53 protein-coding genes (2 of these 53 cut by a window edge) are annotated in these 55,815 nt (G+C 74.8%); 24 read left to right on the top strand and 29 right to left on the bottom strand.

The window, feature by feature from the left end; all coding sequences use genetic code 11:
• On the bottom strand, nucleotides 1-30 hold the beginning of the coding sequence (locus E1O70_RS09410; protein WP_061266946.1) for a universal stress protein. 354 nt of this gene lie to the left of the window's left edge; the window shows 30 of its 384 coding nt (coding positions 1-30); its start codon is at nucleotides 28-30; the stop codon falls past the left edge of the window.
• A 45-nt stretch (nucleotides 31-75) separates the two neighbouring features.
• Nucleotides 76-933 carry an IclR family transcriptional regulator gene (locus tag E1O70_RS09405; protein WP_061266947.1) on the bottom strand — a complete coding sequence of 286 codons (858 nt, stop codon included), beginning with the start codon at nucleotides 931-933 and terminating at the stop codon, nucleotides 76-78.
• 70 nt (nucleotides 934-1,003) lie between these two features.
• Between E1O70_RS09405 and eda the strand changes: the two genes are divergently transcribed.
• The 6 genes from eda (at nucleotide 1,004) to E1O70_RS09375 (ending at nucleotide 5,722) form a co-directional block, all read left to right on the top strand.
• Nucleotides 1,004-1,663: a bifunctional 4-hydroxy-2-oxoglutarate aldolase/2-dehydro-3-deoxy-phosphogluconate aldolase gene (eda, locus tag E1O70_RS09400; RefSeq protein ID WP_061266948.1), complete on the top strand. Its 660-nt coding sequence runs from the start codon at nucleotides 1,004-1,006 to the stop codon at nucleotides 1,661-1,663.
• Nucleotides 1,664-1,666: 3 nt separating this feature from the next.
• Nucleotides 1,667-2,788: a sugar kinase gene (locus E1O70_RS09395; RefSeq protein WP_061266949.1), complete on the top strand. Its 1,122-nt coding sequence runs from the start codon at nucleotides 1,667-1,669 to the stop codon at nucleotides 2,786-2,788.
• An 87-nt stretch (nucleotides 2,789-2,875) separates the two neighbouring features.
• The gene (locus E1O70_RS09390) at nucleotides 2,876-3,271 is read left to right on the top strand and encodes a hypothetical protein (protein ID WP_128957539.1); all 396 of its coding nucleotides are present in this window, start codon (nucleotides 2,876-2,878) and stop codon (nucleotides 3,269-3,271) included.
• A 113-nt stretch (nucleotides 3,272-3,384) separates the two neighbouring features.
• Nucleotides 3,385-3,849 (top strand): TFIIB-type zinc ribbon-containing protein, encoded by a 465-nt coding sequence (locus tag E1O70_RS09385; RefSeq protein ID WP_061266951.1) that lies wholly within the window; start codon nucleotides 3,385-3,387, stop codon nucleotides 3,847-3,849.
• 25 nt (nucleotides 3,850-3,874) lie between these two features.
• Nucleotides 3,875-4,645, top strand: coding sequence for an SDR family NAD(P)-dependent oxidoreductase (locus tag E1O70_RS09380; protein WP_061266952.1), 771 nt, complete (start codon nucleotides 3,875-3,877; stop codon nucleotides 4,643-4,645).
• Nucleotides 4,646-4,744: 99 nt separating this feature from the next.
• Complete coding sequence (locus E1O70_RS09375; RefSeq protein ID WP_061266976.1) at nucleotides 4,745-5,722, top strand: bile acid:sodium symporter family protein; 978 nt, start codon at nucleotides 4,745-4,747, stop codon at nucleotides 5,720-5,722.
• Nucleotides 5,723-5,821: 99 nt separating this feature from the next.
• On the opposite strand, the gene E1O70_RS09370 is transcribed toward E1O70_RS09375, so the two are convergent.
• A complete protein-coding gene (locus E1O70_RS09370) occupies nucleotides 5,822-6,283 on the bottom strand; it encodes a SufE family protein (protein ID WP_061266953.1) in 462 nt (153 codons plus the stop codon).
• Nucleotides 6,284-6,441: 158 nt separating this feature from the next.
• A complete protein-coding gene (locus tag E1O70_RS09365; RefSeq protein ID WP_021483735.1) occupies nucleotides 6,442-7,353 on the bottom strand; it encodes a sulfurtransferase in 912 nt (303 codons plus the stop codon).
• Nucleotides 7,354-7,489: 136 nt separating this feature from the next.
• Between E1O70_RS09365 and E1O70_RS09360 the strand changes: the two genes are divergently transcribed.
• A complete protein-coding gene (locus tag E1O70_RS09360; protein ID WP_061266954.1) occupies nucleotides 7,490-8,020 on the top strand; it encodes an SAM-dependent methyltransferase in 531 nt (176 codons plus the stop codon).
• 7 nt (nucleotides 8,021-8,027) lie between these two features.
• On the opposite strand, the gene E1O70_RS09355 is transcribed toward E1O70_RS09360, so the two are convergent.
• Nucleotides 8,028-9,422, bottom strand: a complete 1,395-nt coding sequence (locus E1O70_RS09355) for an aspartate aminotransferase family protein (protein ID WP_082774258.1) — start codon at nucleotides 9,420-9,422, stop codon at nucleotides 8,028-8,030.
• Between the two features lie 88 nt (nucleotides 9,423-9,510).
• On the opposite strand from E1O70_RS09355, the gene E1O70_RS09350 reads away from it, so the two are divergent.
• The 6 genes from E1O70_RS09350 to E1O70_RS09325 all read left to right on the top strand — a co-directional run bounded on the left by E1O70_RS09350 (nucleotide 9,511) and on the right by E1O70_RS09325 (nucleotide 15,464).
• Nucleotides 9,511-10,431 carry a LysR family transcriptional regulator gene (locus E1O70_RS09350; protein WP_061266955.1) on the top strand — a complete coding sequence of 307 codons (921 nt, stop codon included), beginning with the start codon at nucleotides 9,511-9,513 and terminating at the stop codon, nucleotides 10,429-10,431.
• 68 nt (nucleotides 10,432-10,499) lie between these two features.
• The gene (locus E1O70_RS09345) at nucleotides 10,500-11,813 is read left to right on the top strand and encodes a sigma-54-dependent transcriptional regulator family protein (protein WP_082774259.1); all 1,314 of its coding nucleotides are present in this window, start codon (nucleotides 10,500-10,502) and stop codon (nucleotides 11,811-11,813) included.
• Nucleotides 11,814-11,992: 179 nt separating this feature from the next.
• Nucleotides 11,993-13,516, top strand: a complete 1,524-nt coding sequence (gene exaC, locus E1O70_RS09340; RefSeq protein ID WP_061266956.1) for an acetaldehyde dehydrogenase ExaC — start codon at nucleotides 11,993-11,995, stop codon at nucleotides 13,514-13,516.
• Between the two features lie 160 nt (nucleotides 13,517-13,676).
• A complete protein-coding gene (locus E1O70_RS09335) occupies nucleotides 13,677-14,183 on the top strand; it encodes a DUF779 domain-containing protein (RefSeq protein WP_061266957.1) in 507 nt (168 codons plus the stop codon).
• A 90-nt stretch (nucleotides 14,184-14,273) separates the two neighbouring features.
• Nucleotides 14,274-14,558: a DUF6412 domain-containing protein gene (locus E1O70_RS09330; protein ID WP_034653680.1), complete on the top strand. Its 285-nt coding sequence runs from the start codon at nucleotides 14,274-14,276 to the stop codon at nucleotides 14,556-14,558.
• Between the two features lie 114 nt (nucleotides 14,559-14,672).
• Complete coding sequence (locus E1O70_RS09325; RefSeq protein ID WP_061266958.1) at nucleotides 14,673-15,464, top strand: YidC/Oxa1 family membrane protein insertase; 792 nt, start codon at nucleotides 14,673-14,675, stop codon at nucleotides 15,462-15,464.
• Nucleotides 15,465-15,607: 143 nt separating this feature from the next.
• Here the strand turns inward: E1O70_RS09325 and E1O70_RS09320 are convergent, their stop codons facing one another.
• A complete protein-coding gene (locus E1O70_RS09320; RefSeq protein WP_061266959.1) occupies nucleotides 15,608-15,973 on the bottom strand; it encodes a DoxX family protein in 366 nt (121 codons plus the stop codon).
• Between the two features lie 154 nt (nucleotides 15,974-16,127).
• Here E1O70_RS09320 and E1O70_RS09315 point away from each other — a divergent pair, with 154 nt between their 5' ends.
• Nucleotides 16,128-16,565 (top strand): winged helix-turn-helix transcriptional regulator, encoded by a 438-nt coding sequence (locus E1O70_RS09315; protein ID WP_082774260.1) that lies wholly within the window; start codon nucleotides 16,128-16,130, stop codon nucleotides 16,563-16,565.
• A 48-nt stretch (nucleotides 16,566-16,613) separates the two neighbouring features.
• Here E1O70_RS09315 and E1O70_RS09310 read toward each other — a convergent pair whose 3' ends face one another.
• From E1O70_RS09310 to aceA, 3 genes are all read right to left on the bottom strand, one after another.
• Nucleotides 16,614-17,477 (bottom strand): hypothetical protein, encoded by an 864-nt coding sequence (locus E1O70_RS09310; RefSeq protein WP_128957538.1) that lies wholly within the window; start codon nucleotides 17,475-17,477, stop codon nucleotides 16,614-16,616.
• A gap of 176 nt (nucleotides 17,478-17,653) precedes the next feature.
• Nucleotides 17,654-19,369 carry a malate synthase A gene (gene aceB, locus E1O70_RS09305; RefSeq protein WP_082774261.1) on the bottom strand — a complete coding sequence of 572 codons (1,716 nt, stop codon included), beginning with the start codon at nucleotides 19,367-19,369 and terminating at the stop codon, nucleotides 17,654-17,656.
• A gap of 135 nt (nucleotides 19,370-19,504) precedes the next feature.
• Entirely contained in the window at nucleotides 19,505-20,947 is a 1,443-nt protein-coding gene (gene aceA / locus E1O70_RS09300; protein ID WP_240696655.1) for an isocitrate lyase, read from the bottom strand.
• A 180-nt stretch (nucleotides 20,948-21,127) separates the two neighbouring features.
• Here aceA and E1O70_RS09295 point away from each other — a divergent pair, with 180 nt between their 5' ends.
• Nucleotides 21,128-22,621, top strand: coding sequence for a helix-turn-helix transcriptional regulator (locus E1O70_RS09295; RefSeq protein WP_061266961.1), 1,494 nt, complete (start codon nucleotides 21,128-21,130; stop codon nucleotides 22,619-22,621).
• Between the two features lie 75 nt (nucleotides 22,622-22,696).
• Here E1O70_RS09295 and E1O70_RS09290 read toward each other — a convergent pair whose 3' ends face one another.
• The 14 genes from E1O70_RS09290 to E1O70_RS09225 all read right to left on the bottom strand — a co-directional run bounded on the left by E1O70_RS09290 (nucleotide 22,697) and on the right by E1O70_RS09225 (nucleotide 37,380).
• Nucleotides 22,697-24,457, bottom strand: a complete 1,761-nt coding sequence (locus tag E1O70_RS09290; RefSeq protein WP_061266962.1) for an alpha/beta hydrolase — start codon at nucleotides 24,455-24,457, stop codon at nucleotides 22,697-22,699.
• An 80-nt stretch (nucleotides 24,458-24,537) separates the two neighbouring features.
• Nucleotides 24,538-25,743: an acetyl-CoA C-acetyltransferase gene (locus E1O70_RS09285; protein ID WP_061266963.1), complete on the bottom strand. Its 1,206-nt coding sequence runs from the start codon at nucleotides 25,741-25,743 to the stop codon at nucleotides 24,538-24,540.
• Nucleotides 25,740-26,897 carry an alpha/beta hydrolase gene (locus E1O70_RS09280; RefSeq protein WP_082774262.1) on the bottom strand — a complete coding sequence of 386 codons (1,158 nt, stop codon included), beginning with the start codon at nucleotides 26,895-26,897 and terminating at the stop codon, nucleotides 25,740-25,742. Before E1O70_RS09280 ends, E1O70_RS09285 begins: the two co-directional genes overlap by 4 nt.
• Nucleotides 26,894-27,598: a CoA transferase subunit B gene (locus tag E1O70_RS09275; RefSeq protein ID WP_276321413.1), complete on the bottom strand. Its 705-nt coding sequence runs from the start codon at nucleotides 27,596-27,598 to the stop codon at nucleotides 26,894-26,896. Before E1O70_RS09275 ends, E1O70_RS09280 begins: the two co-directional genes overlap by 4 nt.
• Before the next feature lie 3 nt (nucleotides 27,599-27,601).
• Nucleotides 27,602-28,477 (bottom strand): CoA transferase subunit A, encoded by an 876-nt coding sequence (locus E1O70_RS09270; RefSeq protein WP_061266964.1) that lies wholly within the window; start codon nucleotides 28,475-28,477, stop codon nucleotides 27,602-27,604.
• Nucleotides 28,474-29,535: an alpha/beta hydrolase gene (locus E1O70_RS09265; protein ID WP_061266965.1), complete on the bottom strand. Its 1,062-nt coding sequence runs from the start codon at nucleotides 29,533-29,535 to the stop codon at nucleotides 28,474-28,476. Before E1O70_RS09265 ends, E1O70_RS09270 begins: the two co-directional genes overlap by 4 nt.
• Nucleotides 29,532-30,308, bottom strand: coding sequence for a 3-hydroxybutyrate dehydrogenase (locus tag E1O70_RS09260; RefSeq protein WP_061266966.1), 777 nt, complete (start codon nucleotides 30,306-30,308; stop codon nucleotides 29,532-29,534). The genes E1O70_RS09265 and E1O70_RS09260 overlap by 4 nt, the downstream gene beginning before the upstream one ends.
• Complete coding sequence (locus tag E1O70_RS09255; protein WP_021483774.1) at nucleotides 30,305-31,003, bottom strand: TetR/AcrR family transcriptional regulator; 699 nt, start codon at nucleotides 31,001-31,003, stop codon at nucleotides 30,305-30,307. Before E1O70_RS09255 ends, E1O70_RS09260 begins: the two co-directional genes overlap by 4 nt.
• Nucleotides 31,000-32,589 (bottom strand): class I adenylate-forming enzyme family protein, encoded by a 1,590-nt coding sequence (locus E1O70_RS09250; RefSeq protein WP_061266967.1) that lies wholly within the window; start codon nucleotides 32,587-32,589, stop codon nucleotides 31,000-31,002. The genes E1O70_RS09255 and E1O70_RS09250 overlap by 4 nt, the downstream gene beginning before the upstream one ends.
• Nucleotides 32,586-33,743 carry a branched-chain amino acid ABC transporter permease gene (locus tag E1O70_RS09245; RefSeq protein ID WP_082774263.1) on the bottom strand — a complete coding sequence of 386 codons (1,158 nt, stop codon included), beginning with the start codon at nucleotides 33,741-33,743 and terminating at the stop codon, nucleotides 32,586-32,588. Before E1O70_RS09245 ends, E1O70_RS09250 begins: the two co-directional genes overlap by 4 nt.
• Nucleotides 33,740-34,615, bottom strand: coding sequence for a branched-chain amino acid ABC transporter permease (locus tag E1O70_RS09240; RefSeq protein WP_021482276.1), 876 nt, complete (start codon nucleotides 34,613-34,615; stop codon nucleotides 33,740-33,742). The genes E1O70_RS09245 and E1O70_RS09240 overlap by 4 nt, the downstream gene beginning before the upstream one ends.
• Complete coding sequence (locus E1O70_RS09235) at nucleotides 34,612-35,391, bottom strand: ABC transporter ATP-binding protein (RefSeq protein ID WP_061266968.1); 780 nt, start codon at nucleotides 35,389-35,391, stop codon at nucleotides 34,612-34,614. The genes E1O70_RS09240 and E1O70_RS09235 overlap by 4 nt, the downstream gene beginning before the upstream one ends.
• Entirely contained in the window at nucleotides 35,388-36,164 is a 777-nt protein-coding gene (locus tag E1O70_RS09230; RefSeq protein WP_061266969.1) for an ABC transporter ATP-binding protein, read from the bottom strand. The genes E1O70_RS09235 and E1O70_RS09230 overlap by 4 nt, the downstream gene beginning before the upstream one ends.
• Nucleotide 36,165: 1 nt before the next feature.
• Nucleotides 36,166-37,380, bottom strand: coding sequence for a substrate-binding domain-containing protein (locus E1O70_RS09225; RefSeq protein ID WP_061266970.1), 1,215 nt, complete (start codon nucleotides 37,378-37,380; stop codon nucleotides 36,166-36,168).
• A gap of 281 nt (nucleotides 37,381-37,661) precedes the next feature.
• Between E1O70_RS09225 and E1O70_RS09220 the strand changes: the two genes are divergently transcribed.
• Entirely contained in the window at nucleotides 37,662-39,155 is a 1,494-nt protein-coding gene (locus tag E1O70_RS09220; protein WP_167496864.1) for an extracellular catalytic domain type 1 short-chain-length polyhydroxyalkanoate depolymerase, read from the top strand.
• Nucleotides 39,156-39,175: 20 nt separating this feature from the next.
• Here E1O70_RS09220 and nhaA read toward each other — a convergent pair whose 3' ends face one another.
• The 3 genes from nhaA to E1O70_RS09200 form a co-directional block, all read right to left on the bottom strand.
• Nucleotides 39,176-40,492, bottom strand: coding sequence for a Na+/H+ antiporter NhaA (gene nhaA / locus E1O70_RS09210; RefSeq protein ID WP_082774264.1), 1,317 nt, complete (start codon nucleotides 40,490-40,492; stop codon nucleotides 39,176-39,178).
• A 161-nt stretch (nucleotides 40,493-40,653) separates the two neighbouring features.
• On the bottom strand, nucleotides 40,654-41,238 hold the full coding sequence (locus E1O70_RS09205; RefSeq protein ID WP_061266971.1) for a DUF1697 domain-containing protein: 585 nt from the start codon (nucleotides 41,236-41,238) through the stop codon (nucleotides 40,654-40,656).
• Nucleotides 41,205-42,659 carry an amidase gene (locus tag E1O70_RS09200; protein ID WP_061266972.1) on the bottom strand — a complete coding sequence of 485 codons (1,455 nt, stop codon included), beginning with the start codon at nucleotides 42,657-42,659 and terminating at the stop codon, nucleotides 41,205-41,207. Before E1O70_RS09200 ends, E1O70_RS09205 begins: the two co-directional genes overlap by 34 nt.
• Before the next feature lie 209 nt (nucleotides 42,660-42,868).
• On the opposite strand from E1O70_RS09200, the gene E1O70_RS09195 reads away from it, so the two are divergent.
• The 3 genes from E1O70_RS09195 to E1O70_RS09185 all read left to right on the top strand — a co-directional run bounded on the left by E1O70_RS09195 (nucleotide 42,869) and on the right by E1O70_RS09185 (nucleotide 46,845).
• Nucleotides 42,869-43,489, top strand: coding sequence for a PadR family transcriptional regulator (locus tag E1O70_RS09195; RefSeq protein ID WP_061266973.1), 621 nt, complete (start codon nucleotides 42,869-42,871; stop codon nucleotides 43,487-43,489).
• Nucleotides 43,486-45,126 (top strand): DHA2 family efflux MFS transporter permease subunit, encoded by a 1,641-nt coding sequence (locus E1O70_RS09190; protein WP_082774265.1) that lies wholly within the window; start codon nucleotides 43,486-43,488, stop codon nucleotides 45,124-45,126. The genes E1O70_RS09195 and E1O70_RS09190 overlap by 4 nt, the downstream gene beginning before the upstream one ends.
• A 342-nt stretch (nucleotides 45,127-45,468) precedes the next feature.
• On the top strand, nucleotides 45,469-46,845 hold the full coding sequence (locus E1O70_RS09185) for a PhoH family protein (RefSeq protein WP_061266974.1): 1,377 nt from the start codon (nucleotides 45,469-45,471) through the stop codon (nucleotides 46,843-46,845).
• A gap of 59 nt (nucleotides 46,846-46,904) precedes the next feature.
• Here the strand turns inward: E1O70_RS09185 and E1O70_RS09180 are convergent, their stop codons facing one another.
• Nucleotides 46,905-48,248, bottom strand: a complete 1,344-nt coding sequence (locus tag E1O70_RS09180; RefSeq protein WP_167496862.1) for an FUSC family protein — start codon at nucleotides 48,246-48,248, stop codon at nucleotides 46,905-46,907.
• A gap of 75 nt (nucleotides 48,249-48,323) precedes the next feature.
• On the opposite strand from E1O70_RS09180, the gene E1O70_RS09170 reads away from it, so the two are divergent.
• Nucleotides 48,324-48,812, top strand: a complete 489-nt coding sequence (locus E1O70_RS09170) for a MarR family winged helix-turn-helix transcriptional regulator (protein WP_061267618.1) — start codon at nucleotides 48,324-48,326, stop codon at nucleotides 48,810-48,812.
• Between the two features lie 89 nt (nucleotides 48,813-48,901).
• Here E1O70_RS09170 and E1O70_RS09165 read toward each other — a convergent pair whose 3' ends face one another.
• Nucleotides 48,902-50,347 (bottom strand): class II fumarate hydratase, encoded by a 1,446-nt coding sequence (locus tag E1O70_RS09165; RefSeq protein ID WP_061267619.1) that lies wholly within the window; start codon nucleotides 50,345-50,347, stop codon nucleotides 48,902-48,904.
• A 145-nt stretch (nucleotides 50,348-50,492) separates the two neighbouring features.
• Complete coding sequence (locus tag E1O70_RS09160) at nucleotides 50,493-51,170, bottom strand: carbonic anhydrase (RefSeq protein WP_061267620.1); 678 nt, start codon at nucleotides 51,168-51,170, stop codon at nucleotides 50,493-50,495.
• A gap of 129 nt (nucleotides 51,171-51,299) precedes the next feature.
• On the opposite strand from E1O70_RS09160, the gene E1O70_RS09155 reads away from it, so the two are divergent.
• The 4 genes from E1O70_RS09155 to E1O70_RS09140 form a co-directional block, all read left to right on the top strand.
• Nucleotides 51,300-52,592 (top strand): sugar ABC transporter substrate-binding protein, encoded by a 1,293-nt coding sequence (locus tag E1O70_RS09155; protein ID WP_043659768.1) that lies wholly within the window; start codon nucleotides 51,300-51,302, stop codon nucleotides 52,590-52,592.
• Nucleotides 52,589-53,635: a carbohydrate ABC transporter permease gene (locus tag E1O70_RS09150; protein ID WP_082774421.1), complete on the top strand. Its 1,047-nt coding sequence runs from the start codon at nucleotides 52,589-52,591 to the stop codon at nucleotides 53,633-53,635. The genes E1O70_RS09155 and E1O70_RS09150 overlap by 4 nt, the downstream gene beginning before the upstream one ends.
• Complete coding sequence (locus E1O70_RS09145) at nucleotides 53,635-54,486, top strand: carbohydrate ABC transporter permease (protein ID WP_061267621.1); 852 nt, start codon at nucleotides 53,635-53,637, stop codon at nucleotides 54,484-54,486. The genes E1O70_RS09150 and E1O70_RS09145 overlap by 1 nt, the downstream gene beginning before the upstream one ends.
• A 91-nt stretch (nucleotides 54,487-54,577) precedes the next feature.
• Nucleotides 54,578-55,815, top strand: partial view of an ABC transporter ATP-binding protein gene (locus E1O70_RS09140; protein ID WP_021482413.1) — the 5' portion only. Its footprint extends 16 nt past the window's final position; only the first 1,238 of its 1,254 coding nucleotides appear in the window; it begins with the start codon at nucleotides 54,578-54,580; the stop codon falls past the right edge of the window.

Raw genomic sequence — 55,815 nt, 5'->3', positions numbered from 1 at the left:
GGAGTCGTTGTACGCCACGAGGACGGTCATCGCGCGGGCCCTTCCGTCATTCCGTCGTGCTGCGGTTGAACTCTCTCACAGCGCGGCGTCCGTCGCCGGTCGGCGGGTCGCCCCGTCGCCGGAGCCGCGGAGCACCGCGTCGGGCACCGCCAGGGTCGGGGGCAGCAGGGGCGGCACGACCTCCCGCAGGACCGTCTCGATCTCCCGCCGCCGTCGGGGGCCGAGCCGCTCGGCGGGCGCCGTGACGCTCACGGCGGCGACCGGCTGCCCAGCGCGCAGGACCGGGACGGCGACGCAGCTGATGCCCGGCTCGTTCTCCTCCGTCTCCGTGGCGAACCCCGTCGCGCGCGTGGCCTCGCACGTCGCCCGCAGCGCGGCGGGCGTGACGGGGTGGTCCTCGGGTGCGGCGCCGGCGTACCAGGCGAGCGCGCCGTCGTCGAGGGTCCGCTGGGAGAGCAGCGCGCGCCCGAGCGCGGTGGTCGCCGCCGGGCGGCGGCGCCCGACGGCCGACCAGACGCGGACGGCGCGGGCCGGCTCGACCTTGTCGAGGTAGACGATCTCGGTCCCGGCGAGGGTGCCGAGGTGCACGAGCTCGTCGGTCGCGCGGCACACCGCGACGAGCACCGGGTGCAGGAGCGCGGGGAGGTTCTCCTCGCCGAGGTAGACCGTCGCGAGCGCCGTCGCCGCGGGGCCGAGGCGGTAGTCGCCGGTCGTCGCGTCCTGCTCGGCGTACCCGCGGAACCGCAGGGCCGCGAGCGTGCGGTGCAGCGACGCCTTGTGCAGCCCGAGCGAGCGCGCGAGGTCCCCGAGCGCGACGCCCTCGGGGCCCGCCGAGGCGAGCGCCTCGAGCGCGACGAGCGCCTTGTCGACGCTGCCGAGCGGGCTCTCCGCCGACCCCGGGGTGCCCGACGGCGCACGGCCGGCTTCCGCCATGGTGACTCCTTCGCCTAGAGTGCGTTCCGTAGTGAACAACAGGTGTTCACCATAGCGAAACGGAGCCTGGATGTCACCCCTGGGACCCCTGGAGGGGATCGCCCGTGCCCGCGTCGTGCCGGTCGTCGTGGTCGACGACGCGGCGCAGAGCGTCCTCGTCGCGAGCGCGCTGCGCGACGGCGGCCTGCCCGTCGCCGAGGTCACGTTCCGGACCGCCGGGGCGCGCGCGGCGATCGAGGCGATCGCGCGCGAGGTGCCCGACGTGCTGGTCGGGGCGGGCACCGTCGTCACAGCCGCCCAGGTCGACGAGGCCGTCGACGCCGGGGCGCGGTTCCTCGTCTCGCCCGGCCTCTCCGCCGCGGTCGTGCGTCGTGCCCAGGAGCTCGGCGTGCCCGTCGTCCCGGGCGTCGCGACGCCGTCGGACGTCATCGCCGCGCTCGACCTCGGCCTCGACGTCGTCAAGCTGTTCCCCGCGAACGTCGTCGGCGGGCCCGCCGCGGTCAAGGCGTTCTCCGCGCCGTTCCCCGGCCTGCGGTTCGTGCCGACCGGCGGCGTGAGCGCCGCCAACCTGCTCGACTACCTCGCCCTGCCCGCCGTGCTCGCCGCCGGCGGCTCCTGGATGGTCGACGCCGCGCTCGTGCGCGCGGGCGACACCGTCGAGATCACCCGCCGCACGCGCGAGGCCGTCGCGCTCGCCGCGACCGCCCCCCACCCCGCCGAAGGAGCCTGACCCATGACCGACACGACCACCGCCCGCGCCCCGCTCGCCGTCCGTCCCGCGGCCGACTGCGCCTACGACGTCGTCGCGCTCGGCGAGGTCATGCTGCGCCTCGACCCGGGGGAGCGCCGCATCAAGACGGCCCGCCGCTTCGACGTGTGGGAGGGCGGCGGCGAGTACAACGTCGCGCGCGGCCTGCGCCGCGCGTTCGGCCTGCGCGGCGCGATCGTCACCGCGCTCGCGGACAACGAGGTCGGGCGCCTCGTCGAGGACCTCATGCTCACGGGCGGCCTCGACACGCGCTGGGTCCGGTGGCGCGAGGACGACGGCATCGGCCGCACGGTGCGCAACGGGCTCAACTTCACCGAGCGCGGCTTCGGGGTGCGCGGCGCGGTCGGCGTCTCCGACCGCGGCAACACCGCGATCGCGCAGCTCCGGCCCGACGACGTCGACTGGGACACCGTGTTCGGCAGCGGCGTCCGGTGGTTCCACACCGGGGGGATCTTCGCCGCGCTGTCGGAGTCGTCCGCCGACGTCGCGGAGGCGGCCATGGCCGCCGCCCGCCGCCACGGCACGGTCGTCTCCTACGACCTCAACTACCGCCCCTCGCTGTGGAAGGGCATCGGCGGCGTCGAGCGCGCGCAGGAGGTGAACCGCCGCCTCGCGCGGTACGTCGACGTGATGATCGGCAACGAGGAGGACTTCACCGCGTCGCTCGGGTTCGAGGTCGAGGGCGTCGACGAGAACCTCACCGACCTCGACACGTCCGCGTTCCGCGCGATGATCACGCGCGCGGCCGAGGAGTACCCGAACTTCCAGGTCGTCGCGACGACGCTGCGCGGGGTGCGGACCGCGACGGTCAACGACTGGGGCGCGATCGCGTGGTCGCGCGTGCAGGGCTTCGCGGAGGCGACGCACCGCCCCGGCCTGGAGATCCTCGACCGCGTGGGCGGCGGCGACTCGTTCGCGTCGGGCCTCGCGTACGGGCTCATGGAGCTCGGCTCGATCCAGGAGGCCGTCGAGTACGGCGCGGCGCACGGGGCGCTCGCGATGACGACCCCCGGCGACACGTCGACGGCGTCCCTCGCCGAGGTCCGCAAGCTCGCGTCGGGCGGCAGCGCGCGCGTGCAGCGCTGACCCGTCGACCTCCCGTCTCCCGCCGTGCCGGGCTGCACGTCCAGGGTTAGTGTGGGCGCGCTGTCGGCGGGAGGCGGGAGGTACGGCGTGGCTGGTGGGGCCTTCGTGCCCGGGCTGCCCCGCCGCGGCGCCGAGGAACCGCCGGACCTGGGTCGAGCCCTGGAGCACGCGCGCATCCTCCGCGCGGCGGGAGACCCGGCCGGTGCCGCCCAGGTCCTGGACCGGGCCTTCGCCGCCGAGGGCGTGCGGACCCGCACCGTCGCCGAGCGCGTCCGGTTCCGCGCCCTGGTGCTCCGTGCCGACCTCGCGCTCGCCCTGCACGACGACGCAGCCGCCGCACGGTTCCTCGAGGGCGCGGAGTGGTTCCGCGCAGGGGCCGACTTCCTCCCGCGCGTGGCCGACGCGCTCGCCGCCCTCGACGACGAGGTGCACCTCGCGGACGAGCTGCGCGACCGCCTCGCGAGCGAGCGCCGCACGGGCTGAGCCGCACCGGCAGACCTGCCCGGCCGGGAACCGCTCGCGCGGGAGCCGCGTTGGACTGCGCAGTACCGGTGCGGGCGCCGACCGCGCCCGGCCCATCTCGCGAGGAGGCAGACATGCTGTGCCCCACCGACCAGACCGTGCTCGTCATGACCGAGCGCAAGGGCGTGGAGATCGACTACTGCCCGACGTGCCGCGGCGTGTGGCTCGACCGCGGCGAGCTGGACAAGATCATCGACCGCTCGGTGGAGAGCGAGATCGCCGCCGAGGCCGCGGGGCCGGCCGCCGCCGCGCCGCCCGCCCCTGCCGCGCCCGCCCCGACGTCGTACCCGCCGGCCGCCGCCACGGACTACGGCAGCCCCGCCCCGCGCTCCGGGGAGCGGTACGGCGACCGCCGCGACGACGACCGTGACCGCTACCGCGACGACCGGTACCGCGACGACCGCTACGACGAGCGCTCGCGCGACGACCGGTATCGCGACGACCGGGACCGCCGGTACGACGGCCGCGACGGCTACGACCCCCGCTACCGCAAGCGCAAGAAGAAGGAGTCGTGGCTCGAGGACCTCTTCGACTTCTGACGCGCCCCGTGGTCGACTGTCCCGCGTGACCGTCCTCGACTCGTTCTCGCTCGTCGGCCGCACGGCCCTGCTCACCGGCGGCAGCCGCGGCATCGGGCGCGCCGTCGCCCGCGCGCTCGGCGAGGCGGGGGCCCGCGTCGCGGTCACGGCGACCACCGCGGCGGCGGCCGACGAGGCGGCCGCCGCGCTCCGGGACGCCGGCACCGACGCCCGCGGCTACGTGCTCGACGTCACCGACCGCGAGCAGGTGGACGACGTCGTCGCGCACGCCGCCGCCGACCTCGGCACGGTCGACCTGCTCGTCAACAACGCCGGCGTGTCGATCGGCGGCGCGGCCCTCGAGATCGGCGACGACGTGTGGCACCGCACGCTCGCCACCAACCTCGACGGCGTCTGGTACTGCTCGCGCGCCGTCGCCCGGGAGCTCGTCGCGCAGGGCCGGCCGGGGACGATCGTCAACGTCGGGTCGATGTCCGCGTCGATCGTCAACCGGCCCCGCTGGCAGCCCGCGTACCTCGCGTCCAAGGCGGCGGTGCACCAGCTCACCAAGGGCCTCGCCGCCGAGTGGGCGCCGCGCGGCATCCGCGTGAACGCGGTGGCGCCCGGGTACGTGCGCACCGAGGCGTCGCCGGTCGACCAGCCGGAGTACTACGACGACTGCGTCGCGCCCGCCGCGATGCAGCGCTGGGCGGAGCCGGAGGAGATCGGGCCGCCCGTCGTCTTCCTCGCGAGCGCGGCGTCGAGCTTCATGACGGGCGCCGTCGTCACGGTTGACGGCGGCTACACGCTCTTCTGACCGGCCGGGGCGGCCCCGGTCGGGCGCTCCGGGGTGGACGACGGGCGCCTGCCGGGCGAGTGCCGCCCCGGGTCGTGCGCCGGGCTAGGCTCGGTCCCCGTGCGCGCAGTCCTGAGCAGGTGGGTCGACCCCTTCGTCGTGACGCTGCTCGTGGTGGTCGTGCTCGGGCTCGTCGTGCCCGTGGGACCGGGCGCGCAGCGCGTGGTCGACGCCGCCGCGGACGTCGCGGTCACCGTCCTCTTCCTCGTCTACGGCATGCGTCTGTCCACGCGGGAGGTCTGGGCCGGGCTGCGCAACTGGCGCCTGCAGGGCGGGATCCTCGCCGCGACGTACGTCGTCTTCCCGGTGCTCGGGCTCGTCACGGCGTGGGCGATCGAGCCGCTCGTCGGGGCGCCGCTCGCCGCCGGCATGCTCTACCTCTCCCTGCTCCCGTCGACCGTGCAGTCGTCCGTGGCGTTCACGTCCGTAGCGCGCGGCAACGTCGCCGGGGCGATCTGCGGCGCGACGGTGTCGAACGTCGCGGGCATGGTGATCACCCCGCTGCTCGTGCTGTGGCTCATGACGGGGACCGGCGGGGGAGCCGACGGGCCCACGGGCGGGCTCGGCGGCCTGCGCACGGTGCTGCTCCAGCTGCTGCTGCCGTTCGTCGTCGGGCAGCTCCTCCAGCCCTGGGCGGGGGACTGGGTCCGGGCGCGGCGCTGGCTCACGCTCGGCGTCGACCGCGGCACGATCCTCATCGTGGTGTTCGGCGCGGTCGCGGCGGCGTCGTCGGCGGGCGTGTGGTCGAGCGTGTCCGGGTGGTCGATCGTCGCGCTGCTCCTGGTCAGTGCGCTCGTCCTCGCCGTCATGCTCGCGGCCACGTGGTGGGGCGGCGCGGCGCTGGGGCTCTCGACCGAGGACCGGGTCGCGCTGCTCATGTGCGGGTCGAAGAAGTCGCTCGCGACGGGCCTGCCCATGGCGAGCGTGCTGTTCCCCGTCGCGGTCGCCGGCGTCGTGGCGGTACCGGTGATCGTCTTCCACCAGCTCCAGCTCGTCGTCTGCGCCGTCCTGGCGCGACGCCTGGCCCTCCGCGACTGACGCCCCTGACCCGACTGACGCCGACCATGCGGAGGCGTCCCGTCGCGGCGGCCGGGCGGGCGACGACCGCATGCTCGGCGGGTCCGGGTGGGACTTCCGTCAGCCGCGGGCCGCTACCTGCTCGCGGACCTGGCGCTTGGCGCGCGTGAGCATGCCGTTCATGCCGCCGATGCGCAGCGGGCTCACCGCGCGCGTCAGGCCGATCGACATCGGGAAGTCGTCGGGCACGTCGAGCACCTCCTGCACCGTCAGGCCTGAGAGGCCCTGCGCGAGGATCGACGCGAAGCCGCGCGTCGTCGGGGCCTCGGCCGGGGCGGTCGCGTAGAAGTGCACGACGCCCGCGTCGTCGACCTCAGCGAAGGCCCGCACCGGCGACTGGCACTCCTCGATCCGCTCCAGCAGACCGGGCGCGCTGGCGTAGCGCTCGGGGAGGTCGGGCAGCTCGTGCGCGAACTCGAGCAGCAGCTGGAGGCGCTCGCGCTCCGGCATCGCGAGGAAGTCCTCGCGGATCTCCGCGAGCGTCGCGGGCAGGTCGGGCGAAGCGTCGGAGGGGGAGCTCATGGGGGCGATCCTCGCATCGGGGCCGGGGCGGCGGGACGGCAGTCCCACCGTGCGGAACGCTCCGCGGACGCGTCGTATGCCCGCGGCACGACGACGGCGCGCGGCCCGTCGTGGAGGACGGGCCGCGCGCCGTCGGGCACGCTCGCGCGGGACGCGGGTCAGTTGAGCGACGCCGGGGCCTCGCCGGGCTCCTCGCCCTTGACGATCGGCACGCGCACGGCGTTGCCCCACTCGGTCCACGAGCCGTCGTAGTTGCGGACCTTGTCGAAGCCGAGCAGGTACGTGAGCGCGAACCACGTGTGGCTCGACCGCTCGCCGATGCGGCAGTACGTGACGACCTCGTCGTCCGTCGCGAGGCCGAGGCCGCCCTCCTGGTAGATCGCCTCGAGCTGCTCGCGCGACTTGTAGGTGCCGTCCTCCGCGACCGCCGTCGCCCACGGCACGTTGCGCGCCGTCGGGATGTGGCCGCCGCGCAGCACGCCCTCCTCCGGGTAGTCCGGGATGTGCAGGCGCTCACCCGTGTACTCCTGCGGGGAGCGGATGTCGACGAGCGGCCCGTTGCCGATGTGGGCGAGGACGTCCTCCTTGAACGCGCGGATCGTCACGTCGTCGCGCTCGACGACCGGGTACTCGACCGCGACCGGCTCGGGGACGTCCGTCGTGACCTCGCGGCCCTCGGCGATCCACTTGCCGCGGCCGCCGTCGAGCAGGCGCACGTCCTCGTGGCCGAACAGCGTGAAGACCCACGCCGCGTAGGCCGCCCACCAGTTGTTCTTGTCGCCGTAGACGACGATCGTCGTGTCGCGCGCGATGCCCTTGCTGCCGAGGAGCTGGGCGAAGCCCTTGCCGTCGATGTAGTCGCGCGTGTCGGGGTCGTTGAGGTCGGTGTGCCAGTCGATCTTCACCGCGCCGGGGATGTGCCCGGTCTCGTAGAGCAGCACGTCCTCGTCGGACTCGACGACGACGACGCCCGGCTCGCCCAGGTGCTCGGCGAGCCAGTCGGTGCTCACGAGGCGGTCGGGGTGGGCGTACTGCGTGATCTTCTCGCTGGTGTCGAGCGGTGCGGGCATGGTGTCCTCCGGGCGCGTGGTGGGCGTTCGCTCGTCAGGCTAGGTCGGCCGTCCGCATCACGGAAGGCTCGTGACGCATGCTGAGACGGTGTAAACGCGCGCTGCGGACGCTCGCTCCGGTGGCCACACTGGACGGGTGACCGCCACCGTCCCGGAGCGCGTGCGGCGGGCCGTGGCGCTGCTCGACCTCCGCGGCGACGAGGCCGTGCTCGAGATCGGCCCCGGTCCCGGGGCGGCTGCCGAGCTCGTGCTCGCCACCCACCCCGGCGTGCGGTACGTCGCGCTCGACCGGTCCGCCGTGGCGGTCGCCCGCACGACCGCGCGCAACCGGGTCGCTGTCGACGACGGCCGCCTCGTCGTGCGGCGTGGGGAGCTCGCGGCGACCGGTGGTCCGAACGTCTCCGGCGGCCCGTTCGACGTCGCGTTCGCGGTGGACGTCAACGTCTTCTGGACGCGCGTGGCCCATGCCGAGGCGAGCGCCCTCGCCGCGCTGCTCGTCCCGGGCGGAGCGCTCTGGCTCGTCCATCAGACGCCGGACGGAGGCGACGACCGGGTCCTCGACGGCGTGCGCGCGTCGCTCGACGTCCCCGCGCTGGGCCCGGTGACGGTCGTGCGCGACGGGGTGCTCGCCGTCGGCGCGCGACGGGTGGCCGACCCGCCCGGGTGACCGGCGGTCAGCCCAGGAGCTCGCGCGTCGCGTCGCCGAGGGCCTGGTCGAGCAGCCCGAGACCGAGGTCGAGCTCGTCCTCGCTCACCGTCAGCGGCGGGGCGATGCGGAACACGCCGCCCATGCCGCGGAGCTGCACGACGTTCATGTGGAGCCCGAGCTCGAGCGCCCGCCGGGTGACGAGCGCGCCGAGGGCGTCGGCGCCCTCCTTCGTCTCGCGGTCGAGCACGAGCTCGATGCCCTGGAGCAGCCCGCGCCCGCGGACGTCGCCGATCGTCGCGTGGCGGTCCTGGAGGTCGAGCAGCCCGGCGCGCAGCCGGTCGCCGAGCACCCGGACGCGCGCGTCCATCCGCTCGGCCTGGAGCACGTCGAGCACGGTGGTGCCGACCGCCGCGACGAGCGGGTCCGAGACGTGCGTCGTGAAGAAGAGGAAGCCGCGCTCGTGCGCGCGCGCCTCGATCTCGGCGCTCGTGACGACGGCGGCGAGCGGGAGCCCGGCGCCGAGGGTCTTGGAGAGGGTGAGGATGTCCGGCACCACGGGCTCGTCGCCGTCGCGCCCCTCGAACGCGTACCAGGAGCCGGTGCGGCACAGCGCCGTCTGCGCCTCGTCGAGGATCAGGAGCATCCCGCGCTCGTGGCACTTGTCGCGCAGCGCCGCGAGGTAGCCCGGTGGGAGCTCGACGATCCCGCCCGAGCTGAGGATCGGCTCGACGAGGCACGCCGCGAGGCTGCCGGTCGACTGCACGTCGACGAGGTCGAACGCGAGGTCGAGCTGGCGGCGCCAGTCGTGCGTGCCGTCGGGCGCGAGGTGGTCGGGCCGGTACGCGTTGGGGACGGGGACGACGAGGTTGCCGGGCGCCGTCGGGCCGTAGCCGCGGCGGCCCGCGCTGTACGTCGCGGCGGCCGCGGCGTGCGTCATGCCGTGCCACGACCCGGCGAGCGAGACGACTTCGTGCCGCCCCGTGACGAGCTTCGCCATCCGGATCGCGGCCTCGTTCGACTCGGCCCCGGTCGTGAGCAGGAGCACCTTCTTGAGCGGGTCGGGCAGCGTGTCCGCGAGCCGGCGGGCGAGGTCGACGACCGGGCGCGACAGCATCCCGGAGAACAGGTGGTCGAGCGTCCCGACCTGGCGGCGCACCGTCTCGACGATCGCCGGGTGGCTGTGCCCGAGGATCGCGCTCATCTGACCGGACGTGAAGTCGAGGACGCGGCGCCCGTCCGTCGTCGTGACGAAGCTGCCCGCCGCGCTCTCGACGATCTCGGGCGTGAACGGCCCGCCGTACCGCACGAGGTGGCGGTCGGCGTCGGCCCAGAACCGCGCGGCGTCGTCCGCGGCGGCCCGGCCCCCACCGGGGGACGGGGCGGACGGCGAGGCGGGCGCGGGGGAGGGCGGGAACGTCATCCTCGGAGCGTAGGGACGCGCCGCTGTGCGCGTACAGCGCGAGTCTGCGTACAGTCTGTGCGGAGAAACCGCACAGAGAGGAGCGCACGTGCTCAATGCGGCCCGGCTGCAGATCCTCGCGCGGCTCGAGAGCCTCGGGACCGTGCGCGCCGTCGGGACCTCGCTCCACCTGAGCCCGTCCGCCGTCTCCGCGCAGCTCGCCGCGCTCGAGGCCGAGACCGGCGCGCGCCTCCTGGAGCGCACGGGTCGACGCGTCCGCCTCACGCCCGCCGGCCGCACGCTCGCCCGGCACGCGCGCGTCATCCTCGACCAGATGGCCCTCGCCGAGGCCGAGCTCGCCCACCCCGACGGCGAGCCGGCCGGCGTCGTGCGCGTCGCCGCGTTCTCGAGCGCGGTGCGCGCGCTCGTCATCCCGCTCGCGGCGCGGCTCGCCGTCGAGCACCCGCGCGTCGAGGTGGAGGTCGACGAGCTCGACCCGCGCGAGAGCGGGCCCGCGCTCCGGCGGGCAGACGTCGACGTCGCGGTGACCGCCGACCTGCTCGACGGCGCGCTGCTCGCCGGGCCCGACGTCGCGACCGTCCCGCTGCTCGAGGACCCGGTCGTGCTCGTCACGGCGCGCGGCGACCAGGCCCCCGGTGAACCGGCCGACCTCGCGCGCCTCGCCGACGCGCCGTGGGCGGCCGACCTCCCCGGGCGCTACCTGTCCACGCTCGTGGAGAGCGCGTGCCGCGAGGCCGGCTTCGAGCCGCGCGTCGTCGCCCGGCTGCCCAGCTACGAGCTGCTGCTCGCGCACGTCGAGGCCGGGCTGTCCGTCGCGCTGCTGCCGGGCCTCGCCGTCGACCCGCGGTACGCCGTCGACGCCCGCCCGCTCCGCGCGCCCCGGACCCGCCCGGTGTACGCGGCCGTGCGCCGCGGGGCCGCGCCGACCGCCGCGACCACCGTCGTCCTCGGCGCCCTGCGGCGCGTCGCGCGCGAGGTCGCCGGTCACGCGCCGCCCGGCACCGGCTGACGCGCGCTCGCGTCGGACCCGGCGCGACCTACACTGGCCCCAGCACCGCACGACGACGTGGAGGTCCCGTGCCGCGCACTCCCGCACCGCCGCCCCGCTCCGAGGAGCACCCGCGCCGCCCCGACGCGCGCCGCGACCCGCGCTCCGTCCGCGCCGCCTACCGCTCGTTCCTCGACCACGGCGTCCTCCCGCGCGGCGTCCACCCGCTCGTCGCCGACTCGTGGCGCCGGTCCGTGCACAGCGGCGTCGACCCGGAGGCGCCCCGCACCGACTCGGGCCTCGCCCACGACGACCTCGTCGCCTACCGCGAGGCGCACCCGCTCGCGGGCGTCATGCCGGTCGTGCGCGAGCTCGTCGTGGACGCCGCCGCCGACGACGGCCTCGTCGTCGCCGTGTCCGACGACGCGGGCCGCCTCCTGTGGGTCGAGGGCGACCGGGCGCTGCGCGACGCCGTCGACCGCGTCGGGTTCGTCGAGGGGTCGGTCTGGCGCGAGGAACGGGTCGGGACGAACGCGCCCGGCACCGCGCTCGCGACGCGCAGCCCCGTCCAGGTCCTCGGCGCCGAGCACTTCTCCCGGCCCGTGCAGGCGTTCAGCTGCACGGCCGTGCCCGTCCACGATCCCGCGAGCGGACGCGTCCTCGGGGTCCTCGACGTCACCGGGCGCCAGTCCGCCGCGTCGGGCGTCGTGCTGTCGCTCGTGCGCGCGACGGTGCTGAGCCTCGAGCGCGAGCTCGCCCAGCGCGCTGCGGCGACGGGTCCCGACGACGGCCCGGGCCGGCTCCCGGGACCTCCCCGCGACGGCGCGCCCGAGCTGCTCGTGCTCGGCACGGCGCCCGTGCTGCGCTCGCCGGACGGTCTCGACCACCGCCTCTCGCTGCGGCACGCCGAGATCCTCGTGCTCCTCGCGACGCACCCCCGCGGGCTGTCCGCCGACGAGCTCGCCGTCCTGCTGCACCCCGGCGAGCTCTCCGACGTGACCGTCCGCGCCGAGGTGTCGCGCCTGCGGCGCGTCGCGGGCGCGCTCCTCGCGGGGTCGCGCCCCTACCGGCTCGCGCGACCCCTGCGGACCGACGCCGACGTCGTGCGGGACCACCTCGCGGTGGGCGACGTCCGCGGCGCCGTCGCCGCCTACCGCGCGCCGCTCCTGCCGCGCTCGGGTGCGCCCGCCGTCGAGCACCTGCGCGCGGAGCTCGCGGCCGAGCTGCGCACCGCCGTCGTGGCCGCGGGCGGCGCCGACGTGCTCGACGCGTGGACGCGCACCGACGACGGCGCCGAGGACCACGCCGCGTGGACGCGGCTGCAGCGCGTCGCGGACCACGGCAGCCCGCTGTGGCTGCGCGCCCGCGCCCACCTCGACCTGCTCGACGACGAGCTCGCCTGAGGTCCGGGGGAGCCGCCCGCTGCAACGGTCCTGCAACCCTGCGCCGCCTACCGTCGGCCGCACGGCGCGACGAGGCGCCGGGCCGCGCACCGCCGTCGGACGCTCCCCGCCCGACGGCGACCTCCCCCAGGGCGCGGCGAGGACCAGCACTGCGAGTCAGCACTGCGAGGAGGCAGACGATGACGGTCTACGCAGCCCCCGGCACGGACGGGGCGATCGCCGAGTACAAGGCCCGGTACGACCACTGGATCGGCGGCGAGTACGTCGCGCCGGCCGGCGGGCAGTACTTCGAGAACCCGAGCCCCGTGACGGGCCGGACGTTCACCGAGGTCGCGCGCGGCACCGCCGACGACATCGAGCGCGCGCTCGACGCCGCGCACGGCGCCGCCCGGTCGTGGGGCCGCACGAGCGCGACCGAGCGCGCCAACGTCCTCAACAAGATCGCCGACCGCATGGAGGAGAACCTCGAGCGGATCGCCGTCGCCGAGTCGTGGGAGAACGGCAAGCCCGTCCGCGAGACGCTCGCCGCCGACATCCCGCTCGCGATCGACCACTTCCGCTACTTCGCGGGCGCGATCCGCGCGCAGGAGGGGTCGATCTCCGAGATCGACGAGGACACCATCGCGTACCACTTCCACGAGCCGCTCGGCGTCGTCGGCCAGATCATCCCGTGGAACTTCCCGATCCTCATGGCCGTGTGGAAGCTCGCCCCGGCGCTCGCGGCGGGCAACTGCGTCGTGCTCAAGCCCGCCGAGCAGACGCCCGCGTCGATCCTCTTCCTCATGGACATCGTCGGGGACCTGCTGCCGCCCGGGGTGGTGAACGTCGTCAACGGGTTCGGCGTCGAGGCGGGCAAGCCGCTCGCGTCCAGCCCGCGCATCCGGAAGATCGCGTTCACCGGCGAGACGACGACCGGGCGCCTGATCATGCAGTACGCGAGCCAGAACATCATCCCGGTCACGCTCGAGCTCGGCGGCAAGTCGCCGAACATCTTCTTCTCCGACGTCGCCGACGCGCGCGACGACTTCTACGACAAGGCCCTCGAGGGGTTCACGATGTTCGCCCTCAACCAGGGCGAGGTGTGCACGTGCCCGTCGCGCGCCCTCATCCAGTCGTCGATCTACGACACGTTCCTCGGCGACGCGATCGAGCGCACGAAGGCGGTGCGGCAGGGCAACCCGCTCGACACCGAGACGATGATCGGCGCGCAGGCGTCGAACGGCCAGCTCGAGAAGATCCTGTCGTACATCGAGATCGGCAAGGCCGAGGGCGCGAAGGTGCTCACGGGCGGGTCGCGCGCCGAGCTCGGCGGCGACCTCGCGGGCGGGTACTACGTGACGCCGACGATCTTCGAGGGCAAGAACTCGATGCGGATCTTCCAGGAGGAGATCTTCGGTCCGGTCGTCGCGGTGACCGACTTCTCCGACTTCGACGACGCCATGACGATCGCCAACGACACCCTGTACGGGCTCGGGGCCGGCGTCTGGTCGCGGTCGGGCAACACCGCCTACCGCGCGGGCCGCACCATCGAGGCCGGGCGCGTGTGGACGAACTGCTACCACGCGTACCCCGCCGCCGCCGCGTTCGGCGGGTACAAGGGTTCAGGCGTCGGGCGCGAGAACCACAAGATGATGCTCGACCACTACCAGCAGACGAAGAACCTCCTCGTCTCCTACTCGGCCCAGAAGCTGGGCTTCTTCTAGACCAACCCCACCCGCCCTGCCCGCCTACCGACCACGGGCTCGGCCCCCTCCCCCCGGCCGCCGAGCAGGTGGTCTCGGCTCGTCCGGCCGTCCGGACGGACCAGGACCACCTGCTCGCGGCGCCGGGATCGCCTGGTCGGCCTGACACGTGGAGGGTTCCGTGGTCGACGACGTCCCCTCGGTCCGTCCGGTTGGCGCGCCACCCGCGCGGGTCGCGCTCACCGACGACGCCGCGGCGCTGCTCGCGCGGCTGCGGACGGTCCACGGCGAGCTCATGTTCCACCAGTCCGGCGGGTGCTGCGACGGGTCGTCGCCCATGTGCTACCCGCAGGGCGACTTCCTGCTCGGCGACGCCGACGTGCACCTCGGCGATCTCGTCGTCGACGCGCCCGGTCCCGACGCGCCCGGTCCCGGCGCGCCCCGTCCCGGTGCGGGCGGCCCTGCCGCGGACGGCCCCGCCGCGGCGGACGGCGCAGCGGGCCGGTTCGTCGTGCCCGTGTGGATGAGCCGCGCGCAGTTCGAGTACTGGAAGCACACCCACCTGACGATCGACGTCGTGCCCGGCCGCGGCGCGGGGTTCAGCGTCGAGGCGCCTGAGGGCGTGCGCTTCATCATCCGGTCGCGTCTGCTCACCGACGAGGAGTGGGCGGCGCTCGACGTGGCCTAGGCTGACCTCACCGACGAGCTCTGCGACGGGCTCCAGGACCGGCCCCGCAGCGGGGCCGCGACGGCCCGGGACCGGAGAGGAGGCGGTGCGATGAACGACCTGCTCGTCGTGGCGCGCGACCTCGCCTCCGCGCTCACGCTCCTGCTCGGCACGTCGACCCTCACGGCCACGCTCTTCCTCCTCGGCGCCACCGCCCTCGTCGCGGCCGTGGCTGCCGTGGCCGCGCGCTGGGGCGCACCCCTCGCGCTCGGTGTGGCGGCTCGCCCCGCGGGCCGCCTGCGCGACACGGTCGACGTCGGTCCCGCCGTCACGCAGAGCGACCCGGACGCCCCGGGTCGTGCCCGGCCCCGGGCTCCCGGCCGACTCCTCGGCTGATCACCCGGCCGAGGGACCTCATCGCACCCGCGTCGTTGCGCGGCGTGCTGCTGCCTGCCCACCGCAGGGTGATCGGCGAACGCGAACCCCGCACGTTCGACCGAGGACACCACCATGAACCTGCTCGACCTCCCGCTCGTCTCCACCGTGCTCGACGCCGCGTACCGCGCGCTGATGGGCCTGTCCGACCTGCTCGAACCCCTCGCGGGCGGCGCCGCGGCGGCGGCGGCCGTCGTCCTGCTGACGCTCGCCGTGCGCGCACTGCTCGTCCCCGTCGGCGTGTCGCAGGCGAAGGCGGAGCGCGACCGCGCGCGCCTCGCGCCGCGGCTCGCCGAGCTCCAGCGTCGCCACCGGAACGACCCCGAGCGGCTGCGGCGCGCGACCGTGGAGCTGTACACCCGGGAGGGCACGACACCGCTCGCCGGGTGCCTCCCGATGCTGGCCCAAGCGCCCGTGGTCGGGGTGGTCTACGCGCTGTTCCTGCACGCGGAGATCGCCGGGCACGGCAACGCGCTGCTCGGCCACACCCTGTTCGGCGCGCCCCTGGGCTCGAGCCTCGTCGGCGGGCTCGGGGCGGGTGGCGTGCCGACCGTCGTGGTGGCCGGGGTGGTCGTGCTCGCGATCGCCCTCGTCGGCGAGCTCACGCGTCGCGCCTCTCAGCCGGGCGGACGGCTCGCGCTGCCCCGCACGGCGCCCGTCGCCGACACCGGGCCGAGCGTGCCCGGTGCGGCGGTGCTCTCCGGCCCCGGCCTGCAGAACGCGCTCGGTGCCCTGCAGTTCGTCACCGCCGTGATCGCCTGCTTCGTGCCCCTCGCCGCGAGCCTGTACCTGCTGGTGACGGTGACATGGACTCTCGGGCAGCGCCTCGTCCTGCGCCGCCGGTACCCGCTCGTCGCGACGGCGTAGCGGAGGCCGCGGGGCTGCCAGCGGACCGCCGGCCGCGCGAGAGTGTCGGGAATAGGGCCGACCTGTCGCCCTTGCGCGAGGCCGTCAGCGCGCTCCCCGCAGCCCCGCGGCGACCTGGGGGCGGGCCGCGGCCCGCCCGCGTGTCACAGCGCCGCGAACCGGTCGACGGCGACGAACGCCGCGAGGGCGAGCAGCACCACGTTCGCCGGGACGGCCTTCGCCTCGCCGAGGCGCAGGTGCAGGGGGATCGCGCCGACCTGCGTGAGGGCGAGCCCGACTGCCGCGATCGGCGTGAGGACCGGCGCGACGCCGAGCGCCCAGGGGAGGATCACGCCCACGGCTCCGGCCACCTCGAGCCACCCGATGACGCGCACGCCCGCCGCGCGCTCGGGCGTCACCCAGCGCATCTGCTCCTGGAGCACAGGGATCGGGCGCAAGGCCTTCATGAGCCCCGCGCCGAGGAAGGCGAGGGCGAGCAGACCGGAGGCGATCCACAGGGCGACGTCCATGCGTGAGTCCTTCGAGAGGAGGCGGCGACGGCCCAGGGTGACCGGTCACTCTTTGTGCCTGGGCACATGATGGGTAACCATGAGCACCGGTACAAAAGGCACACCGGTGTGCGTGAGGCACACGGAGCAGCACCCGGAGAAGACGGAGACCCCCATGACGACGACGCCCAGCACGGACGTGCCGGTGGTGCGCGAGCTCGCCGAGCGCCACGGCATCCCGGTCGACCGCGGCTGCGCCGCGGCGGAGGCGACGAGCGAGGTGCGCTCGGTCCTCGACCGGGTGGGCGACAAGTGGAGCGTCCTCATCCTGGGGATGCTCTCCGGCGGCCCTCAGCGCTTCACCGAGCTGCTCCACGGGATCGACGGGATCTCGCAGCGCATGCTCACGCTCAACCTGCGCCAGCTCGAGCGGGACGGTCTCGTGAGCCGCACGGTGCACGCCGTCGTGCCGCCGCGCGTCGACTACGCGCTCACAGGGCTCGGCGAGACGCTGCTGCCGCCCGTGCTCGCGCTCGTCGAGTGGGCGCTCGCCCACACGCGCACCATCCGCGAGAACCGCGACATGTTCGACGCGCGGCGCCCCGCGGGCTGACGGGGCCGTCCGACCCGCGGGGGACCGAGCGGGTCGGGCGCAGGGCGGTCAGCCCGCGAGCGGGTCGGCCGCGCGCAGGTACCAGGGCTCGTACCGCTCCAGCGAGAGCGTCCAGAGGCCGGGGGCGCCCGCCGGCACCGCGAGGCACACGTTGCCGGTCACGGTGTCGCCCGAGCCGATGAGGCCCGTGCTCACGAGCGCGTGCGGCACCGCGCCGCACCCGCCCTCGGCGTGGACGCCGTCGTCGCCGACGAACCCGACGTCGACCGCGCCCCACGCGGTCACCTGCGAGCTGGACCCGGTGTAGGTGGCGGTGACGGGCACGATCCAGTACTCGACGCCGTCGGGCGGCGGGGCGTTGACGTCGTCGTGCGCGAGCACGTCCGCGGTCGCCTCGTAGGGCTCCTCGAGGAGGACCTCCCACTCCTCGCCGCCGATCGTGTACCCGTCGAACAGCCACGGGTCGTCGCGCGTGCCCGTGCCCTCCCAGTCGCCCTCGGGCCAGTCCTCGTCCGACCAGCCGTCGCCCGGCCACTCGTCGTCGTACGCGTCGTCGGTCGGGGCCGTGACCCACGCGGCGATCAGGGCGCCCGCGTCCGTCGCGACGCCCGCGGCGAACCCCGTCCCGCCGCCGACGACGAGGCACACGACCCCGACGAGCAGCCCGACGGCCGTCCGAGACAGACCGCCACGCCCCGGTGCCGCGCGCGGCGGGGCCGGCTGGGGAGCGCCGGGGTACGGCGGCCCTGGGTGCGGTGCGAGGGGCTGCGGGGTGCCGGCGTGCGGAGGGCCGGGGCGCGCTGCGAACGGTGGCGCCGCGTACGGGTTCGGGTGCGCGGCCGGGCCGGGGGAGGAGGGCGGCGGGCCGGGAGGGGGCGTCGGCGAGGACGGCGGCGTCACAGGGGTGCTCATGGTGCTCCGGTGTCGTGCGGGCGGGCGCCCGGACGACAGGTGCCACCGTGCGTGGCCGGATGCTCCCACACTGCGGTCCCCGCCGTCGAGGGCGATGGCGCGCGCCCGTGAGCACGCCCTCGGTGCCGCCGCCGGGTGGGCGACGGCACCGAGGCCGTGGAGGGCGGGAGACCGCGCTACGGCTGGTCCACCTCGGAGCCCACGAGGAACTGCGAGTACGCCCCGATGGTGAGGAACGTCGGGAAGTCCTCGGCGAGCGCGACGGCGCGGAACACGTGCGCGGCGTCGTCGATCCGGTTCCCCGGGGTGCGCGGCAGGTCGTCGACGATCTCCGCGAGCAGCGCCTCGACGCGCTCGCGCGTGATCGGCACGCCGTTCTCGGTCCGCGTGCCGGACGCGATCCACTGCCACACCTGCGACCGCGAGATCTCGGCCGTCGCGGCGTCCTCCATGAGGTGGTCGATCGCGGCGGCCCCGACGCCGCGCAGCCACGACTCGAGGTACCGCACCCCGACGGAGACGTTCGAGCGCAGGCCCGCCGCGGTGACGGTCGCCCCGGCCCGGCGGGCCGACCCGATGTCGAGCAGCTCGTGCTGGCCCACCCGGACGTCGTCGCGCTGCCGCGAGACCTGGTTCGGCGCGTCCCCCAGCACCGCGTCGAACTCGGTGCGCGCGACCTCGATGAGGTCGGGGTGCGCGACCCACGTGCCGTCGAACCCGTCCGTCGCCTCCCGGCGCTTGTCCGCCCGCACCTGCTCGAACGCGCGCTCGGTGACGTCCGGCCGACGACGGTCCGGGATGAACGCGCTCATGCCGCCGATCGCGTGCGCGCCGCGCCGGTGGCACGTCTGCACGAGCAGCTCGGTGTACGCGCGCATGAACGGCGCGGTCATGGTGACCTGCGCGCGGTCGGGCAGCACGTACGAGTCGCCGCGCGTGCGGAACGCCTTGATCACGGAGAACAGGTAGTCCCAGCGCCCGGCGTTCAGCCCGGCGCAGTGGTCGCGCAGCTCGTGGAGGATCTCTTCCATCTCGAACGCCGCGGGCAGCGTCTCGATGAGCACCGTGGCGCGGATCGTGCCCTGCGGCAGGCCGAGGTACTCCTGGGCGAGCACGAACACGTCGTTCCACAGTCGGGCCTCGCGGTGGCCCTCGAGCTTGGGCAGGTAGAAGTACGGCCCCCGCCCGCGCGCCACGAGCTCGTGCGCGTTGTGGAACAGGTACAGCCCGAAGTCGACGAGCGACGCCGACGCCGAGACGCTCACGCCCGCCCGGTCGACGTACCGCATGTGCTTCTCGATGAGGTGCCACCCGCGCGGGCGGAACACGATCGTCGGGAGGTCGGTGATCGCCGTCGAGCGCAGGCGGTACTCCTTGCGGTGGTCGCCCGAGCCGGTCGTGTGCGTCAGGGTCCCGCGGATCGCGTCGTGCAGCGCGAGCTGGCCCTCGATCACGTTGCGCCACGTCGGGCTGGAGGCGTCCTCGGCGTCCGCGAGCCACACCTTGGCGCCGGAGTTGAGGGCGTTGATCGTCATCTTCGGGTCGGTCGGGCCGGTGATCTCGACGCGGCGGTCATCGAGGCCCGGCGCGCCGGCCGAGCCCGCGACGCGCCACGACGGGTCGTCGCGCACGGGCCGCGTCGACGGACGGAAGTCGGGGTCGATGCCGTCGGCGACGTCCTGCCGGCGCTGCTGGCGGTCCATGAGGAGCTCGTGGCGGCGTGCTACGAACCGGTCGTGCAGCAGCGTGAGGAAGTCGAGCGCCTCGGGCGTGAGGATCTCGCGGTAGCGCTCGCCGAGCGTGCCGGTGACGCGCAGGGTCCCGGTGACGCGCGGGCCGCTCGCGGGCGTGGGGGTCGACGGGGGAGAGGTGGTCGTGGTGAGCGTGGTCATGGCGTGCTCCGAAGGTCGATGTCGCGAGGTAGAGCTCGGGTAGGCCGAGGTAGGGCCTGGGTCCCGCGAGGTAGAGGCGCGGTCATGACCAGGCCTCTACCTCGCGGGACCGCTCCTCTACCTCGCGAGGAGGGCTTAGTGGAACTGGGCGGTCTCGGTGGACCCGGCGAGCGCGAGGGTGGCGGCGTCGGGGTTGAGAGCCGTGGCGACCCGGTCGAAGTAGCCGGTGCCGACCTCCCGCTGGTGGCGGGTGGCGGTGTAGCCGTCGGCCTCGGAGGCGAACTCGGCCTCCTGCAGCTCGACGTAGGCGGACATCGCGCGCTCGTTGTACCCGCGCGCGAGCTCGAACATGGAGTGCGAGACGGCGTGGAAGCCGGCCAGCGTGATGAACTGGAACGCGTAGCCCATCGCGGCGAGCTCCTTCTGGAAGCTCGCGATCTGGGCGTCGTCGAGGTGCTTCTTCCAGTTGAACGACGGCGAGCAGTTGTAGGCGAGCTTCTTGCCCGGGTGCTGCGCGTGGATCGCCTCGGCGAACGTCCGCGCGAGCTCGAGGTCGGGCTCGCCCGTCTCGACCCAGATGAGGTCCGAGTACGGCGCGTACGCGAGGCCGCGCGCGACGACCGCGTCGAATCCCGGGCGCACCCGGTAGAAGCCCTCGGACGTGCGCTCGCCGGTGAGGAACGGCTGGTCGCGCTCGTCGACGTCGGACGTGAGGAGGTCCGCGGCGAGCGCGTCCGTGCGGGCGATGACGATCGACGGCACGCCCGCGACGTCGGCCGCGAGGCGCGCGGCGTTGAGCGTGCGGATGTGCTGGCTCGTGGGCACGAGCACCTTGCCGCCGAGGTGCCCGCACTTCTTCTCGGACGCGAGCTGGTCCTCCCAGTGCACGCCCGCCGCGCCGGCGGCGATCATCGAGTGCATGAGCTCGTAGGCGTTGAGCGGGCCGCCGAACCCGGCCTCGGCGTCGGCGACGATCGGGGCGAGCCAGTCGCGGTCGGGCCGCTGCCCGTCCGACGCCGCGCGCTCGGCCGCCTCGATCTGGTCCGCGCGCAGGAGCGCGTTGTTGATGCGGCGCACGACGGCGGGCACGGAGTTGGCGGGGTAGAGCGACTGGTCGGGGTACGTCTGGCCGGACAGGTTGGCGTCGGCCGCGACCTGCCACCCGGACAGGTAGATCGCCTTGAGGCCCGCCCGCACCTGCTGCACGGCCTGGTTGCCGGTGAACGCGCCGAGCGCGGCGACCCACTCCTCGGTGTGGATGAGGTCCCACAGCGTCTCGGCGCCGCGGCGGGCGAGCGTGTGCTCCTCGCGCACGGAGCCGCGCAGCGCGACCACGTCCTCGGCCGTGTAGTCGCGCTGCAGGCCGGCCCAGCGCGGGTCGGTCGCCCACTGCGCGGCGAGGTCGGCGGCGCTCTGCGTCTGGTCGCCCGGACGGGCGGACGGGCGCGCGGTGTCGCCGGAGGTCGGGGCGGTGCCGGGGCCGGTGACCGTCGCCGTCGTCGCGACGGCGCCGAGCGGGCGGGCGCCGCCCGCGTACTCGGACGGGGAGCGGCGGCTGACGATGGTGGGCCTGTTCACGGGTGCCTCCTGGTGGTGCGCCGGCCCACGTGGTGCGGGCCGGCCGGGCCGGTCGGTGGACCTCGGCGAGGTCCGTGCTTCGACCTTCCTCCCGCCCGCAAGCCCTTCTCAAGCCAGATCGAACGAAAGAAACGCGGTTCTTCTCTTGTGCGCAAGGAGTGGCGCGTGTCACTCTCAGTCATGGCTATCCCGACGACGCGACCGGCCGGAATCGCGGAACATGCGGAAATCCCGCTCGAGAGCGAGCCCGACGCCCTGACGATCGGCCGCAGGATCCGGCACCTGCGCACCGCGCGCGGCATGACGCTCGACGAGCTCGGCGCCGCGATCGGCCGCGCGCCGTCGCAGGTGTCGCTCCTCGAGAACGGCAAGCGCGAGCCCAAGTTCGGCCAGCTCCAGGCGGTGGCGCGCGCGCTCGGCGCGAGCCTCGACGACCTGCTCTCGCCGGAGGCGCCGTCGCGCCGGGACGCGCTCGAGATCGAGCTGGAGCGCGCCCAGCGCGGCCCGCTCTTCGACGCGCTCGGGCTGCGGCCCGTGCGGGTGGGCAAGTCGCTGCCCACCGACGCGCTCGAGACCATCGTCGCGCTCGAGCGCGAGCTCCAGCGCCTCCACACCGAGCGCGCTGCGACGCCCGAGGAGGCGCGCCGCGCGAACGCGGAGCTCCGCGCGACCATGCGCGCGCAGGACAACTACTTCCCCGAGCTCGAGGACGCGGCGGCCGGGCTGCTCGACGGCGTCGGGCACGCGGGCGGGCCGATGCCCCAGCGCGTCGCGGCCGACCTCGCCGCCCACCTCGGCTTCACGCTGCACTACGTCGGCGACCTGCCGCACTCCACCCGGTCCGTGCTCGACCTGCGCCACCGCCGCGTGTACCTGCCGAGCAACGGGATGCGCGGGCGGTCCAACGCGACGTCGGCGCTGCTCCAGGCGCTCGCGCCGCACGTGCTCGGGCACGCGGAGCCGCGCGACTACCGCGAGTTCCTCCGCCAGCGCGTCGAGGCCAACTACCTCGCCGCGGCGCTCCTGCTGCCGGAGCGGCACGCCGTCAAGGCCCTGCGCGCCGCGAAGGACGCGCGCGAGATCTCCATCGAGGACCTCCGGGACGCGTTCGCGGTGTCGTACGAGACCGCCGCGCACCGGTTCACCAATCTCGCGACGAAGCACCTCGGCATCCCGGTGCACTTCATGAAGGTGCACGAGTCCGGGGTGATCCACAAGGCCTACGAGAACGACGGCGTGCGCTTCCCCGCAGACCCGCTCGGCGCGGTCGAGGGGCAGTACGTGTGCCGGAGCTGGACCGCGCGCACCGTCTTCGCGGTCGAGGACCGGCTCAGCCCGTTCAGCCAGTACACGGACACCCCGAGCGGCACCTACTGGTGCACGTCGCGCGTGCAGGCGTCGGCCGACGGCGAGTTCTCCGTGAGCGTCGGCGTCCCGTTCGCGCACGTCAAGTGGTTCCTCGGGCGCGACACGACCGAGCGGCTCGTGTCCCGCTGCCCCGACGGCGCGTGCTGCCGCCGCCCGCCCGACGACCTCGCCGACCGTTGGGCCGGCCACGCGTGGCCGAGCGCCCGTCCGCACGCGTCGATGCTCGCGGCGATGCCGACCGGCGCGTTCCCGGGCGTCGACCAGACCGAGGTCTTCTCGTTCCTCGAGGCCCACGCGCCGGGTTAGCCGGCCCGTGCCTGCGCGCGCTCCGCCCGGTGCGCGCCTTCCGTGCGAGCCGGGTCGGCGGACGCCGGTCGGCCGTCAGCCGATCGAGCCGCCCTCGACGGGCGCGACCATCGCGTCCTTGAGGCGCGCGGTGTCGGCGTCGGTCCAGCCGTCGGGCGCGTGCAGCGCGGCGAAGCCGTCGGCGTACTCGAGCTGGTAGACGTGCCCGTGGCCGGGCGGGATGTCGGACGCTGCCGCGACGAACAGGTCGCCCGTGAGCTGCCAGAACGTGACGAACGGGTACCAGCGCACGTCGCCGAGCACGTCGGGCCCGCGCGGCTCGCGCAGCCAGTCGGGCTCGGACCACAGCGTCTCGGGACCCCACCAGGTGACGCCGTCGGACGCGTGCTGGAGGTACACGACGCGCGGCTCGTCCCAGCGCGGGCCGGGACCCCAGAGGTCGGCGACGCCGGTCGCGACCGGGTCGCCCCAGCGGACCTGGCGGCCGTCGTCCACCACGGGGGCGTACTCGAGCGACCCGGGGTCGCGCGCGTCGGTGAGCTCGCGCCACATCGGCGTGAACCCGGGCGTCCCGGTGAACATCGCGCCGTCGGAGCGCGCCTCGACGTCCTGCACGCCGCTGAACGCGCCCTGCATCCCGAACGACCCGAGCGAGATGCCGAACGCGAGCAGGCGCGGGCGGTCGTCCTCGGGCAGGTCCGACCACCGCGCGTACACCGCCTCGAACAGCGCCTTGCCCGCGGCGGGCGGGGTCGAGCGGTCGCCGACGAAGCTGATCCAGCTCGGCAGGTAGGAGTACTGCATGCTGGCGATCGCGGTGTCGCCGCCGTGCATGAGCTCGAGCGCCTCGACCATGGCGGGGTCCACCCAGCCGGTCCCGGTCGTGGTCGCGACGACGAGGACGGACCGGTCCCAGGCGTCCGTCCGGTCGAGCTCGTCGACGACGCGGGCCGCCGTGGCGTCGAGGTCGCCCTCGGGGTCGAGGCCCGCGTACGCGTGGATCGGCTCGCGCACGTCCGCGGGGTCGACGACGGCGCCCGCCGCGGCGAACGCGCGCAGCTCGTCGAGGGTCGGGCCGGAGACGACGAACTTGCGCCCCTCCGCGCCGAGCGAGTCCCAGGACTCGAGGGAGTCGGGGGAGCCGGACCGCTCGGGGAGCGTCGGGGGCGTGAGCCGGGGGCTGATCTCGGCGTTCGCTGCCGCGTAGACCGAGTTCAGCGCGCTGAGCGTGCCCGACCAGATGACGCCGTTGAACAGGAGGACCACCACGACGGCGACGGCGACGCCGCTGACGAACCGCGCCACGGGGGCGGGCACGACCTTGCCGGCGAGGACGCTCAGCCACCGGGCGACGCGGCGCAGGCCCCGGCCTGCTTGCAGCACGAGCAGCGCGACGGCGAGCGCCGCGAGCAGCGTGACGACCTCGCGCCCGGGGACGTCCTCCGACATGCCGAACAGGTGCCGCAGCTCGATCTGGCGCCGCGCCCCGAGGATCAGCGCCAGCGGCACGAGCACGACGGTCGCCCCGGCGAGCACCCACCACGCGATCCGGCTCGCGCGCGCGGTCCACCGGATCCGCAGCCCGACCTTCACGGCGAACCACTCGACGAGCGCGCCGACGGCGTACCCGCCGACGGCGCTCACGCCCGAGATCACGGCCTGGTAGTACCAGGCGCGCGGGATGAGCGACGGCGTGAACGACAGGCAGAACCAGGCGAGCGCGACCACGAGCCCGGTGGCGGAGAACCGCCGGAGCCACCGCCCCCACGCGCCGTGCCGGGGGCGCTCCTCGTCGACGGGCTCGGGGGCGCGGGTCTCCGTCGTGGTGGGCTGCACCTCGCGATCGTAGGCGCGGCGCCCCGAGCCGTCCCCTCGAACGGCCGGGGCGCCGTCGTCCCACCGGACCCGGGCGAGCCCTACGCCTCGAGCAGCAGCGCCTCGCCCTGGCCCCCGCCGCCGCACAGCCCGACGGCGACGCGCCCGCCCCCGCGGCGCGCGAGCTCGTGCGCCGCGTGCACGGCGAGGCGGGCGCCGGACGCGCCGATGGGGTGCCCGAGCGAGATGCCGCCGCCGTGCACGTTGACGACGTCGGGCGAGACGCCGAGCACGCGCGTGGAGACCGCGACGACGGTCGCGAAGGCCTCGTTGATCTCGACGAGGTCGAGGTCGTCGACCGTCCACCCGGCCCGGTCGAGGGCCTGCCGGATCGCGCGCGCGGGCTGGGAGTGCAGCGACGTGTCGGGGCCGGCGACCTGCCCCCACACCCGCACGGTCGCGAGCACCGGCGCGCCTGCGGACTCGGCCCGGGCGCGGGTGGTCAGCACGAGCGCGGCGGCGCCGTCGGAGATCTGCGACGCGTTGCCCGCGGTGATGGTGCCCTCGGGGTCGAACGCGGGGCGCAGGCGCGCGAGGCCCTCGACCGTCGTGTCGGGGCGTACCCCCTCGTCGTCGCGCACCTCGACCGGCTCGCCCCGGCGCTGCGGGACGCACACGGGGGCGAGCTCGGCGTCGAACAGGCCGTCCTTCGCCGCGGCCGCGGCGCGCTGGTGCGAGGCCGCCGCGACGGCGTCCTGCTCCTCGCGGGAGACGAACACGTCGCCCACGTTCGTGCGCTCGGTCGAGACGCCCATGGAGGCGTGATCGAACGCGTCGGTGAGCCCGTCGCGCGCGACGGCGTCGACGAGCGTCGCGTCCCCGAACGCGAACCCGGCGCGCGACCCGGGGAGCAGGTGCGGCGCGTTGGTCATGGACTCCTGGCCGCCGACGAGCACGACCTCCGCCTCGCCGGAGCGGATCATCCGGGTGCCGTCGATGACGGCGGTGAGCCCCGAGAGGCACACCTTGTTCACCGTCACGGCGGGCACGTCCCAGCCCACGCCCGCGGCGGCGGCCGTCTGGCGCGCGGGGTTCTGGCCCGCCCCGGCCTGGAGCACCTGGCCGAGCACGACGGCGTCGACGGCGTCCGTGCCGAGGCCCGAGCGCTCGATCGCGGCGCGCGCGGCGACGGCGCCGAGCTCGACCGCCGTCAGCGCGGCGAGGGAGCCCTTGAGTCGGCCCTGGGGCGTGCGGGCGGCGGCGACGACCACGACGTCGTCGGGGGAGTGCGGGGTGGTGGTGCTCACGGCTGGACCTCCAGGGGTGCGGACGGCGGTGTCTGCGCGGGCGCCGGGGGTGTGGCGCCCGCTCGTGCGGCGGCGGCGTCGACGTCGGCAACGGCAGTGTCGACCAGCCCGAGCAGGAGCCCGAGGAACACGTCCGGCTCCTCGAGGTGGGGGCTGTGCCCGACGCCGGGCCGCACCTCCTCACGGTACCGCCCGCCCGCGGCCGCATAGGCGTCGAGGACGGCCCGGGTCTGCGCGACCATCGGCTGCGGCGGGTGCGTCTCGGCCCCGGGCCAGCCAGGGACGGCGCCGAGCGCGCCGAGCTGCGCGAGGTCGAACAGCGACGTGTCCGAGACGATCGCGTCGGCGTCGCCGCGCACCCACAGCACGGGCGCGGTGGCGCCGGACGTCGCGAAGCCGGACAGGTCGCAGTACTTCGCGCTGATCGCGTTGTTCATGCCGCGCGTCCCGGGCGCCACGCCGGGCCACGTGCCCGACGGAGCCCGGTCGCCCGGGTAGCTGTCGTCGCCCGTGCGCGTGGAGAGCACGGAGTCGAGCAGGAGCTCCTCGAGCGCGCCGAGCGGCTCGCCGAGCGCGGCCGGGTCGGCGACGTAGAAGCGGCGCAGCACGTCGCGGGGCGACCCGGCGTCCTCGCTGCGGTCACCTGCGGCGAGCGCCGCGACGAACGCCGGGTTCGCCGTGCCGCCGCCCGAGCCTGCGAAGTCGGGGGAGAGCGGCGTCCCGGCGACGTCGCGCGTGCCGCCGAACCCGTACGGCGACATGGGCGCCTCGAGGAGGATCGCGTCGAACAGGTCGGGCCGGTCGGTCGCGAGCTGCAGCACGACGCCCGCCCCCGCGGAGTGCGCGACGGCGACGAGCGGGCGCGCGAGGTCGAGCGCGTCGAGGACGGCCGCGACGTCGTCGGCGAAGTCCCGCACGCCTCGGGTCGCGTCGACGGGCCGGGGCTCGGCGTCGCCGTACCCGCGCAGGTCGACGGCGACGCCGCGCACGTCGGCGGGGAGCGCGCGCAGCAGCGGGTCGAAGAACGCCGACGACGAGCAGTTGCCGTGCACGAGCAGGACCGTCGCGCGGGCCGCACCCTCGGCGGCGACCTCGCGCACGTGCTCCCGACCGCGCGGGGTCGGGACGTCGCGGCGCAGCACGTCGCGAGTCACGACGGCGTCCCCGCGGCCCGCGTGGACGGTCCTGGGCCGGCGTCGGCGACGTCGAGCGGGGCGTCGTCGAACGCGACGGCGAGGTCGGGCTCGGTCGCGGCCCGCACGTCGTCGACGCTCACGCCGGGTGCGGTCTCGCGCAGGACGAGCCCGTCGGGCGTCACGTCGATCACCGCGAGGTCGGTGATGACCCGGTGCACGACCCCGCGCCCCGTGAGGGGCAGCGAGCACGAGCGCAGGATCTTGGGCGACCCGTCGCGCGCCACGTGCTCCATGAGCACGATCACGCGACCCGCCCCGTGCACGAGGTCCATCGCTCCGCCGGGGCCCTTGACCATCTTGCCGGGGATCATCCAGTTGGCGAGGTCGCCCGTCTCGGAGACCTGCATGCCGCCGAGGATCGCGGCGTCGATCTTGCCGCCGCGGATCATGCCGAAGCTCAGCGCGGAGTCGAAGAACGCGGCGCCCGGCAGGACGGTGACGGTCTCCTTCCCGGCGTTGATGAGGTCGGGGTCGACGGCGTCCTCGGTCGGGTACGGCCCGACGCCGAGGATCCCGTTCTCCGACTGGAGCACGAGGTGCTTGTCCTCGGGCACGTAGTTGGGCACGAGCGTCGGCAGGCCGATGCCGAGGTTGACGTACCAGCCGTCCTGGAGCTCGCGCGCGGCGCGCGCGGCCATCTCGTCGCGGGTGAGCGGCACGGCTCAGCCCTCCTTCGTGCTGGTCGCGGTGCCCGACGGCGCGGGCTGGTCGGTGGCGGCCGAGCGCACGGTGCGGCGCTCGATCCGCTTGGGGACGTCGGGCCCCACCTCGACGACGCGGTGCACGAACACGCCGGGCAGGTGCACGGCGTCGGGGTCGAGCTCGCCGGGCTCGACGAGCTCCTCGACCTGCGCGACGCACACGCGGCCCGCCATCGCGGCGAGCGGGGAGAAGTTGCGGGCCGAGCGGTGGAACACGAGGTTGCCGTGCCGGTCGCCGCGCAGGGCGTGCACGAGCGCGTAGTCGGTGGTGATCGCGTCCTCGAGCACGAACTCGGCCTCGCCGGCGAACGCGCCGTCGCGACCGCGCGGGCCGACGCCGAACGTGCGCACCTCCTTGGGTGCGCTCGCCTGCGCGACGCCGCCCGCGCCGTCGTACCGCTGGGGCAGGCCGCCCTCGGCGACCTGCGTGCCGACGCCGGTGCGCGTCCAGAACCCGGCGATGCCCGCGCCGCCGGCGCGCAGCTTCTCGGCGAGCGTGCCCTGCGGGGTGAGCTCGAGCTCGAGCTCGCCCGAGAGGAACTGCCGCTCGAACTCCTTGTTCTCCCCGACGTACGAGCTCGTCATCTTCCGGATGCGGCCGGCGCCGAGCAGGACGCCCAGGCCCCAGTCGTCGACCCCGCAGTTGTTGCTCACGACCCACAGGTCGCGCGTGCCCTGGGCGAGCAGCGCCTCGATGAGCGCGATCGGGTTGCCGCACAGGCCGAACCCGCCGACGGCGAGCGACGCGCCGTCGGGCACGTCCGCGACGGCCTCGGCCGCGGACGCGACCACCTTGTCCAGCCCGGTCCCTCGTGGGGACGCGATCGTGGGGCTCATGCCGTGACCTCCTCGTCACTCGCCGGTCCGGGTCCGTCGCTCGTGACGGCGGCCAGGGCCCGCAGGGTCTCGCCCGCGACGGCCTCGACGCCGGGCGGGCTCATGATGATCGTGTAGTGATTGATACCCGCTACGTCGCGGGTGCGCAGCCCCGGCAGCCGCGCGCGCCACGCGGCGAGATGCTCGGGGGAGTAGAGGGCCTCGGGCTCGTCGAGCAGGCCGCGCGGCGCGCGCAGCAGCACGAGGGGCACGTCGAGCGGGTGGTCGCCCGCGAGCGCGTCCGCGAGCGGCCCGCCCTCGTAGAGCTCGAGCGAGTCGGCGGAGACCGCGGCGCCCGACGACGCCGGACGCAGCGCGGGCGCCTCGCCGACGAGGTCGTAGTCGACGTACCCCGCGACGACGTCGGCCCACGGCTCGTCCCACGCGCTCGCGAAGGCGGGGTGCGCGCGCCAGAACCCGCGGTACTCCTCGTGGTCGGCGAACGTGCGCTCGAGGCGCTCGACGGCCGGGCCGAGCAGGGCGCGCAGGACCTCGTCGTGCGTCGCGTCGGGCGCGAGCCCGGTCGGCGGCGGGAGCGGGATACCGCCGTCGACGAGCACGAGCCGGGAGACGCGGCGGGGGTGGCGGTGCGCGAGCACGACGGACACGAACGCGCCCATGGAGTGGCCGAGCGCGACGACGCGGTCGATCCCGAGCGCGTCGAGGACCGTCGCGAGGTCGTCCGCGTGCGCGCCCATGCCGTACGGGCCGGGCAGGCCGTTGCTGCGCCCGCGCCCGCGCAGGTCGGGCGCGACGACGCGCACGCCCGGCAGCGCCGCGACGACGGCCGGCCACGCGCGGTGCGACGCCGTGATGCCGTGCACGGCGAGGGCGGTCGGGACGGCGTCGGGCGCGGGGCGCACACCGCCGTCGGGCCGGGCGCCGGGCTCGGGTGCGTGCGGACCGACCGGGTCCCACACGCCGACGCGCAGCCGCCCGCCCGCGACGGGGACGTCGAGCGTCGCGTAGGTGTGGGTCGCGGCGGTGACGTCGTCCGGCGCGGTCGTCGGCGCGGTCACCGGGCGCTCCAGCCGCCGTCGATCGTCCACGACGCGCCCGAGACCATCGACGCGTCCGGGCCGGTGAGCCAGCCGACGAGCGACGCGACCTCCTCCGGCTCGACGAGCCGCTTCACCGCGGACTCGGCGAGGAGCACCGTCGCGAGCACCTCGGACTCGGGGATGCCGTGCACGCGCGCCTGGTCGGCGATCTGCTTCTCCACGAGCGGCGTGCGCACGTACCCGGGGTTGACGCACACGCTCGTCACGCCGTGCGGACCGCCTTCGAGCGCCGTCACCTTGGACAGGCCCTCCAGGCCGTGCTTCGCGGACACGTACGCCGACTTGAACGGCGACGCCACGAGGCCGTGCACGGACGACACGTTGACGACGCGCCCGAACCCGCGCGCGTACATCCCCGGGAGCGCGGCCCGGACCAGCAGGAACGGCGCCTCGAGCATGATCGCGTGCAGCAGGCGGAAGTCGTCCGGGCGGAAGTCCTCGATGGGGCTCACGCGCTGGACGCCCGCGTTGTTGACGAGGACGTCGACGTCGAGCGAGAGGTCGTCGAGCGCGCGCGTGTCGGCGAGGTCGACGACCCACGCCTCGCCGCCGAGCTCGTCCGCGAGGCGCTGCGCGCCGTCGGGGTCGACGTCGGCGACGGTCACGTGCGCGCCGCGCGTGGCGAGCTCGCGCGCGCACGCGGCGCCGATGCCGCTCGCGCCGCCCGTGACGAGCGCGCGCCGTCCGGCGAGGGTCGGGGCGGTGCCGGGGACGGTGGCGGGGACGGTCATCGCGCGTCTCCTTCGGTCTCGGTCGAGGTGGCGGGCCCGGTCCCGGTCGGCGGGGCGGTCCGCGGCGCGGCGAGCGCGCGCTCGATGAACTGCATGGTCTGCTCGAACACGTGCGGAGGGACCTCGGCAGCCGCTGTGTCGTACGACGGCGGCTCTGCGCCCTCGTCCCAGCGCCCGCCCCACAGGACCCAGCGCATCCCGACGATCTCGCCGATGCCCATGAGCGCCCACGCGGCGACCTCCGGGTCGACGTCGTGGCCGACCTCGCCGTTCGCGCGCGCCTTGTCGAGCCCGGTCATGTAGCCCTCGACGATGCGCGCGTAGTGGCGGCGCAGCGCCCCGGGCGAGACGAACTCGGCCTGCCGGACGATCCGGTAGAGCGCCGGGTGCTCGGCGGTGAAGCGGAAGAACGCCTCGAACCCCGCGCGCTCGGCGGCCAGGCGCGTCGTCGCCTGCGAGCTCGCCTCGATCATCGCGTGCCGCACGCGGCGGTTGAGGTCGTCGACGAGCTCGTCGAACACGTCGATCTTCGACTCGAAGTACAGGTAGAACGTGCCCTGACCCACGCCCGCGGACTCGGTGATCTTCACGATCGACGCGTCGTGGTACCCGACCTCGGCGAACACCTGCTCGGCCGCGGCGAGGATCTTCGCCCGGGTGCGGTTGCCGCGGGCGGTGCGGGGCTGGGTGCTCATGAGTCCTCCGGGACGGTCACGCGCTCGGCGAGCGAGCGGCGCGACACCTTGTGCAACGACGTGCGGGGCAGGGACGGGACGAGGTCGAAGCGGCGCGGGACCTTGAAGTGCGCGAGCTCGCGGCGGCAGAACGCCTCCAGCTCCTCGGCGTCGGTGGGGTGGCCGGCGCGCGGCACGACGAACGCGGCCCCGACCTCGCCCCACCGGTCGTCGGGGACGCCCACCACCGCGACGTCCGCCACCGCGGGGTGGCGGCGGAGCACGGCCTCCACCTCGGACGGCGTGACGTTCTCGCCGCCGACGATGAAGACGTCCTTCAGGCGGTCGACCACGCGGTAGCACCCGTCGGCGTCGCGCTCGACGAGGTCGCCGGTGCGCAGCCAGCCGTCGCGCAGGACCGCGGCCGTGGCGGCCTCGTCGCGGAAGTAGCCCGCGAACACCCCCGGTCCGCGGACCAGCAGCTCGCCCGCCGCGGGCCCGTCGAGGTGGCGGCCCGTCACCGGGTCGGCGACGGCAACCTCGACGTGCGGGTACGGCGTGCCGGCCGAGCCGCTGCGCTCGCGGGCCTGGTCGTCGGGCAGGCACAGCACGTTGGGGCCCGCCTCCGTGAGCCCGTAGCCCTGCGAGAGCGCGACGCCGCGACGGTGCCACGTGCGCAGCAGCGGCTCCGGCATGGGCGCGCCGCCCACGACGGCGTGCCGCAGCGACGACAGGTCGGCGTCCGCGAAGCCGGGGTGCTCCGCGAGGAGCAGGTAGTTCGTCGGGACGCCCATCATCGTCGTGACGCGGCGCTCGGCGACGAGCTGGAGCACGCGCTCTGGCTCGAACGTGCGCTCCAGGACGACGGTCGCGCCGGTCCACCACGCGAGCAGCGGCTGGATGTTCCACCCGCCCGCGTGGAACTGCGGCAGCACGCTCAGCACGACGTCGTGGCTCGTCAGCTCGACCGTGCGCGAGAGCGAGAGGTTCGTCCAGAAGCAGTTCGCGTGCGTGAGCAGCGCGCCCTTGGGCGTGCCCTGCGTGCCGGACGTGAACACGAGGAGGAGCGGGTCGTCGTCGCGCACGGGCCGGCGCTCCGGCGCGGGCCCCCGCCGTGACGGCGGCGGGACGTGCGCCTCGACGCCGCTGCGCCCGAGCTCCGCCCGCCGGGGCGGGCGGCCGGGCCGCTCCCCGTCGAGCCGGCGCAGCGGGTCGAGCCGGTCGAACGCCGAGTCCGCGAGGCCGGAGAACTCCTGCTCCACGAGCACCAGCGCGGGGTCGGCCTGCTCGACCTGGGCGGCGAGCTCGCCGGGCGACAGCCGCCACGACAGCGGCGCGAGGACGAGCCCGGCCTGCGCGCACGCGAAGAACAGCACGACCTGGTCGGCGCTGTTGCCCGTGACGGTCGCGACGCGGTCCCCGACGCCGTAGCCCGCCTCCCGGAACGCCGCCGCCAGGGCGCTCGCGCGCTCGTGCAGGTCGCGGTAGCGCAGGGTCACGCCGCGGTCGTCGACGGCGACGCGGTCGGGCGTCGCGAGCGCGCGGTCGCGCGTCCAGCGCCCGAGGGTGTGCAGGCCGTCCTGGGCGTCCTGGTGCTGCGTCGTCATGCCACCTCCTCCAGGCGCTCGCGGGCCTCCTCCCGATCCTCCCGCGGGCGGCGGCGCGCGGCGAGGCGCGACGCGGCGCCCGCGATGCCGCCGGGCAGGAACATCACGACGAGGATGAAGAGGGTCCCGAGCAGGAACAGCGGCTCGCTGAGCGGCACGCGCAGCACGGCCGGGAGGTCCGCGACGGCCGCGGAGCTCGCGAGCGTGCCGAGCCGCTGGTCGAGGATCGTGTAGAGCACGCCGCCGACGATCGCGCCCCACCGGGACCCGACGCCGCCGAGCACGACCATGACGAGCAGCGTGAGCGTGAAGTCGGCGGACGTCGCGCGCGGCACGGCGCCGGACTGGAGCAGCAGGTACGCCATACCGACGACGGTCGCGAGCGTCGCCGCGAGGACGAACACGAGGAGCTTGACGAGGTAGGGGCGCCCGCCGATGACGCGCACGCGCATCTCGTTCTCGCGCGTCGCCGCCGCGACGTGCCCCGCGCGCGACCGCTCGACCCACAGCACCACGAGGTAGACGACGACGAGCACGGCGAGGGCGAGCCAGTAGAGGTTGCGCGTGTTGAGCACGCCCACGAACGCGTCGGGCACGTTCCGGGTCGCGAGCGCGAGGCCCTCCTCGCCGCCGGTCGTGCCGCCGGGGTTGCGGCGCACGAGCACGTTGCCCGCCTGGGCGAACGCGAGGGTGACCATGGCGAACGAGATGCCCGTGACCCGCAGCGAGACGGCCCCGACGACGTGCGCGAGGACGATCCCGCCGACGAGCACGAGCGCCGCGGCCGGCAGGAGCGGGATCTCGGTCGTGTCGAGCACGATCGCGAGCCCGTACAGCCCGGCCGCGAAGTACAGCGCGTGGCCGAAGCTCAGCAGCCCCGCGACCCCGAACAGCAGGTGGTAGCTCAGCGCGAGGGCGCCGATGAGCCAGCACATCGCCATCATCTGGAGCGCGCCGGGCGTGTACGTCGGGCCGGGCAGGACGCCCGGCACGTGGAGCGCGAGCAGCGGGAGGCACGCGAGCAGCGCGACGAGCGCGACGCCCGCGAGCGTGCGGACCAGCGTGCCCGACGGCGCCCGGCGGGCGGGTCGGTCGGCGCGCGGTGCGTCGTCGGCGGGGGCGGCCGGGGCCGTGGGAGCGGTCTGGGTGGTCATGCGGCTGCCCTCCCGAGGAGGCCGGTGGGACGGACGAGGAGCACGAGCGCGAGGAGGAGCACGACGAGGAGGTCGCCGTAGCCGAGGTAGTAGTTCGCGAACTGCTGCAGGACCGCGACGAGCACGGACGCGACCGCCGCGCCGGTCAGGGAGCCGAGCCCCCCGATGACGGTGACGATGAACGCGAAGATGAGCAGCGACCCGCCGAGGTGCGGGGAGACGTACCCGAAGTACTGCGAGGCGAGGACCCCGCCGAGCCCCGCGGCGGCGCCGCCGACCGCGAAGACGAGCGTGAACGCCTTGCGCACGTCGATGCCGAGCGCCGTGACCATGGACCGGTTCTCGACGCCCGCGCGGATGATGAGCCCGTAGCGGGTGCGCTGGAGGAACAGCACGATCGCGCCGAGCACGAGAGCCGCGGCGCCGATCGCGACGAACCGGTCGTTGGGCACCGGCGCGCCCGCCAGGTCGGTCGTGCCCTTGAGCCACGCCGGGCCGGAGATGAACTCGGGGTCCGACCCCCACATGCCCTCGAACAGCGCGACGGACGCGAGCGAGAGCCCGACGGTGACGAGCACCTGCTCGATGTGCCGCTCGTAGAGCGGGCGGATGAGCAGGAGCTCGGTGAGCGCCGCAGCCCCCGCCCCGACGACGGCCCCGGCGAGCAGCGAGAGCCCGAAGACGCCCCACGAGTCGGCGCCGAGGGAGCGCGCGACGAACCAGCCGCCGAACGCGCCGAGCGTGAGGAACGAACCGTGCGCGAAGTTGAGGACGCCCATGAGCCCGTAGATGAGCGACAGGCCCGACGCGACGAGGAAGTACAGCGCCCCGAGGCCGAGCCCCGTGACGAGGAGGAGGACGATCGTGCTCACCGGGCCACCGCCCCTTCGGTTCCGTGATGGTCGACCTCGGCGTGCACGCCGAGGAGCTGCTGGACGCGGTCGGGGTCGTCGAGGAGCTCGCGCGCGGGGCCGGTGTGCACGACGCGGCCCGCGTCGATCACGACGACGCGCTCGGCGAGCCGCTCGATGACCTCGAGGTTCTGCTCGACGAGCAGGATCGGGACCGTGCGGGCCGCCTCCGCGAGCGCGTCCGACACCTCGCCGACGATCCGGGGCGCGAGGCCCTTGGTGGGCTCGTCGACGAGGAGCAGGCGGTTGGCGTTGAGCAGGGCGCGCGCGAGCGACACCATCTGCTGCTGACCGCCTGAGAGGGTGCCCGCGCGCTGGGCGGCGCGCTGCACGAGGTCCGGGAAGAGCTCCGCGACGAGCTCGCGCCGCGGGTGGGCGTCGCGCTCGGCGAGCCGCAGGTTCTCCGCGACCGTGAGCCCGGCGAACACCTCCCGGTCCTCGGGCACGTACCCGACGCCGCGCCGCACGATCCGGTCCGTGCGCTCGCCGTCGACGCGCTCGCCCGCGAGCAGCACCTCGCCCCGGCGCTCGATCAGGCCGAGCACGGCCTTGAGGGTCGACGTCTTGCCGACGCCGTTGCGGCCCAGCACCGCCGTGACCCCGGTGGCCGGGACGGAGAAGGTCACGTCCTCGACGACCTGCTGGCCCGCGATGCGCGCGGACAGCCCGCGTACCTCGAGGACGGGCAAGTCGCTCCCGACCGCGGGCTGGGCGGTGCTCCTGCTGCTGCCGCTCATGCTGCCTCTCCTGCCGTGACGCCGAGGTAGGCGCTCTGCACCGTCGGGTCCGCCATGACGGCGTCGGGGGTGTCGCACGCGAGCAGCTCGCCGTGGTGCATGACGGCGACGCGGTCCACGATCCCCAGCACGACGTCCATGTGGTGCTCGACCATGAGCACCGTGCAGCCGGTCGCGTGCAGGTCGCGGATGACCTCGACGAGGCCGGGCACGTCGGCGGACGACACGCCGGCCATGGGCTCGTCGAGCAGCACGACGCGCGGCTCGGTCGCGAGGAGCACCGCGATCTCGAGCTTGCGCTTGTCGCCGTGCGACAGGTCGCCCGCGGCGACCTCGGCGCGGCGCACGAGCCCGACGGTCTCCAGGTGCCGGTCCGCCTCCCGCGTCGCGGCGTCGCCGCGACGCGGGAAGCGCAGCACCGACAGGGCGCCGCCGAGGCGCCCCTGCGCGGCGAGCCGCACGTTCTCCCGGACGCTCAGGCGCGGGAACAGGCTCGACGTCTGGAACGTGCGGCCCAGGCCCGCGCGGGCGCGCGCGGCCACCGAGGTGGTCGTCACGTCCGCGCCCTCGAGGAGCACCGAACCGCTCGTCGGGCGGTGGATCCCCGAGACCAGGTTGAAGAGCGTCGTCTTGCCCGCGCCGTTCGGCCCGATCACGCCGAGCATCTCGCCCTGCCCGACGGCGAGGCTCACGCCCCGCAGGATCCGCGCGCCGCCGATCTGGAGCCCGAGGTCGCGGACCTCGAGCGCGGGGAGGGTGTGCGGCTCGCCCACGTCAGCCCGCCTCGGCCGGCGCGACGTCGTCGCCCGGCACCTCGGCGACGAGCTCGGGGACCCAGCCGTCGCCCTCGGCCACGAGCTTCACCTGGTACATCGGCTGGACGAGCGCGTGGTCGGACGCGCGGACCGTCGTCGTGCCCTTGGGGCCGTCGAAGCTCCAGCCCTCGAGCGCGTCGACCATGGCGTCGACGTCGTCGCCGCCCTCGGCGATCGCGTGGACGATCATCTGCGCGGCGACGAAGCCGTCGGGCGTGAAGAGGTCGGCCTGCTTCCCGGCCTCCTCGACGGACGCGAGCATCGCGGCCTCGACCTCGGTGCCCGCGGCGCCGGGGAAGTAGTGGTTGAGGAAGTCGACCTTGCTCGCCGCGGCGCCGTACGCGCCGTAGGTCGCGACGTCGCCGAGCCCGGTGACGACCGTGGTCGCGTCGAGGACGCCCTGCTGGTCGAGGCCCTGCCACATCGCGCCCGACGTCGCCCCGGCCCACGCGACGAACACGAGGTCGGGCGCGGCGTCGACGATCTGGTGCGCGAACGGCGTGAACTCCGTCGCGTCCTCCGGCACGAGCACGCTCGTCACCTCGGCGCCCTGCGCGCCGATGACGGCCTCGACCGCGGCGAGGTTGCCCTGGCCGAACGCGTTGTCCTGGGCGAACACGACGACCTTCGCACCGTCCGGGTCGACGAACGTGCCGGCGGTCGCGACGTCCTGGAGCGACTGGCGCCCCGAGCGGAACGTGTAGTCGTTGATGCCCGTGAGCGCGTCGACCGCGGCGGGCCCGGAGATGTAGAGCACCTTGTTCTGCTCGGCCTGCTCGGCGAGCTTGAGCGCCACGCCGGACACGACCGTGCCGCCGAGGATCTGGTAGCCCTTGCCGATGAGGTCCTTGGCCTGCCCGACCGCCTTGTCGGGGTCCCCGCCGTCGTCGTGGAACGTCACGTTGACGGGGCGGCCGTCGACCTCGCCCGTGCCGTCGGTCGCGTAGTCGAGACCGGCCTGGAAGCCCTCGTAGTAGGCCTCGCCGTAGGCCGCGAGCGGCCCGGTCTTGGAGTAGATGATGCCGACGTCGACCGGGTCGGCGCTCGTGCTGGTCTCGCCTCCGGTGCTGCCGCCGCCGCTCGCGTCGGTCGGCGCGCAGGCGGCGAGCGCGAGGCTCGCGGCCGCGAGCGCGGCGACGGCGAACGCCGACCGCTGGGACTTCTTCGTCCGCATGACTTCGCCCTTCGTTGGGTGGTCCTGAGGGGGAGCGCCGCTCGAACATGAGAGGCGATTCAGGTTGCGGGAATCATGGATCCCCGGGTGGCGCGGTGTCAACCCGCGTCGGGCGGGACCGTCGCGCGCGGTGCTGCGAGCCCGTCGGGCGGGGTGGCTCTGATGTTGACAGGTGATTCAGGTCACACGTAACGTCCGGCTCGCCCGGGTCCGGCGCGCGACGGTGCGCGCGACGGTGCGCGAAGCGCCGACGGCGACCCGACCTCGACGTGGAGGTTCAGATGGTCAGGCACTCCCTCAGACAGCGCGCCCGCGCCCGCCGGAGCGCCGTCGCGCTCGCCCTCGGCGCGGCGCTCGCGGTCGTGCTCGCCCCGCTCGTCACCGCACCGGCCACGGCCGCCGGGTCGTGGTCCCAGCGCACCGCCGGCGGGATGACGGTCGAGCTCTACCGGCCGTCGACGGCGCCCGCGCTCCCCGGCGGTCGGGCGCTCATGGTCTCCCTGCACGGGTGCGTCCAGACGTCGCAGGTGCTCAAGAACGGCGGCAACTGGACCGCGACCGCCGACGAGCACGGCATGGTCGTCGCGGTCCCCGCCGCGCCGAACGGCGGCGTCCTGCTCGGCTGCTGGGACTACTACGACACCAACCACAGCCGCACGAACCCCGCGCGGCACGACGACAACCTGCTCGACCTCGTCTCGACCCTGCTCGCGGACACGTCGCTCGGCATCGACCCGGACCAGGTCTACGTCAGCGGCCTGTCGTCCGGCGGCGGCCAGGCGATGGTCATGGGCTGCCTCGCGCCCGACGTGTTCGCGGGCGTGGGGATCGCGGCAGGGCCGACGGTCGGGACGACGTCGGGCCAGATCGGGAGCGTCGCGACGACGCTCGCGCAGGCGCGCTCGACGTGCCGGACCTTCGCGGGGACGCACGCGGCGGACTTCGGCTCGCAGGTGACGTCCGTCGTCTTCGGCAGCGCCGACTCGACGGTCGCGACCGGGTACGGGACGCTCAACGCCCAGGTCATGGCCGACCTCTACGGAGCCAGGACCACGTCGTCGTTCTCGCTCGCCGGGCTCGCGGGCACGAACCGCGCGGGCACCGGGTCGCTGTGGTCCGACGCCGCCGGCCCGCGCGTCTCGCTGGTCCAGAACACCGGGCTCGCGCACGCGTGGCCCGCGGGCGGCGGCCCCGGAGGGTCCTACGTGTCGACGAACAGCATCGACTATCCGGCCTACCTCACCGACTTCCTGTTCGCGAACAACCGGCGCGTCGACCACGACCCGGGCCCGGGCCCCGACCCGGACGTCACTGCGCCGACGGTCGCGATCACCGCGCCCTCCGCGGGCGCCGCCGTCTCGGGGACGGTCCGCGTGGGGGTCGCGGCGTCCGACGACCGCGCGGTCGACCGCGTCGAGCTGAGCGTCGACGGCGCGGCGCTCGCGACGCTGCGCACCGCCCCGTACGGGTTCGACTGGGACACGACGGCGCTCGCGGCCGGCTCCCACGTGCTCACGGCCCGCGCGGTCGACACGGCGGGGAACGCGTCGACCGCGCAGGTCACGGTGACGGTGCAGGCGCCGACCGGGCCGTGGTGCGGCACCGCGACGAACGCGCAGCACCGGGCCGCGGGGCGCGCGATCTCCTACGGCGTGAACCCCTACAACCCGTACTACGCGGTCGGCTCGCTCGCGTACCTCGGGCAGGGAGACGCGACGGTCACGACGCTGCGCGAGGCCGCGCCCGGCCGGTTCGAGGTCGCCGCCGCCTGCTGAGCAGGGCGGGCCCGCTCGGGCTAGTGCTCCAGGCGGTCCTTCGGGTCACCGATGAAGTCGGTGACGTCGTCCGGGAGGTCGTCGCGGTTCATGTCGTTCGAGCGGGCCCGGCGGGCGTCCCAGCGCAGCGCGAGCGCGGCCAGCACCGCGGCGATCGTGGACGCCGCGAGGATCGCGATCTTCGCGCCGTCGGTGTGCTCGGCGTCGGGGAACGACAGCTCCGCGATGAGGAGCGAGACGGTGAAGCCGATGCCCGCGAGGAACCCGACGGGCAGGAGGTCGCGCACCCCGATGCCGGCCGCGAGCCGCAGCGGCGTGAAGCGCGTGACGAGCGCCGTGACCCCGAGCACGCCCACGAGCTTGCCGACGACGAGGCCGAGGACGATGGCGAGCACCACGGGCTGCGTCAGCACCTCCCCGACGGGCGTCTCGCCGCCCACGATCGAGACGCCGGCCGCGAAGAACGCGAACACCGGCAGCGCGACACCCTGCGAGAGCGGGCGCACCGTGTGCTCGAAGCGCTGCGTGCGCGACTCGCGCTCCCCGTGCACCGCGAGCGCCGGGACGGTGAAGCCGAGCAGGACGCCGGCGATCGTGGCGTGGACGCCCGACTCGTGCATGAACGCCCAGGCGACCACCGCGACAGGCAGCAGGAGCCACCAGCGGGTGCGGCGAGCGCGCACGAGGACGGCGTAGAGCGCGACGGCGAGCAGCGCGAGGCCGAGGTATCCCCACCGCAGCTCCGCCGTGTAGAAGATCGCGATGACGACGATCGCGAGCAGGTCGTCGACGACCGCGAGCGTGAGCAGGAACGTGCGGATCGCGACGGGGAGCCCACGGCCGAAGACGGCGAGCACGCCGAGCGCGAACGCGATGTCCGTCGCCGTGGGGATCGCCCACCCGTGCAGCGCGCCCGGGTCGCCCGTGGTCAGCAGGACGGCGACGAAGATCAGGGCCGGCACCGCCATGCCGCCCATCGCCGCGAGCACCGGGACGCCCGCCTGCCTCGGGTTGCGCAGGCTGCCCGCGACGAACTCCTGCTTGAGCTCGACGCCGACCACGAAGAAGAAGATCGCGAGCAGGCCGTCGGCCGCCCACGTCGACAGCGTCAGGTCGAGGTGCAGCGGGGAGGACGGCCCGACGACGGTGCTCGACAGCGTGAGGTAGGACTCGCGCCAGGGCGAGTTGGCCCAGACCAGCGCGAGCAGCGCCGCGCCGATGAGCAGGGCGCCGCCCGTCGTCTCGCGCCCGACCCAGCGGCGCAGGCGTGCACCGGGGGAGGGGCGGTCGGTCGGCGGGGTGGCCGAGGGGCCGGAGGGCAGGGCGGCGTGGGTCATCGTGCTCCCGGGGTCGCTGTCGTGTCGCACGGCCGCGTCGCGGACCGTGGCCGACCAGACTTCCCGGCACACCGCCCACGATTCTACGGGGCTGCGCACCCCTCGCGGTCGACGTGTCCGGCTCGCGGTCCAGTCTCCTGGCGCTCGTCCCGCCGCGCGCGTCAGGGCGGGGTGTCCTCGGCGAGCGCGAGGAGGCGCGTCGTCGTTCTCCAGTTCCGGCCCGTCACCGGGGTCCCGGCCGCCTTCGCGAGGACGGCCGCCGTCAGCCTCGACCGACCGACGCCGTCGGGGTAGGCGACGTAGAGGACGCCGTTCGCGACGACGGCGCGCTCGGTCGTCAGGCGCGGCCCGAGCGCGGCGGCGGCGTCCGGGTCGACGGGCTCCTCGCCCACGTGGACCAGCAGCCCGGCCGGGCGGTCGGCGGCGTCGTCGGGCAGCGGGTTCCCGCGCACGATCTTCCGGAGGCGCTCGGTCGTGAGCACGGCCACGGCGGCGTCGACGCCGAACCGCTCGGCGACGCCGTCGTGCAGGAGGCCCGCGACGTCCGCGGGCGACGACGCGCCGGACGACCCCGGCCCGACGACGAGGTTCCCGCTGTTCGCGACCGTGCGGGCGTGCGCGAGGCCGAGCTCGCCCGCGAGGTCCCGCAGCGCGGTCGACGGGACCTTCCGCCCGCCCACGTTCACGGCGAACAGCAGGCAGGCGTACGCCGTCACGACGACGGCCCCGGGCGACGGCGGGACCACGGTGCGGCCTCCTCGAGCCGCGCCGCGAGGGCCAGCAGCAGGGCGTCGTCCCCGTGGTCCGCGCCGAGCATGACCCCGACGGGAACGGTCGCGGACGACCCGTCGGGGTCGGTGACGCGCGCCTCGCCGAGCGGGAGGGAGACCGCGGGCCGCCCCGTGAGGTTCCAGACGCTCGTCCAGGGCGTGAACGCCGTCTGCGCGGCGAAGTCGGCGGCCGGGTCGTCGTCGACGCGCTGGCTGCCGACGAGCGCGGGCGGCTGCGCGAGCGTGGGGGAGAGCACGACGTCGACGCCCGACCACGCGGCGGCGACCTCGCGCGTGAGCTGCTGCACCCCCGCGAGCGCCGTCGCGTACGCGAGCCCGCTCACCGCGCGCCCGCGCTCGCGCAGCCACCGCGTGAGCGGCACGAGCAGGTGCTCGCGCTCCGGCGGGACGGGCGCCTGGAGCGCCCCGACGGACCACAGCGCCGCGAACGCGTCCCATCGCTCGGCCCCGAACGGGGGCGGGATCTCGACGACGTCGTGCCCGAGCCGGACGAGGAGCTCCGCCGCTGCGCGGGCCGCGTCGGCGCACGCCGGGTGCACGGGGGCGCCGGCGGCGATCACGGGCTCCAGCAGCAGCCCGACGCGGAGCCGCCGCCCGTCCGGCGGGGCGCCGAGCCGCGCGGTGAAGGTGTCGCCGGGCCAGGGGCGCGCGAGCACGTCGAGGAACGCGGCGGTGTCGCGGACTGACCGGGTGAGGACGCCGTGCGTCGCGAGCCCCGCGCCGTCGACCCCGTACGGGCCCGGGCTCACGAGCCCGCGCGACGGCTTGAGCCCGACGAGCCCGCACGCGCTCGCGGGGATGCGCAGCGAGCCGCCGCCGTCGCTCCCGTGCGCGACGGGGACGACGCGCGCCGCGACCGCGGCGGCCGCGCCCCCGCTCGACCCGCCCGCGGACCGCGCGAGGTCCCACGGGGTGCGGGCGGTCGGGCCGACGTCGGGCTCCGTGTAGCAGGGGAGGCCGAGCTCCGGGGTCGAGGTCTTGCCGACCATCACCGTGCCGGCGCGCCGCAGGAGCGTCACGACGCCGTCGTCGTACGGGGCGGGGAACGGGTCGATCGCGGCCGAGCCCGCGCGCATCGGCACGCCCTCGACCATCGTGAGGTCCTTGACGGGGCAGGGGACGCCGAGGAACGGCGGGAGGCCGTCGTGGGGACCGGCCCGGCCGTCGCGCCGCGCCGCCACGAGCGCGTCCTGTGCGGCGAGGGCCTGCGTGCGCGCCAGGTCCGGGGTCAGCACGGTGAAGGCGCCGACGGCGGCACCGACCCCGGCGGCGGCGTCGAGCGTCGCGTCGAGGACCTCGACGGGGGAGACGTCGCCGGCGCGCAGGGCACCGGCGAGCGCGGTGGCGTCGAGATCGAGGAGCTCGGGGGCGCTCATGGCTCGTGAACCTACGCGCGCCGTCGCACCCGCGCGACCCCGCCCCCCGCGACCCCCCGCGCGCGCGACCTCCCGCGACGCCGCGCGTGCCGGCCTCGGCGGTCGACACCGGCCGAGCGCAGGCGTATATTCCAAGCGGAATATTCCAGCCGGGCGCGAGCTCCCCACCCGCCGGCCTGCTCCCCCGCCACCCCGTCCCGGAGACCACCGTGACCTCCCCGCGCCTCAGCCCCACGGCGACCCTCGTGCTCGCCGTGCTGCTCGAGCAGCCCATGCACCCGTACGAGATGCTCGTGCGCCTGCGCAAGCGGCGCGACGACCGCCTCGTGCGGCTCAACCCCGGCGCCGTCTACCACGCGGTGGACCGCCTCGAGCGGGACGGCCTCGTCGAGCGCGCGGGCGTCGACCGGGACGGCAACCGGCCCGAGCGGACGCTCTACGCCATCACCCCGGCCGGCGTCGCCGCGCACGACGCCCGCACGCGCGACCTCGTCCGCGAGACGCCGCGCGAGTACCCCGCCTTCCCGGTTGGGCTCGCGCTCGTGCACGACCTCCCGCGCGAGGACGCCCTCGCGCTGCTCCGCGAGCGTCGCGCGGCGCTCGCGGCCGCGATCGACGGGGTGCGCGAGCGCCTTGACGACGTGGTCGCGCGCGGCCTGCCCCGCCGCTACCTGCTCGACGCCCACTTCGAGCTCCACCAGACCCGGGCCGAGATCGCCTGGCTCGACGCGACCGTCGCGGACGTCACGTCCGGCTCGCTGAGCTGGACCGAGGAGCCCGGGCCCGCGTTCCGCCACTCCCGCACGACCTCACCTCAGGAGTCCTCGTGACCACTCCCGCCCCGGGCACCGGCCCGGCCCCGGCACCCGCCGAGGCCGGCTCGCGCGTCGTGCCCCTCGTCGACCTCCACGGCCGCAGCGCCTGGAGCATCCTGCCGCCGCTCATCCTCGGCTTCTTCATGATCATGGTGGACACCACGATCGTGAACATCGCGGTCCCCACGCTCCAGCGCGAGCTCGACGCGTCGCTGGTCGCGGTCGGCTGGGTCAACAGCGCCTACCTGCTCTCGTACGCGGTGCTGCTCCTGCTCGCGGGTCGCCTGGGCGACAGGTACGGGCCCAAGCCGGTGTTCGTCGTCGGCCTGGCGGTGTTCACGCTCGCGTCCGCGTGGTGCGGGCTGTCGGGCTCGATCGGGATGCTCATCGCCGCCCGCGTGGTCCAGGGCGTCGGCGCGGCGCTCATGACGCCGCAGACGATGGCCATGATCACGCGCGTGTTCCCGCCGCGGCAGCGCGGCGCCGCGATGGGGCTGTGGGGCGCGACGGCGGGCGTCGCGACGATCGCCGGCCCGCTACTCGGCGGGCTGTTCGTCGAGTCGTGGGGCTGGGAGTGGATCTTCTTCGTCAACGTCCCGGTCGGGGTCGTGGCGCTCTGGCTCGCCCTGGTGCGGCTCCCGCGGCTCGCGACGAACAAGCGCTCGTTCGACGTGGTCGGCGTCGTGCTGTCCGTCGTCGGGCTCTTCGCGGTCGTCTTCGGGCTCCAGGAGGGCCAGACGTACGACTGGGGCACGATCACCGGGCCGGTCACTGTGTGGGGCGTGATCGGCGTCGGCCTGCTCGTGCTGGCCGCGTTCGTGCTGTGGCAGCGCCGGCTCGGCGACGACGCGCTGCTGCCGCTGCGGCTCTTCCGCTCGCGCAACTTCTCGCTCGCGAACGTCGCGGGCATGTCCGTGTCTTTTGCGATGATCGGCATCTTCTTCCCGCTGACGATCTTCCTCCAGTCGATCCTCGGGCTGTCGCCCCTGCACGCCGCGCTCGTGAACCTGCCGGGCTCGCTCGTGTCGGGGATCGTCGCGCCGCTCGCCGGCCGCCTGTCCGATCGCGTGCCCGCGAAGTGGGTCGTCGCGACGGGGTTCGGCGTCCTCGCGGTCGCGATCGGCTGGCTCGCGGCGGTCGTCGGGCCGGGCGTGTCGGTCGTGACGATCGTGCTCCCCATGACGCTGTTCGGCATCGGCACCGGGTGCGTCTTCTCGCCGCTCGCGAACCTCGCGACGTCGGGCCTCGACCACCGCACCGCCGGGGCGGGCGCGGGCGCCTTCAACACGACGCGCCAGGTGGGCGGCGTGATCGGGTCGGCCGCGATCGTCGCGACGCTCACCGCGCGCCTCGCGGTGACTCTCCCCGCGGCCGCGCGGGACGCGGCGGCCTCGCTCCCCGAGCAGTTCCGCCAGCAGTTCGTCGACGGGTTCGCGAACGCGGGGTCGCTCCAGGGCGGCCAGGGCGGGTCGTTCGACCTCCCGCCGGGCGTGCCCGACGACGTCGCGCGCCAGGTCACGGACGCCGCGACCACCGCGCTCCACCAGGGCTTCGCGACCGCCGTCGGGCAGACGCTCGCGGTCACGGCCGTGGTGCTCGTCCTCGGGTTCGTCGCCGCGATCGCGATGGCGCCGAAGCACGTCGAGCACTGACCTGTCCGGGATCGACCCGACCGTCACGACGCCGGCCCCCGGAGGACCGGTCTCGGACGCTCAGGTCGATCTCGCGCGGCCCGCGGGTGCGGCCTCCGCGTGAACGGGGGGTTAAACCTCGCGCGGAGGCGTGTCGGGGGTGGTGACCCGAATCACACGGGCGTAGTTTCGAGGAGACGGACGGCACCTTCGCCGTCCTCCGGGAGGCCAGCCGATGGGGTTCACGCTCCGCTCAGGAGGGCCGGCACCGGCGCTGCTGAGCCGTGGCACCCACGGCCCGACGGCCGGTCGCCCGCCTCGCCCAGAGAGAGAACGGCGCGCGTGCGCCGGAGGGGAGCCCTCGTGGTCCATTCCTCACCCACCCCCGGTACCTCACCCACACCGCAGGACGACGCACCGGACGGCGCGCGCCGCACGTTCGTCGTCGACACGTCGGTCCTGCTGAGCGACCCGCGCGCCATCGGGCGGTTCGCCGAGCACGACGTGGTCCTCCCGGTCGTCGTCATCACCGAGCTGGAGGCGAAGCGCCACCACGCCGAGCTCGGCTACTTCGCGCGCAGCGCGCTGCGCATGCTCGACGACCTGCGGGTCAAGCACGGCCGGCTCGACGCCCCGATCCCCGTCGGCGACGTCGGCGGGACGCTGCGCGTGGAGCTCAACCACACCGACCCGGGCGTGCTGCCGGCCGGGTTCCGGCTGGGGGACAACGACACCCGGATCCTCTCCGTCGCGGCGAACCTCGCGGCCGAGGGTCACGACGTCACGGTCGTGTCGAAGGACCTGCCGATGCGTGTCAAGGCGTCGGCCGTGGGCCTGCGGGCCGAGGAGTACCGGCACGAGCTCGCCGTCGACTCGGGCTGGACCGGCATGGGCGAGATCTCGTTCACCGACGCGGAGGCGGCGGCGCTCTGGGAGCACGAGTCGGTCGAGCTCACGAGCCTGGACCCGGCGGTCGTCGAGGCGGCCGGCCCGCTGCACTGCCACACGGGTCTCGTCGTGCACTCGCCGCGCGGGTCCGCCCTCGGGCGCGTCACCGCGGACAAGCACGTGCAGCTCGTGCGCGGCGACCGCGAGGTGTTCGGGCTGCACGGGCGCTCCGCCGAGCAGCGCGTCGCGATCGACCTGCTGCTCGACGAGAGCGTGGGGATCGTCTCGCTCGGCGGGCGGGCCGGGACCGGCAAGTCGGCCCTCGCGCTGTGCGCCGGGCTGGAGGCCGTCATGGAGCGCCGGCAGCACCGCAAGGTCATGGTGTTCCGGCCGCTCTACGCCGTCGGCGGCCAGGAGCTCGGCTACCTGCCCGGCTCCGAGGCCGAGAAGATGAACCCGTGGGCGCAGGCCGTCTACGACACCCTCGGGGCGCTCGTCTCGCCGCAGGTGCTCGACGAGGTCATCGACCGCGAGATGCTCGAGGTGCTCCCGCTCACGCACATCCGCGGGCGCTCGCTGCACGACGCGTTCGTCATCGTCGACGAGGCGCAGTCGCTCGAGCGCAACGTCCTGCTCACGGTGCTGTCCCGCATCGGGCAGTCGTCGCGCGTCGTCCTCACGCACGACGTCGCGCAGCGCGACAACCTGCGCGTGGGCCGGCACGACGGCGTCGCCGCGGTCATCGAGGCGCTCAAGGGCCACCCGCTGTTCGCGCACGTCACGCTCACGCGCTCCGAGCGCTCGCCCGTGGCGGCGCTCGTCACGGAGATGCTGGAGTCGATCGAGGTCTGACCCGCCGCCGAGGTAGAGGCCTGGTCATGACCGGGCCTCTACCTCGCGGTGCCAGGCCTCTACCTCGGCGGACCGGGGGTCTCGCTCGCGCGGCGGCGGGTCCGCGGGTGGACGAGGACCACCGCGAGGACGCCGACGACGGCGCCCAGGACCGTGTCGAGCGCGCGGTCGAGCGCGAGCGCCGACGGGTCGGCGGGGTGCGCGAGCGAGGTCATGAGCAGCGCCATGGGCGTGATGGTGAGCATCGCGAGCCCGTAGTGGCGCCCCACGATCGTCTCGGTGACGGTCTGGAGCACGACGACGACGGCGGCCGTCCCCCAGAACCCGAGCGGCGCGGCGAGCAGCGGCCAGGCGAGGAGCGCGCCCGCGACCGTGCCGGCCCCGCGCTGCAGCGCCCGTACGACGGCGTGGCGCGTCGACTCGCCCTGGAGCACCGCGGTCGAGCCCATGGTCGCCCACGCCGCGTGCCCGAGGCCGGCGACGGCGGCGACCGCACCGGCGACGAGCCCGGCGACGCCGACGCGCACGGTCGGGAGCCGCCAGGGTCCTGCGGCCCGGGACCGTGCCTGGGCGCGCAGGGTCGTGCGGACCGCCGGGCCGGTGTCGCCGCGCGGCGCGCCGCTCGCGTCGAGCGCCTCCTCGACGGCGTCGAGCTCTGCGGCGAGCGCGGGGACGGCGGGCCGCGTCCGCCACCAGGACGCGTCGTCCGCGAGGACGTCGCGCGCCCGGGCGACGGCGCCCCGGGCAGCATGCGCGGCGTGCCGCGGGGCCCCGGGCCGTTCGGCGGCGCGCACGGCGTCGGCGGCGCGGCGGACGGCGAGGCGCGCGGGCGCCGTCGGGCGGACGAGCACGCCGGCCGTGCACACGAGCCCCGCGAGGAGCGCGCCGAACGCCGCCGCGAGCGCGCGCGGCCCGATGTCGGCGAGCGTCGGTGCGCCCGCGAGGCCCGCGCCCGCGGCGAAGACGACGATCGTCGCGCCGGGCGGGCCCGTGCGGACGAGGAGGCAGAAGGCCGTGGCCCCGGCGGCGAGGAGCGCGACGGCGGCGGTCGTGACGAGCGCGGGCGTGCCCGTCGCGGCGAGGAGCGTGAAGGCCGCGATCGTGCCGGTCATGAGCGTGCCGACGGTCGCGAGGAGCGTGGCCCGACGCCGGTACGGGTCGTACCGCCCGTAGAGCGACGTGAGCGCGCCGAGCGACGCGAACGCCGCGAGGTCGGGGCGCCCGAGCAGGCCCGGGACGGCGATCGCGGGCGCGACCGCGGCGCCGCAGCGCAGCGCGGCGGCGACCGTCGCGTCGGCGGGGCTCACGCGCAGGGCGTCGCGGAGGTGGGCGGCGTCGAGGACGTCCTGGGCGGCGGCGCGCACGGGCGCGAGCGCCGGGCGGGCGGGGGAGGAGAGGCGCATCGACGAACCAGCCTAGCGGTGATTCCTCGGTGTTTCACCAGTGAAAGAGTGTGAGGCCCGCCCTATCCTGGGTCCGTGGACTACGTCGACCGCGTGCGCGCGGAGTGGGCTGAGCAGCGGCCGGACCTCGACACCGCGACGTCGGCGGTCGGGGCGCGGCTGCGTCGCGTCGCGGCGCTGCTCGAGGCGGCGCTGGAGCGCTCCGCGGCACGGCACGACGTCTCGCGCGCGGAGTTCGACGTGCTCGCGGCGCTGCGCCGCGCCGGGCGGCCGCTGCGTGCGGGCGAGGTCACGACGATGACCGGCGCCCCCGGCGCGTCGATCACCAAGCGCCTCGACCGGCTCGAGCGCGCCGGACTCGTCGAGCGCACCGTCGCGGAGCGCGACCGGCGCGGCGTCCTCGTCGCGCTCACCGACGCCGGGACGGCGCTCGTCGACGAGGTCTTCCCGCAGCAGCTCGACCGCGAGCGCGCGGCGCTCGTCGACCTCGACGAGGCCGAGCGCGCCGAGCTCGCGCGCCTGCTCGCCGTCGTGCTGCGCCGCCTCGACCCCGTCGACTACTGACGTCCTCCCGCACGACCCGGGGACGACGAAGGCCGGGCGGAGCGGGTCGTCCCGCTCCGCCCGGCCTCGTGGACCCGGGTCGCGGACGCTCAGGCCTGCGGCGGGCGCGTCATCGACAGGACGTCGAGCGCCTCGTCGAGCTGCGCCTCGGTGACCTCGCCGCGCTCGACGAAGCCCAGGTCGATCACGGCCTGGCGGACCGTGAGGCCTTCCTTGACGGAGTGCTTCGCGACCTTCGCCGCCGCCTCGTAGCCGATGACGCGGTTGAGCGGCGTGACGATCGACGGCGACGACTCGGCCAGCGCGAGGGCGCGCTCGACGTTCGCCGTGATGCCCGCGACGGTCTTGTCCGCGAGGACGCGCGACGCGTTCGCGAGGAGGCGGATCGACTCGAGGACGCCCTGCGCGATCACGGGGATCTGCACGTTGAGCTCGAACGAGCCCGACGCGCCGGCCCACGCGACGGTCGCGTCGTTGCCGACCACGCGCGCGGCGACCATGAGCACGGCCTCGGGCACGACGGGGTTGACCTTGCCCGGCATGATCGAGCTGCCCGGCTGCAGGTCCGGGATGAAGATCTCGCCGAGACCCGTGTTCGGGCCCGAGCCCATCCAGCGCAGGTCGTTGCAGATCTTGGTGAGCGAGACGGCGATCGTGCGCAGCGCGCCCGAGAGCTCGACGAGGCCGTCGCGCGAGGACTGCGCCTCGAAGTGGTCGCGCGCCTCCGTGAGGGGCAGGCCCGTGTCCTCGACCAGCAGCGCGATGACGCGCTGGGGGAACCCGGCGGGCGTGTTGATGCCGGTGCCGACGGCGGTGCCGCCGAGCGGGACCTCGGCGGCGCGGGGGAGCGCCGACTCCAGGCGCTCGACGCCGTAGCGGATCGCGGCGGCGTACCCGCCGAACTCCTGGCCGAGCGTCACGGGCGTGGCGTCCATGAGGTGCGTGCGGCCCGACTTCACGACCGTCGCGAACTCGGCGGACTTCGCCTCGAGCGCCTCGGCGAGGTGGCCCAGCGCGGGGACCAGGTCGCGCACGACCCCGGCCGTCGCGGCGACGTGGACCGACGTGGGGAACACGTCGTTCGAGGACTGCGACGCGTTGACGTGGTCGTTCGGGTGCACGTCGCGCCCGAGCGAGCGCGTCGCGAGCGTCGCGAGGACCTCGTTCGTGTTCATGTTCGACGACGTCCCGGACCCCGTCTGGTAGACGTCCACCGGGAAGTGCGCGTCGTGCGCGCCCGACGCGACCTCGTCGGCCGCGGCGACGATGGCGGCGGCGACGTCCTCGTCGAGCACGCCGAGCTCCGCGTTCGCGCGGGCCGCGGCCTTCTTCACGCGGGCGAGCGCCTCGATGTGGCCGCGCTCGAGGGGGGTGCCGGAGATGGGGAAGTTCTCCACCGCGCGCTGCGTCTGCGCGCGGTAGAGGGCCTGCGCGGGCACGCGCACCTCGCCCATGGTGTCGTGCTCGATGCGGTACTCGGTCGTCGGTGCGGCCGTCCCGGCGGCGGCGCCGGGAGCCTCGGGAGATGCAGTCATGGGGCCATCCTGCCGCACCGCGCGCCGGCCCCCGCAACCCGCGTGAGCGAGGTCACGCGGGCTGCGGGGAGGGTCGTGCGCGGGTCGGCGGGCGCTGCCCCGGCGACGAGCGCGCCGGGGCAGCCGCGCAGCCCGGGCCGTGGGGTCAGGCGTCGGCGCGGGGCTGCTCGCCGACGTCGCCCACGACGTCGACCAGGTGCGCGCGGCCCTCGGCGAAGTCGTACTCGACGCCGACGATCGCGCAGCGGTCCTCGGCGACGGCCGCGGCGAGGCCGGCCGAGTAGGAGTGCAGCATGTCGACCGTGTTGCGCACGTGCTCGCGGCGCAGCACGGCGGGGTCGAGGTTCTCCAGCGTGCCGTTCCCGGCGCCCGTGATCTTCGCCACGGAGGGGATGACGCGGTCGACGACGGCCCGGACGAACCCGTTCGCCTGCGCGCCCGTCCGCAGGGTCTCGACCGCCGCGCCCACGGCACCGCACGAGTCGTGCCCGAGCACCACGACGAGCGGCGCGGACAGCACCTCGACGCCGTACTCGATCGAGCCGAGCACCGTGGTGTCCACCACGTGCCCCGCCGTGCGGACGACGAACATGTCGCCCAGGCCCTGGTCGAAGATGATCTCCGCCGCGACGCGGGAGTCGGAGCAGCCGAACAGGACCGTGTGCGGGTGCTGCGCGGCCGACGTCTCGCGCCGTCGGTCCGCGCCCTGCGACGGGTGCAGCGGGGCGTCGGCGACGAAGCGGTCGTTCCCGGTCCGCAGCGTCGCCCACGCCTCGGCGGGGGTGAGCGAACGGACCGGCTGTGCGGGGGCGGGAGAGGTCATGGCTCCCATCATCGCGCAGGTCGGGGCGTGCTCCGCGTGCCCGTTCGCATGGCGGGCCGCGCCGGGGGGCGGTATCCATGGAGGGTGACACCCCCGGTACTCGGGGAAGCGCGACCGAGGGGAGCTGACGTGCGCCGACGCACCCGAGCGCTCGCCGTCCTGGTCGCCGCGGGGCTCGTGGCGCCGCTCGCCGCGTGCGGCCCGGGCGACGACGGGACGCCGGAGCTCACGTGGTACATCAACCCGGACAACGGGGGCCAGGCCGACATCGCGGCGGCCTGCACCGAGGCCGCCGGGGGCGCGTACCGCATCACGACCGAGCTTCTCCCGCGCGACGCGGCGTCGCAGCGCGAGCAGCTCGCCCGCCGCCTCGCGGCGAAGGACTCGTCGATCGACATCATGAGCCTCGACCCGGTGTTCATCGCCGAGTTCGCCGAGGCGGACTTCCTGGCCCCCGTGCCCGACGACGTCGCGCAGGCGACGACGCAGGACGTGGTGCAGGGCGCGATCGACGCCTCGACGTGGAAGGACGAGCTGGTCGCCATCCCGTTCTGGGCGAACACGCAGCTCCTCTGGTACCGCAAGTCCGTGGCCGAGGCCGCCGGGCTCGACATGTCGCAGCCCGTCACGTGGGAGCAGATCATGCAGGCGGCCCAGGACCAGGACAAGCTCCTGGCCGTCCAGGGCGCCAAGGCCGAGTCGCTCACGGTGTGGATCAACGCGCTCGTCGAGGGCGCGGGCGGCCACATCATCGACAACCCCGAGGCCCCGGCCGACGAGGTGAAGCTCGGTCTGGACACGGACGCGGGCAAGGCTGCCGCAGAGATCATCGGCGGCATCGGCACCTCGGGCGTCGGCGGGCCGGGCCTGCCGAGCGAGGACGAGCCCGCGTCGCTCACCAAGTTCCAGGGCGACCGCGGGTCGTTCATGGTGAACTGGCCGTTCGTCTGGTCGTCCACCCAGAGCGCCGTCGAGGCCGGGTCGCTCGACCAGGCGCTCCTCGACGACATCGGCTGGGCGCTGTACCCGCGCACGACGGAGGGCGAGGACGCCCGTCCGCCCTACGGCGGCATCTCGCTCGGCATCGGCGCGTTCGGCAAGCACACCGACCTCGCCTACGAGGCGGCCCAGTGCATCGTGAGCCCCGAGAACCAGGCCGAGTACTTCGTCACCAACGGCAACCCGGCCGCGAGCATCAAGGCCTACGACGACCCGGACGTCCAGAAGGCGTTCCCCATGTACGACGTCATCCGCGACTCGCTCGACCAGGCGGCGCCGCGGCCCCAGACGCCGTTCTACAACGAGGTCTCCACGGGCCTCCAGCAGACGTGGTACCCGCCCGCGTCGGTCGACCCCGACACGACGCCGCAGGAGTCCACCGAGTTCATCACCGCCGTCCTGCGAGGGGAGCGACTCCTGTGAACGCCGGACCCCCGACCGAGCCCGCACCCCGCGGCCGGCACGCCACCACGCCGTCGACCGCGACCGAGGACGCCCCGCCGCGCGGCGGGGCCGCTCCCCGGTCGGGGTCGCGCGGCGCGCCGGACGCCGCCGCCAAGGCCGCGCGCAGCGACCGCTCGCGGGCCGAGGCCCGCCTCGGCTGGTACCTCGCCGGACCGGCGTTCGTCGTCATGCTCGCCGTGACGCTGTACCCGATCCTCCAGGCCGTCTACGACTCGCTCTTCAACTACAAGCTCACCGCGCCGGACGACCGGTCGTTCGTCGGGCTCAACAACTACGTCGTGATCCTCACGGACTCCGTGTGGTGGCGGGACCTCGGCGTCACGCTCTTCATCACGGTCGTCACGGTCGTCATCGAGCTGATCCTCGGCTTCGCCCTCGCGCTCGTCATGCACCGCGCGATCAAGCGCCTGCGCGGGCTCCTGCGCACCGCGATCCTCGTGCCCTACGGCATCATCACGGTCGTCTCGGCGTTCGCGTGGTTCTACGCGTTCGACATCACGTCCGGGTACGTCAACCACTGGTTCGACTGGGTGCCGGGCGTCGGTCCCGACCTCAACTGGTTCGCGCAGCAGGGCACGAGCCTGTTCGTCATCATCGCGTCCGAGGTCTGGAAGACGACACCGTTCATCTCGCTCCTGCTCCTCGCCGGCCTCGCGCAGGTGCCGGGCGACCTGGAGGAGGCCGCGAAGGTCGACGGCGCGACCGCGTGGCAGCGGTTCACCCGCGTCATCGTGCCGAACATGAAGGCCGCGATCATGGTGGCCGTCCTGTTCCGCGCGCTCGACGCGTTCCGCATCTTCGACAACGTCTTCATCATGACGAACGGCGCCAACGGCACCGAGGTGCTGTCGCTGCTGGCCTACCGCACGTCGATCGGCCAGCTCCAGATCGGCATGGGCTCCGCGATCTCCGTGCTGCTGTTCCTGTGCGTCGTGCTCATCTGCTTCATCGCGATCAAGCTCTTCAAGGTGGATCTCGCCGGCGCGAGGGGGGAGAAGTGATGGGCAGCGTCCTCAGCACCAAGGCCAAGATCTGGTGGGCGGTCATCACGGTCGTCGTGCTCGTCGGGGCGCTGTTCCCCGTGCTCTCGATCTTCATGACGAGCTTCAAGGGGCCCAGCGACATCAACTCCGGGACGTTCCTGCCGCCGCAGTGGAGCACCACCAACTACGAGCAGATCCTCGCGTCCGGCGGGTCCGCGCAGGAGCTGTTCCTGTCCGCGCTGCGCAACTCGATCGGCATCTCGCTCATCGCGACGGTCATCGCCGTCGTGCTCGCCACGCTGTGCGCCTACGCGATCGCGCGCCTGAACTTCCCGGGCAAGCGCCTCATCCTCACCACGGCGCTCGGCGTGTCGATCTTCCCCGTCGTGTCGATCGTCACGCCGCTGTTCAACCTCTGGCGCAACATCGGCCTCTACGACACCTGGCTCGGCCTGATCATCCCGTACCTGTCGCTCACCCTGCCGATCTCCATCTGGACGCTCGCGGCGTTCTTCCGCCAGATCCCGTGGGAGCTCGAGCAGGCCGCGCAGGTCGACGGCGCGACGCCGTGGCAGGCGTTCCGCAAGGCGATCGTCCCGCTCGCCGCGCCGGGCGTGTTCACCACCGCGCTCATCGCGTTCTTCATCGCGTGGAACGACTTCGTCTACGGCATCTCGCTCACGTCGACGAGCGCGGCCCGACCGGTCCCGGCGGCGCTCGCGTTCTTCACCGGGGCGTCGTACTTCGAGGAGCCGACGGGCGCGATCTCCGCGGCCGCGGTCGTCGTGACCATCCCCGTGGTCATCCTCGTCGTGCTGTTCCAGCGCCAGATCGTCTCGGGCCTGACCCAGGGGGCGGTGAAGGGATGAGCACCGCGTCCCCGGACCGCCCCGCCCACCACCGCACGCCCTCCCGGTCCGCCGGGCACCGTGCCGCACGCCGAACCCGAGGAGAGAGCTGATGGCGTCGATCACCCTCAAGGACATCGTCAAGCGCTACGGCGACGGCTTCCTCGCCGTGGACAACGTCAACCTCGACATCGCGGACGGCGAGTTCGTCATCCTCGTCGGGCCGTCCGGCTCGGGGAAGTCGACGGTCCTGCGCATGATCGTCGGGCTCGAGGACATCACGGCGGGCGAGCTCGAGATCGACGGCGTGCGCGTCAACGAGAAGGCGCCGCGCGAGCGCGACCTCGCGATGGTGTTCCAGAACTACGCGCTCTACCCGCACCTCACGGTCGCGGAGAACATCGCGTTCCCGCTGCGCCTCGCGAAGGGCAAGCACAGCGAGGAGGAGATCCGGGAGAAGGTCGAGCGCGCGGCCGACATGCTCGACCTGCGCGAGCACCTCGACCGCAAGCCGGCGAACCTCTCGGGCGGTCAGCGGCAGCGCGTCGCGATGGGCCGGGCGATCGTGCGCGACGCGAAGGCGTTCCTCTTCGACGAGCCGCTGTCGAACCTCGACGCCAAGCTGCGCGGGCAGACCCGCACCGAGATCGCGCGCCTGCAGCGCCGGCTCGGCACGACGACCGTCTACGTCACCCACGACCAGACCGAGGCCATGACGCTCGGCGACCGCGTCGCCGTCCTGCGCCGCGGCGTGCTCCAGCAGGTCGCGAGCCCGCGCGGCCTCTACGAGCAGCCGGTCAACCTGTTCGTCGCGGGCTTCATCGGCACGCCGCCCATGAACTTCCTGCCCGGCGAGGTCTCGGGCGGGAAGATCACGCTGCCGTTCGGCGAGTTCGACATGCCGGAGAGCATCGCGACGGCCGTCGGCGACCGCGGCCTGGTGATCGTCGGCCTGCGGCCCGAGCACTTCGAGGACGCGCGGCTCGTCGACCCGGCGAAGAAGGACCGGGGCCACACGTTCGAGGCGCAGATTGACGTCACCGAGTGGCTCGGCGCGGAGCTCTACGCCTACGTCCCGTTCGAGATGCACGAGTCCGTGAAGGGGCAGCTCGACGAGCTGGACCGCGAGCTCGACGGCGAGGGCGTGCGCACGCAGTTCGTCGTGGCGCTCGACTCGGCGTCGCGCGCGCGGGACGGCGACGTGACGGACCTGTGGTTCGACCCGACGAAGATGATGATCTTCGACCCGGAGACGAGCGAGAACCTCACGCGCGACACCGCGGAGGCCGAGCGCATCGAGCAGGAGAACGTCGAGGACCGCAAGCGCTCCCTGGAGCGGGCGCAGAAGCA

This window comes from Cellulosimicrobium funkei (genome assembly GCF_004519295.1).
Taxonomy (GTDB): Bacteria; Actinomycetota; Actinomycetes; order Actinomycetales; family Cellulomonadaceae; genus Cellulosimicrobium; species Cellulosimicrobium funkei.
This window is presented reverse-complemented; position numbering and strand designations above follow the sequence as displayed.

Excerpts from the sequence above, each read along its gene's own strand:
- E1O70_RS09405 (WP_061266947.1), bottom strand. The coding sequence starts at position 933 with ATGGCGGAAGCCGGCCGTGCGCCGTCGGGCACCCCGGGGTCGGCGGAG.
- eda (WP_061266948.1), top strand. The coding sequence starts at position 1,004 with ATGTCACCCCTGGGACCCCTGGAGGGGATCGCCCGTGCCCGCGTCGTG.
- E1O70_RS09395 (WP_061266949.1), top strand. The coding sequence starts at position 1,667 with ATGACCGACACGACCACCGCCCGCGCCCCGCTCGCCGTCCGTCCCGCG.
- E1O70_RS09385 (WP_061266951.1), top strand. The coding sequence starts at position 3,385 with ATGCTGTGCCCCACCGACCAGACCGTGCTCGTCATGACCGAGCGCAAG.
- E1O70_RS09370 (WP_061266953.1), bottom strand. The coding sequence starts at position 6,283 with ATGAGCTCCCCCTCCGACGCTTCGCCCGACCTGCCCGCGACGCTCGCG.
- E1O70_RS09365 (WP_021483735.1), bottom strand. The coding sequence starts at position 7,353 with ATGCCCGCACCGCTCGACACCAGCGAGAAGATCACGCAGTACGCCCAC.
- E1O70_RS09355 (WP_082774258.1), bottom strand. The coding sequence starts at position 9,422 with ATGACGTTCCCGCCCTCCCCCGCGCCCGCCTCGCCGTCCGCCCCGTCC.
- exaC (WP_061266956.1), top strand. The coding sequence starts at position 11,993 with ATGACGGTCTACGCAGCCCCCGGCACGGACGGGGCGATCGCCGAGTAC.
- E1O70_RS09330 (WP_034653680.1), top strand. The coding sequence starts at position 14,274 with ATGAACGACCTGCTCGTCGTGGCGCGCGACCTCGCCTCCGCGCTCACG.
- E1O70_RS09325 (WP_061266958.1), top strand. The coding sequence starts at position 14,673 with ATGAACCTGCTCGACCTCCCGCTCGTCTCCACCGTGCTCGACGCCGCG.
- E1O70_RS09320 (WP_061266959.1), bottom strand. The coding sequence starts at position 15,973 with ATGGACGTCGCCCTGTGGATCGCCTCCGGTCTGCTCGCCCTCGCCTTC.
- E1O70_RS09315 (WP_082774260.1), top strand. The coding sequence starts at position 16,128 with ATGACGACGACGCCCAGCACGGACGTGCCGGTGGTGCGCGAGCTCGCC.
- E1O70_RS09310 (WP_128957538.1), bottom strand. The coding sequence starts at position 17,477 with ATGAGCACCCCTGTGACGCCGCCGTCCTCGCCGACGCCCCCTCCCGGC.
- aceB (WP_082774261.1), bottom strand. The coding sequence starts at position 19,369 with ATGACCACGCTCACCACGACCACCTCTCCCCCGTCGACCCCCACGCCC.
- E1O70_RS09295 (WP_061266961.1), top strand. The coding sequence starts at position 21,128 with ATGGCTATCCCGACGACGCGACCGGCCGGAATCGCGGAACATGCGGAA.
- E1O70_RS09270 (WP_061266964.1), bottom strand. The coding sequence starts at position 28,477 with ATGAGCCCCACGATCGCGTCCCCACGAGGGACCGGGCTGGACAAGGTG.
- E1O70_RS09260 (WP_061266966.1), bottom strand. The coding sequence starts at position 30,308 with ATGACCGTCCCCGCCACCGTCCCCGGCACCGCCCCGACCCTCGCCGGA.
- E1O70_RS09255 (WP_021483774.1), bottom strand. The coding sequence starts at position 31,003 with ATGAGCACCCAGCCCCGCACCGCCCGCGGCAACCGCACCCGGGCGAAG.
- E1O70_RS09250 (WP_061266967.1), bottom strand. The coding sequence starts at position 32,589 with ATGACGACGCAGCACCAGGACGCCCAGGACGGCCTGCACACCCTCGGG.
- E1O70_RS09245 (WP_082774263.1), bottom strand. The coding sequence starts at position 33,743 with ATGACCACCCAGACCGCTCCCACGGCCCCGGCCGCCCCCGCCGACGAC.
- E1O70_RS09235 (WP_061266968.1), bottom strand. The coding sequence starts at position 35,391 with ATGAGCGGCAGCAGCAGGAGCACCGCCCAGCCCGCGGTCGGGAGCGAC.
- E1O70_RS09225 (WP_061266970.1), bottom strand. The coding sequence starts at position 37,380 with ATGCGGACGAAGAAGTCCCAGCGGTCGGCGTTCGCCGTCGCCGCGCTC.
- E1O70_RS09220 (WP_167496864.1), top strand. The coding sequence starts at position 37,662 with ATGGTCAGGCACTCCCTCAGACAGCGCGCCCGCGCCCGCCGGAGCGCC.
- nhaA (WP_082774264.1), bottom strand. The coding sequence starts at position 40,492 with ATGACCCACGCCGCCCTGCCCTCCGGCCCCTCGGCCACCCCGCCGACC.
- E1O70_RS09200 (WP_061266972.1), bottom strand. The coding sequence starts at position 42,659 with ATGAGCGCCCCCGAGCTCCTCGATCTCGACGCCACCGCGCTCGCCGGT.
- E1O70_RS09180 (WP_167496862.1), bottom strand. The coding sequence starts at position 48,248 with ATGCGCCTCTCCTCCCCCGCCCGCCCGGCGCTCGCGCCCGTGCGCGCC.
- E1O70_RS09165 (WP_061267619.1), bottom strand. The coding sequence starts at position 50,347 with ATGACTGCATCTCCCGAGGCTCCCGGCGCCGCCGCCGGGACGGCCGCA.
- E1O70_RS09160 (WP_061267620.1), bottom strand. The coding sequence starts at position 51,170 with ATGACCTCTCCCGCCCCCGCACAGCCGGTCCGTTCGCTCACCCCCGCC.
- E1O70_RS09145 (WP_061267621.1), top strand. The coding sequence starts at position 53,635 with ATGGGCAGCGTCCTCAGCACCAAGGCCAAGATCTGGTGGGCGGTCATC.